Here is a 55,100-nt window from a genome sequence, read left to right as displayed (position 1 = left end):
GCGATCACGCTGGAAATGTAGGTGCGGTCCGACGACAACATCAGACGGATCAGGCCGAAGCGCCACAGCAGCACGACGGCGAAGACCGAAAGCCCGGTGAAGATCATCCAGAACAGGAGCGCGCTGCGCTCGGATGGGTCGGTCGCAGTCCCCGCGATCGGTCCAATCGTCATCGAACTCATGCTGCACTGCTCCTGGCCAAAGGTTGGCCTGCCGCGATTTCCCGCCCATTAGATCAAAGCCGCCGCGCCCGGTCCAAAGAGCCATGCCCAATCCGGCTTGGGAAATTTGCCCGAGCTGCCATCTTGCCGATCCCCGCAATTGGCAAGGCGCGGCGGCGTTGTTAGGCTGACCTTACCAAACTTTGGGGTGATCGCATGCGCCTTGTGCTTGAGCTTGTCGCCCGTCTGTTTCTTATCGTCGCGCTCTGCCTTGGAGCGGCGACCGTCTGGGCGACGTTCGACGCCTATCGCAGCGTCGACCGGGCGACCGCGGCCTCGGCGCAACGGGTCGCGCAGGCGCTTCAGGCGCTGTACTGGCACGAATTCTTGTTGCGTAGCAGCAGAACACGCGAGCAGCTTCTGCCGGTTCCGGAGTGGCGCACGCTGGAGACGATGAAGCTGATCTCGCCCGGCGTCTGCGTCGAGTTCCAGCCGGCCATCGCGTTCGAAAAGCCGCTCTGCGGCCAGAGCGAGGGGCTAGGCAAGACGCCGCCGCGCTGGTTCGCATCGATCGTGCCGACCTTCCTCGGCAGCCACGCCGAAGTGATACGGCCCGTCAGTCCTCGCGCGGCGACCGCTGGAACGGTGGTCGCGACGCCGGATGCCGCGGCCGCCATCTCGCTCGCCTGGGAGTACATCCTCAACGTGATCGACGTCGCGCTTTTGATGGCGGCGGCGATCGCGCTGCTGGCTTCGCTCGCGATCGCGCATGCGCTGGCGCCGGCGCGCACGATCGTGACCGCCTTGCAGCGCATGGCGCGCGGTCAGTATCGCACGAAACTGCCGCACTTCCGCTCAATGGAGCTGGCGATGATCGGCAGCGCCGTCGGCGAGCTCGGCGGCCGGCTGGAGGAAGCGACCGAACAGCGCGCGGCGCTGACGCGGCGCCTGATCGAGATCCGCGACGACGAACGCCGCGCGCTCGCCCGCGAACTGCACGACGAGTTCGGGCAAAATCTCTCGGCCATCCTCGCCTTCGCCAACACCATCGAGACGGCGGGCACGAAGGAAGACAAGGACAGGGGCATCGCGCAGGACGCGCGGATGATCTCGCAGGCCACGCATCATCTGATGGCCTCGCTGCGCGACGCGCTGAAGCGCCTGCGCAATCCCCTTCCCGCGGAGCTTGGACTGGAGGCGAGCCTGGTGAATTTGGTGGATAGCTGGCGTTCGCAGAGCGCGGCGCGGCCGACGATCCAGCTCGATCTCAAGGGCGACCTCACCGACATCAGCGGCCCGGCCGCCACCACCGCCTATCGCGTCGCGCAGGAGTGTCTGACCAACGCATTGCGCCACGGCGCGGCACGCGAGATTTCCCTGCGCGTCGAGCGGCGCACGGGCGATGACGATGCATTGCTGATCAGTGTCGAGGACGACGGCGGCGGCGATGCGGTACGCGTGGCGCAGTCGGCCGGCTTCGGCCTCACCGGCATCCGCGAGCGCATCGCTGCGGCTGGCGGATCATTGTCGATCCTGCCCGCCCATCGCGGCCTCAGCGTCGCTGCCACCATTCCGCTCGCCGCATGAGGCCGGCATGAACGAGATTGCGGCAACAGGAATCTCCGTGCTGCTGGTCGACGACCATCCGATCGTGCGGCAAGGCTACCGGCGCGTGCTGGAAAGCCAGGGCGATCTGCATGTCGTGGCGGAGGCCGATAACGCCGCGGATGCCTACAGCGCCTTCAAGGCGCGCGATCCTGACGTCGTCGTGCTCGATATCTCGATGCCCGGCGCGAGCGGGCTGGAGGCGATCCGCAACATCCGCGCGCGCAGCCCGCGGGCGCGCATCCTCGTTTTCACCATGCACAACGAGGCCGTGCTGGTGAAAGCCGCCTTCAGTGCCGGCGCCAGCGGCTTCGTCACCAAGAGCAGCGAGCCGTCCGCGGTCGTATCCGCGATCCGCAGCGTTGCCCGCGGCGAACGCGCCATGAGCGACGACATCGCGCACATCCTGGCCGAGGACAGCCTCTCGGCGGGCTCTGCGCTGGATCAACTGGGAGAACGCGAGATCGAGATCCTGCGCCAGTTCGCCGGCGGCGCCACCACCGAGCAGATCGCGACGCATCTCAATCTCAGCGTCAAGACGGTGCAGAACTATCACTATCTGATCAAGACCAAGACCGGCGCGCGCACGGATGCGCAGCTCGTGCGGCTCGCCGCGGCTTGCGGGCTGACGAAGATCTAAGTGTTCGCCCGTCCCTGGAGACAGGGCGCGCAGAGCCCTCCTCCGCACGCGGGGCCTCCAAGAATATTTCGATCGCCTTAGCGATGCGGATTGGAACGGAGGCGGTCGAACTCTGGTTAGTACCAGAGCGAAGGAGTTCCGCCATGAGTAAGGCTATCCGCGAAGCCACCTATCCCGCGATCATCACTGTCGGCGAGCTCATCGATGAACTCTGCCGCCTGCCAGACACAGCAACGATTCGATTCCACTGCCCCCTGCTCGGACAAGAGCTTGCATTCTACCGGCTTCGAAAGCGGGCGAAGGACCTTGTCGAAATTGAAGTCAATGCGTATCCGGAAAGCCCGCCGGTCGTGCCATTGGCCGGTGCCGCGCTTGGTGGGCGGAAAAAATCTCACCATCCGCGTTCGCTCCGCGATGGTGCCCTTGCCCATAAGGTGGGGGGATAACAAACGCCGGCCAGGTCGGCTACCGCTGGCTTTGGAGCGGGTGGGTTGTTCGGCCTAAGCCTTTAATCCGCGCAACAGCAGCGCCAGCGTCGCATCGACGCGCGCCGGCAGATCGGCGTCCTTCCACTCGTCGGCGTGGGCCGGATGGTGAAAGCGGACGGTGGCATCGAAGATGGCGCGCGCGGTTGCCTTGACGTCGCCAACCTCGAACACGCCCTGCTTCACGCCGTCGGTCAGGATCGCCCCGATCTGGTCGATCATGGTGTCCTTGTGACACCTGACGGCTGCGCAGGCCTCGCGCGCCAGGGTCAGATAGGTGTCGAACATCTCGGGGTCGTCGAGCACGCGCGAACGCTTGGCGTCGAACAGCGTGCGCAGCCAGCGGTCGAGCCTGACTGGCGCCGGACCCTGCTCCTCGGCGATCGCCAGCAACGGCGCGTCGATACGGTCCAGCCAACGTTTGGCAACGGCCTCGCGCAGCGAGGCCTTGCTCGGAAAATGGCGGTAGACGCTGCCGTGGCTCACATCGAGCGCACGGGCGACGTCGACCACGGTGGCCTTGGCAAGTCCGTAGCGCCGCAACACGTCCTCGGTGACTTCGAGGATCCGCTCCGGCGTCAAGATAACGGCTTCATTCATGCCAGCACCATGGTCCCGTTGAGGGCTCAGTTACCCGGCGATGGAGCTGCTTCCGAAGCGCCCGTGCCGGTCGTTTCGGAAAGCTCTCGCCTTAATGAGGCAGTTTTGCAGCCTGCGCCGCGATCTGGCGCGCCACCAGTAAATTGAGCCAATGCCCAATCGTCCCGGTCAGATTGATGATTTCGGTCGTCATTGTCTTAAGTCTCCAATCGTCCGCGGTTTCTCCTCGGGGAGAACCACGAGACGCCCAATCGGAGCGTCCGACAGGGGATATACACGTCTCGCTGACAGATTTCAATATCTGTCAGTCAATGATCCGTGATTGATAGTCGATTTTTGCGGGCCTCCTCTCCGGCCTCCCTTCGGCCGGCTGGTCCGGTGGATAGCTCGGCGATCTCCCTCTTCCCGGGCTCGGATCGTTTGTTTTGCCCTCTCCGCTCTGCTAAATCACGGCGTAAAAAGCATTTTGGCAGGCAGCGCTCTCTTGGGTCGCCCGCCCACCTTCCTGGAGCAGTCCAATGATCCCCCGCTATACCCGCCCGGAAATGGCCTCGATCTGGGAACCGCAGACCCGGTTCAATATCTGGTTCGAGATCGAGGCGCACGCGGCTGACGCCCTCGCCGAGCTCGGGACGATCCCCAAGGAAGCCGCCAAAACGGTCTGGGCCAAGGCCAAGGACGTCACCTTCGACGTCGCCCGCATCGACGCGATCGAGCGCGAGACCAAGCACGACGTCATCGCCTTCCTCACCCATCTTGCCGAGATCGTCGGCCCCGAAGCGCGCTTCGTGCATCAGGGTATGACCTCCTCCGACGTGCTCGACACTTGCCTCAACGTCCAGCTCACCCGCGCCGCCGACCTGCTGCTCGCCGACCTCGACAAGGTGCTGGCGGCGCTGAAGAAGCGCGCCTTCGAGCACAAGATGACGCCCACTATCGGTCGCAGCCACGGCATCCATGCCGAGCCCGTGACCTTCGGCCTCAAGCTCGCTTATGCCTATGCCGAATTCACGCGCGCCAAGGAGCGCCTGATCGCGGCGAGGAAAGAGGTCGCGACCTGCGCCATCTCCGGCGCCGTCGGCACCTTCGCGCAGATTGATCCGCGCGTGGAAGAACACGTCGCCAAGGCCATGGGCCTTGTCCCCGAGCCGATCTCGACGCAGGTGATCCCGCGCGATCGCCACGCGATGTATTTCTCGGTCCTCGGTGTGATCGCCTCCTCGGTCGAGCGCTTCGCGGTGGAGATCCGCCACATGCAGCGCACCGAGGTGCTGGAGGCCGAAGAGTTCTTCTCCGAAGGGCAGAAGGGTTCGTCCGCGATGCCGCACAAGCGCAATCCGGTGCTCTCGGAAAACCTCACGGGTCTCTCTCGCATGGTCCGCGCCTATGTGACACCGGCGCTGGAGAACGTCGTGCTCTGGCACGAGCGCGACATTTCGCACTCCTCCGCCGAGCGCATGATGGCCCCCGACGCGACCGTGACGCTCGACTTCGCGCTGGTGCGCCTCGCCGGCCTGATCGACAAGCTGCTGGTGTATCCCGCCAACATGCAGAAGAACCTCGACCGCCTCGGCGGCCTCGTGCACTCCCAGCGCGTGCTGCTGGCGCTGACGCAGAAGGGCGCCAGCCGCGAGGACGCCTACAAGCTCGTGCAGCGCAACGCCATGCCGGTCTGGCGCGGCGAAGGCGACTTCCTGCAACTGCTGAAGGGCGACGCCGAGGTGAAGAAATATCTCAGCGACGCCGAGATCGAGGAGCAGTTCGATCTCGGCTATCACCTCAAGCACGTCGACACGATCTTCAAGCGCGTGTTCGGGGAAAGCTGAGTGTCGCGTCCGTAGTGCGTAGCCTGGGTGAGCGCAGCGATAACCCGGGGAGCCACCAACAAAGATCCCGGATGTCGCTTCGCTCATCCGGCTACAACAATAACAACAACAGAGACGGAGCCCCCATGCCGATCGTCAACCGCGTTGCCGCCCTGTCCGACGAAATGGCCGCCTGGCGCCATGACTTCCATGAGAACCCGGAACTGCAATACGACGTCCATCGCACCGCCGGCATCGTCGCCGATCGTTTGCGCGAGTTCGGCTGCGACGAGGTGGTGACTGGCATCGGCCGCACCGGCGTCGTCGGCGTGATCCGCGGCCGCAAGTCGGCCTCCGGCAAGACCATTGGCCTGCGCGCCGACATGGACGCGCTGCCGATCATGGAGACGTCAGGCGTCGCCTACGCCTCCAAGGTACCCGGCAAGATGCACGCCTGCGGCCATGACGGCCACACCGCCATGCTGCTCGGCGCCGCCAAATATCTCGCCGAGACGCGCAACTTTGACGGCACCGCGATCGTGATCTTCCAGCCCGCCGAGGAAGGTGGCGGCGGCGGCAAGGCGATGGTCGAGGACGGGTTGATGACGCGCTGGAACATTCAGGAGGTCTACGGCATGCACAACATGCCGGGTCTGCCCGAGGGCCATTTCGCGACTACGCCGGGTGCGATGCTCGCCTCCTCCGATAACATCCAGATCACGGTCCACGGCAAGGGCGGCCACGCCGGCGCGGGTCCGCACAAATCGATCGACAGCGTGCTGATCGGCTCGCAGATCGTCAACGCGCTGCAATCGATCGTCGCGCGCAACGTCGATCCGCTGAAGTCCGCCGTCATCTCGATCACGCAATTCCACTCCGGCACGGCCTTCAATATCATTCCGGAGATCGCCGAGCTCGGGGGCACCGTGCGCACGCTCGATCCCGAGGTGCGCGATCTGGTCGAACGCCGCATCGGCGAGGTCGCCGACAGCGTCGCCCGTGCCTATGGCGGCTCGGCGGAGACGAAATACACGCGCATGTATCCGGTGACGATGAACCATGCGCGCGAGGCCGGCCTTGCCGCCGACGTCGCCCGCGACATCGTCGGCGCCGAGCGCGTCAACGACAAGTTCATTCCCATGATGGGCGCCGAAGACTTCTCCTTCATGCTGGAAGCGCGCCCCGGCGCGATGATCCTGGTCGGCATGGGCGACGGCAACGAGTGCCACCACCCGGCCTATGTCTTCAACGACAACATCCTCGGCCACGGCGCATCATATTGGGCACGCCTGGTGGAGACGCGGATGCCGGCGGGGTAACTCGGCGAAGAGTATCCCCCTATCGAAGCCCGTGGCGTCTGCACCAAACCACAATAGATAATCCTGCCGGTTTGGGGCGGCCTTGCCAGCCATGCCACCGCGAGGCTACCGCTTAAGATCAGTTGCAAATCTCTCTTTGCTGCCCAATACCGCCGCTCCCCTGCGATTGCCCCGTACCAATTACTTGCCGAGCTTGGGCGCGCTCTTGTAGGCGGAATTGCCGATCACGAGCGCAACGCGCTTCTCGGCCTGCGCGGCGGTACAGCCGAGCCAGCTTGCAAGAACAAGAGAAGCAAGAGCTCTGAGCCCGATGGTGGAAGTCCGGCAATTGTGCTTCGTCATCAATTGCATATTTCGGCGGGTAGCTTGACCGTAGGAGTGGCTGGATGATTGGCCGTCCCGAGCCGGCATCCCTTGGCGATCGGCCTGCATCCGGCGTTGTTGCAGATCATTTGCCCGGAGGCCTGCGGAGTCGACGGCGCAGCCTCCGTTTGCTTCCGGTCCGTATCCCGCCTCCTCGAATCCTCGCGCGTTGCGACCGGCTTCTTCTCCTGAATCTTCTCGCACTCGTTGTCGTCACCGAGGCGGTAGCCGGCGCGGCAGGCGATCTTCGCGCATTGATCGCCGTCGGCCTTGAAGCCGAAATTGCATACGAGCGGACAGACGCGTCCCGGCTTCGCCTTCAGCGCATCGAGCGCGTCGAAACTGGCAAGCTTTGCGTCGAATTGGGTGCCTGCGTACTTGTTGAACAGTGTCAGCGAGCGCTGCGAGGCGGCGCTCCAGTCGCCGTCGGCGGCGGCCGAAAGACAGCCGACGCGGCGCAGTTCGCTCTGAACGGATTTCGCGAGATCGCCGGGCGGCGGGGAGCTTGGCGGCGGCGACAGCGCGGCCACCTTCCTACTGTCGCCATCAGCCGCCTGCTTGTCCGCCGCCTGCTTCGCTGCCGCCTCGGTCGCTGCCTTCTCGAGCGCCCGCTTCTCCGCGAGCGACCTGGCCGCGGCAGCTTCCGCCGCCTTGCGATCTCGTTCGGCTGCCTCTGCCTTGGCCTGCTCGATCTGCTTGGCCTTCTCGGCCGCGATCCTCGCCCCTTCCGCGGCTTTCGCAGCGGCGGCCGCTTTCTCCTGCTCGGCCTTCTGGGCTCGTTCGGTCGCGAGCCTCGCCTTCTCCTGTTCGGCCAGGCGCGCCTTCTCGGTCGCTGCCGTGCGATCCTCCTCGGCGGCAATCTTCTTCAACTGCACGCGGGCGAGGTTGGCGTAAAAGCCCTCCGGATAGGTCTGGAGGAATGCTTCCCAGGCTTCACGCAGGCCGGCCTGAAGGGCAAGCTCGTAGTCTTTGCGCACACTGTCCTGTGGATTTGCCTGCGGACCGGCTGCGGCGGCCGGCCTTGCCGGCACCAGCGGCACATCGCTGCCGCCCAGGGAGCCATAGACATACGGCTCCTGCTTGTTGCCGGTCTTTTTCAAGACGTCGTCACGGACAAACCCGAACGCCTTGCGCAAGTCGAGCCCGGGCTTTGGCAGATGATCGGTCAGCGCCACCGCGAACGGGCTATTCCGGGAGTCGCCATCGGACGCCGTCGACCCAGCCTTGGCCGCAAATGCGATCATCGTGTTGGGACTGGTTGGCTCGACCTTGGCAAGCCCGCCACCAATCGCGCGCGAGGCCAGGGTGCGCTTCATCGCCTTGGCGAAAGGGTTGTCGCGACAGGCATCGAGGATGACGAGACGGAGTTGTTTGGCCGGTTCGACCGCATACAGCGCGCGGTCGAGTGCGATCGTCTCGTCGAGGACATCGCCATCGGTTTCCAGCATGGCATCGGTCGGAACGAGATAGTTGCTGCCGTCCAGCTCGATGCCATGGCCCGCATAGTAGATCACCGCCATGTCGGCATCGCGCGTCCTGGCCGCGAACTCGCGTAGCGATCGCCGCATTTCGCTGGCATTGAGGTCCAGCTTGATCTCGACCGTATCGAAACCCGCATTCCTGAACATGCCGCCGATCAGTCCGGCGTCGTTCACCGGGTTCGCGAGCCGCGGCGCGTTCTTGTAGGCGGAATTGCCAATCACGAGCGCGACGCGCTTGTCGGCCTGAGCCGGCGCGCAGGTGCAAAGAGCCGCAAATATGAATAGGAAGAGATATCGAGCGATGTTCACGCAATTCATCCGCGGTTCTGGATCGACTCCACGATCAGTTGCAGACCTCATAATTGCCGCTTCCTACGGAGGCGTTATATCTTCCGGGCGCAGCCCCGGCCACGAGTCTGCATCCTTTCTGCACCGGACGACAGCCAGCCGAACTGCAAAAAATCTGCCCACTGTCTTCGGGCTTCGAGGGCGCCGATTCCGAGGCCTTCCGGTCCGCGTCCCGCTTCCTCGAATCTTCCCGCGTCGCGACCGGCTTCTTCTCGGGCACCTTCTCGCACTCGTTGTCGTCACCGACGCGATAGCCGGCGCGGCAGGTGATCTTCACGCATTGATCGCCGTCGGCCTTGGAGCCGAAATTGCAAATGAGCGGGCAGACTCGTCCGGGTTTTGCTTTCAGCGCTTCGAGTGCGTCGATGCTTGCAAGCTTCGCGTCGAGCTGGGTGCCGGCATATTTGTTGAAGAGCGTGAGCGAGCGCTGTGATGCGGCGCTCCAGTCGCCGTCCGCAGTCGTGGACAGGCAGCCCACACGGCGCAATTCGCTCTGTAGGGATTTTGTCAGATCAGCCGCCGACAATGCCGATGCCGGCGTCGGCGAAAGGGCTGCAACTTTTTGCTCGACCTCAGGCATCTGCCGATCGGCCGTCGGCTTTGCCACCTGCTCCGCCTTCTCGGCTGCCTGCTTGGCGGCAAGCTCGGCCTTGGCCTTCTCCGCCGCCTGCTTCTCGGCCTGTGCTTTCGCCGCAGCAGCCTCAGCCAGCTTGCGCTGGTGCTCCGCCGCCTCGGTCCTCGCCTGCTCGATCTGCTTCTGCTTCTCCGCCGCGATCCGGGCCTCTTCGGCAGCTTTGGCCGCCGCGGCCGCCTTGTCCTGCTCGGTCTTCTGGGCGCGTTCGGCAATAAGCCTTGCCTTCTGCTGCTCGGCCGCATTCGCCTTTTGCTCGGCCGACGCCCGCGTCTCTTCAGCGGCGATCTTGTTCATCTGGCCCTTGGCCAGATTGGCATAAAAACCTTCGGGATATTGCGCCAGGAAGGCTTCCCAACCGTCGCGCGTGGCAAGCTGCAGCGCCAGCTCGTAATCCCTGCGAATAGAATCCTGCGGGTTGGCCTGCGCCCCAGACGCGGCCGGTTTGACCGCAACCAATGGCACGTCGTCGCCACCGAGCGAGCCGTACACATACGGCTCCTGCTTGTAGCCCGTGCTCTTGAGCACGTCGTCGCGCACGAAGCCGAAAGCCTTGCGCAGGTCGAGGCCCGGCTTCGGCAGGTGCTCGACCAAGGCGACGGCGAACGGGCTGTTCTTGGAGTCGCCGTCAGACGCGGTCGATCCCGCTTTCGCGGCGAAGGCGATCATGGTGTTAGGGCTGGTCGGCTCAACCTTGGCGAGCCCGCGTCCGATCGCGCGGGAGGCCAGCGTCCGCTTCATGGTCTTGGAAAACGGATTGTCGCGGCACGCGTCCAGGATGATCAGGCGCAGCTGCTTGGCCGGCTCGACCGCGAACAGCGCGCGCTCGACCGGGATGGTCTCGTCGAGCACGTCGCCATCCGTCTCCAGCGTCGCATCGGTCGGAATGAGATAGTTGGTGCCTTCCAGCTCGATGCCGTGGCCGGCGTAATAGATCACCGCCACATCCGCATCGCGGGTCCTGCCGGCGAACTCACGCAACATGCGCCGCATCTCGCTCGCACTGAGATCCAGCCTGACGTCGACGGAATCAAAGCCCGCCTTCTTGAACATGCCGCCGACCAGAGTGGCATCGTTCACGGGATTGCCGAGCTTGGGCGCGCTCTTGTAGGCGGAATTGCCGATCACGAGCGCAACCCGCCGGTCCGCATGGGCCGGTCCGCAGGCAAGGCCAATGGCCAAAATCAACAAAGCAAATAACCGAAACGGAATCACTTGCGTCCCCCAGGATGCAATTCCATGAGAATATCCGGGAGCGTGGCCGATTGCCAATTCTTCCTATGTGATAGTTGTCACACAAGACCCTCTATCGGGGTATGGATAATGCGGCGAAGCGTCGCTCTGCTTTCGCAGTTGACGCCAAAGCCGGCTGTTGGGTCCGTTACATTTGCACCACCTCGTGGCGCATCACGAACGGTGCAAGCAGTGCGTGCACCTCGCTCGCAACCGCCTCGCGCTGATCAGCCGGCAGGCCCGCCAGCGTAACCGTGGCGATCGAGCCGTGGCTGCCGTGAGCGCCGACCCTGACCTTGCAGTCGATGCCGCGCTCGGCGAGCGGTGTCAGCACCTTCGTGAACACGCGCTGGGCTGCGTCCCAGCGCAGTTGCGGCTTGAATACCTTGCCGACGCCGGTGACAGGCATCGGGTCGATCGGAATGACCTGCACCGGAACGGCGGCGCGCTCCGGCGTGCGCTCGCGCACCCATGTCTCCAACTCGCCCGGTTCGACGGTCGCACCCGGCTTCAGCTGCACGTAACCCACCGGCAATTCGCCGGCATAGGCGTCGGGCTGACCGACCACCGCGGCAAAGCCGACGGCGGGATGCCGGAACATGATCTCCTCGATCGGCGCCGGATCGATGTTGTGGCCGCCGCGGATCACGAGATCCTTGGCGCGGCCGGTGATCCAGAGATAGCCGTCGGCATCGAGCCGGCCGAGATCGCCGGAATTGACCCAGACCTCGTCGACGAAGGCGCCCTTGTTGTGCTCGTCGTTGAGATAGCCGCCGAACACGCCGGGCCCGGCCATGATGACGACACCGATCTCGTCCGGCGCGCAGTCGCGGATCAGCCGGCCGTCGGCATCGAGTTGCACGATGCGGACCCGCGCGTAAGGCATGGGAAGGCCGACCGAGCCGAGCCGGATCGGCCGCGACGGATAGGCCAGCGTGTGCACGCTCGAGGTCTCGGTCATGCCGTAGACCTCGACGACCGGCAGCTTGAGCTTGTCCTGGATTGCAGACCCCACCGCGACCGGGATCGCCGAGCCGCCACCGGCTGCATATTTCAGGCTGGAGATGTCGGCATTGCCGGGCGGCACCGCGAGCGTTGCGGCGAGCACCGTCGGCACGCTCGACAGCGCCTCCGGCTTGAAGCGCTCGACCAGTTGCCAGATGTTCTTCACCGCATTCGGATTGCGCCATCCGCTCGGCGACAGCACGACCAGCGATCCGCCGGCGGACAGCGTCAGCAGCACCTGGGTCAGCGAACCCCCGACATGAAACAGCGGCATGCCGAACAGCATGTTGGCGCCGGGCTTGGACTTCAGCAGCAGATTGAGCGCCCAGGCCTGATAGACCTGGTTGGCATGGGTGTGCCGCACCAGCTTTGGCGTTCCGGTGGTGCCTCCGGTATGGAAATAGGCCGCGATATCGCTGCCGAGAATCTTGCGCCCGCTGATAAGCCGGTCCGACGGCTGCTGCTTGATCAGATCGCTGAAGGCAAAGATTCCCTTCGCCGGATCGCCGCCGCCGAACACCTGCACGACCGCCTTGAGATGCTTGAGTCGTGGACGGATCTGTTCGACCTTCTGCCAGATGTCGGTGCCGGGCATCGGTCCGAGCGCCACCAGGACTTTTGTGTTCGCGGCTTCCAGAATCTCCGCGATCTGGTGCGGCTCCAAGAGCGGATTGACGGGGTTGGCGATGCCTGCGGCCTCCGCGCCGAACAGTGTCACGAAGGCGTCAGGTACCAGTGGCAGCATGAAGCTGATGACGTCGCCCTTCTCGACGCCAAGCGCCTGAAACATGTTGGCGGCCTGCGTGACGCGCGCGATGAAATCGCGGTATGTCACAACGAGAGGCGTGTCGGCGGGATCGGCATTTTGCAGGAACTGGATCGCCGGCCCGTCGGGGTTGCCCGCCGCACCCAGCCTGATCGCGTCGTAGGTGCTCTCGGCCGCGACGCGATCGGCGTAAGGGACCTGCTCGAAGGCTCGAACCTCGGCGTCCGTTGCCAGGTCCGGATAGTCGCTGCCGATGAGCCGATCGAGCGCGTGGATGCCCGCCATGGAATTCCGTCCTCCCTCAGATGCATTCCCCGCGCCCTGTCTTTTGACTTTTTGGGTCGAGGAGGCCTCGACCGATGACCGGTCGAGCACGGACAGAATGATGGATGATTTGGCGTTCGTCCATGACCTAACGTCGCCTACGATCGGGCTCAGACCTTTGAACCTGCGGGCCAGATCCGGGGACCAAGAATTGGCATCGGACCATCATGCCAGCGCCCTGCCGCAAGACTTGAGGTGATCATGACTACGCCCCTGCGGGATTGCGCCACTCGGCCCTTCATCGCGCTCGCCATGACACTTGCGATCATGGCATCGGCGATCGCCCTGCCCCGCGCGGCACTCGCCGAGGACGGCCAGTTCGACAAGATGCGCGCCAAGATCGCGGCCTTCGTCGCCGACAAGATGGAGAAGCTCGGCGGGTCGCGCATCATCTACAAGGTGGACACCGATGGCCTGCGCGAGAGCGTCGTCACGGATTTGCGCGACGACGTCTACAAGAACCTGCGCGAGGGCCGGATCGCCTTCTCCGGTCTTGCGATCCGCGACGGCGGCGTCGAGTTGAAGATCGCCGACGCCAAGGGCCGCGAGCAGCTCGCGCGCAAGCTCGCGTCAGCCGCAGAGGGATTGCCGTCGCATGCACTCGCCGTGACTGACGGCGGCGACGGAATGGTCAGGCTCGCGCCGACCGATGCCGCGTCCTCCGCGCGGCTGCACGAGTTCGTCGAAGATGCCATCGCCATGATCGAGCAGCGTCTGAAGGAGGCCGGCGTCCAGCTCGCCAGCGTCCAGCCCGACGGGACCGATCGCATCCGCATCTTCCTGCCCGGTGTGATGGAGCCCGAGCGCGTCACCGCGGTCTTCGCCCGAAGGGTCAAGGTCGGCTTCCGCCTGATCGACCTCTCGATGCCGCCGGAGCAGGCGCAATCCGGCGCGCCGCCGGCAGGCACGGAAGTCCTGCCCGGCTTCAAGGACAAGAGCCTTTATCTGGTCGCCAAGGACAGCGTGCTCGACGGCGACGACATGAGCTATGCAGGCCCGGGTTTTGCCAGCGGCACGAAGGACCCGATCGCCTCGTTCCGCTTCAACGGCCGCGGCACGCGGCGCTTTGCCCACGTCACCGAAGAGAACATCGGAAAGCCCTTCGCCATCGTGCTCGACGGCAAGGTGATCTCCGCCCCCGTGATCCGCGAGCCCATCACCGGCGGTTCGGGCCAGATCTCCGGCAATTTCACCCTGGAGGAAGCGAACAGCATCGCCATGATGCTGCGCGCCGGTTCGCTGCCGGGGCACCTAGGCCTGGTCGAGCAGCAGGTCGTGCAGCCCGCCGCCAAGCCCTAGGGCTGGGATCGCCCCACGCCCCTGCCCCGTCGGGCGCCGAGGTCCACCACGCCGAGGCTCGTACCCCGTGGGCCCGAATCACGGGGGCGCCACGGCCAAACAGGCAATTGCCGAAACCACCGATCCCGCTAAAATTTGCCTCTTGCGGCATGACGGCCGGAGGCTTCATTCAAGTGGTCGTCATTCGATTTCGGCTATACCTGTCGAGAATACCGACCAGGACTGAAGGCCTTACGCGGGGATAGTACCATGCCGTCCGGCAGCGCAGACATTTCGTCGATCCTCGACCGCATTCTCGATGCGGCGACGGATAACCTCAAGATCGCGAAGATCCTGGTCCAGATGGGCCTCGATCCGAACAACGTCACCTACGACGCGATTTTCAATCGGATGCTGGAGATCTTCGTCCACAACATCACGTTGGCCAATATGTTCGCCGCGGTCGGCGCAGGCTTCTTCGTCGCCACCCTCCTGATGCGGACGATGGTGCCGCTGCGCGTCGCCAACATGGTCGGTTGCGCGTTCTTCGCCGTTTTCGGCGCGCTCTCAGCCAACGTCTCTACGTTCCTGCTCTATCTGCTGCTGCTTCCGATCAACGCCGTGCGGCTGCGGCAGATGCTCAAGCTCGTCAAGAAGGCGCGCCATGCGGCCGAAGGCGACATGTCGATCGAATGGCTCAAGCCGTTCATGACCGAACGCAAATACCGCCGTGGCGACACGCTCTTCAAACTGGGCGATCCAGCCAAGGACATGCTCCTGACCGTCACCGGCAAGTTCCTGGTCAAGGAGATCAATATCGAGATCATGCCGGGCGCGCTGATGGGCGAGCTCGGCTTCCTCACGCCGGGCAACCGGCGCACCGGAACTATCGAATGCATCGAAGACGGGCAGGTGCTGACGATTACCTACGACCGATTGCTCGAGATCTACTTCCAGGATCCGCAGTTCGGCTACTACTTCCTGGTGCTGACCAGCCAGCGCCTGCTGCAAAACATCGATCGGTTGCAGAAGCAGCTGGCCACGGAGCGGGCCGCCACCACGAACAGGATCGCGTGATCGATTGCGCGTCGCCGTTCAGTTCAAGAGCAACGCCATGCCCGGATCGCCCTTCTCCATCGCACGCCGATAGCCCGCCCGCGCGCTGATGCGGCCGAGATATTTGACCACGTTCGGACAGCGCGACAGGTCATAGGGCTGGAAGTAGCGCATCGTGGTGAGCGAGAAAGCTGTCATGATATCGGCGGTCGTGAAAGCGCTGCCCGCAAGGTATTCGGTCTCGCGAAGCCTTGCGTCGAGAAGATCGTAGGCCCGATCGAGACGCCCCTTCATCGCGAGCAGGGTCGGATTGTCCTTGGCGAGATCGAGCCGGCTCAGGATCATCATCCGCCCCATGCCGGGTTGCAGGGTGCCATTGGCGAAATGAAGCCAATACAGAAACTGAGCGAAGGCGGGATCAGTGGGACCGAGCACGAGTCGGCCGTTGCCATATTTTGCAACGATGTAGTCGACGACCGCACCGGATTCCGCGAGCACCAGCTCGCCGTCGGTGATGACCGGCGCCGTGCCAGCCGGATGCAGCGCCTTGTACTCGGCAGGAGCCAGCATGGTGACGGGATCGCGCGTATAGCGCTTCAGCTCGTAGGGAATCCCCAGCTCTTCGCACAGCCAGACGATACGCTCGGACTGCGATTTGCCGAGATGATGGACGGTAAGCATGAGGCCTCCTGAAGAGATGAAGCAGAACGTGGGATGTGCCACGAACGCACATGTGTGGTTGCGATTACGCCTCGTCCGTTACCATCCGCGCCACGACGCGGTCGCGGCGGATGAAGTGGTGCCAGAGGGCCGCGATCATGTGAACCGCGATCAAGGCGAGCAGCACATAGGCGAAGAGGATGTGGCGGTCCTCATAGACGCCCGCCGCCGCGCGGTCGGGCGTGGTGAATTGCGGCACGTGAAACAGGCCGAAGAAGTCCGAATAGTCAGGCGCGTGCGCACCGGAATGGGCCCAGCCGAGCATGGTGACGACGACAACGGCGAGGTAGAGCGCGCCGTGGCTGACATGGGCCGCGATCTTCTGCCAGCGCGAGGTCTCGGCCGGCAAAGCCGGCGTCGGGTTGACGAGGCGCCACACCAGGCGCAGCACGGTGAGCAGCAGGATCACATAGCCGATATCGGCGTGGATCGAGCGGTAGAAGAAGCGATCGGGACGCGCCGGGATGTGGTTCATCCACCAGCCGAAGCCGATCATGCCGATAATGGTCAGCGCCAAAATCCAGTGCAGCCACCGGGAAACGCTGCCCCAGCCTTGACTGGTGTTTCTGATCATGTCGGCTCTCCGGAGTTTTGCGGGCCTGCCGCCCCTGTCGGCACCGCAGTACGGCAGCTGATAGCGGGAACACGCGGCAATCGCGAAATTGAATCGTTCCAAATTGGTCCCAAACGCCCCTGCCGCAAAACCGCCCCAAAAACCGAATGGTAACCATGGCGGGCTAAGGTAACGACGTGATCAATTCTCCGACGATCCTGGTGTTCGATTCCGGCCTTGGTGGGCTCACGGTGCTGCGTGAGGTCGTGGCCGCATGCCCGGACGCGCATTACGTCTATGTCGCCGACGACGCCTTCTTCCCCTACGGCCACCACAGCGAGGACCAGATCATCGCCCGCGTGGTGCCGCTGATGGGGGAATTGATCGGCACGCACGATCCTGACCTCGTCGTCATCGCCTGCAACACGGCGTCCACCCTGGTCCTATCTCACTTGCGCGCCGCTTATTCCCTGCCCTTCGTCGGCACCGTGCCGGCGATCAAGCCGGCCTGCGCCCAGTCGAAGACCCGGCGCGTCTCCGTGCTCGGTACCAAGGGCACGGTGAAGCGCGAATACACCAAGGCGCTGATCCGCGATTTCGCGCTGGGTTGTGAGGTGACGCTGGTCGGCTCACCCGAACTGGCCTCGCTGGCTGAAGCTGAACTCAGCGGCACCCCGATCAGTGACGGCGACATCCTCGCCGAGCTTACCCCCTGCTTCGTCGGCGATGCCGCGGATGCGGGCGCGCGCACCGACATAGTCGTGCTCGCCTGCACGCATTATCCGCTGCTGCTCGACCGGATGAAAAAGCTCGCGCCCTGGCCGGTCGACTGGATCGATCCGGCACCCGCGATCGCCCGCCGCGTCTCGGATCTACTCGGCCCGCCGATCGGCGGCATCGCGCAATCCGGTGCCGAGATGATCTTCACCTCGAATCGCGTACATGGCCTCAGCGCCACGCTGACGCCATTCTTCGGCGGCCGCGCATTGGCCTGACTTTCCGCGGACACGGCACGCTGCTAGGCTTCGCCGTCGTCATCTCTCCGCAGGTCATCTCATGTCGATCCCCGCAATGCCGCTCAATCGCCTCCGCCAATTGTGGCGCGAGGGTCGTCCCGCGTTCGGGGCGATCGCGACGATCCCGAGCGTGCAGACTGTGCAGATCATGGCCCGCTCGCTCGACTGGATCATCGTCGATCTCGAGCATGGTCCGATTGGACTGACCGAGGCGCATGCGATGATCGCGGCAACGACCGGCACGCCGTGCACACCATTGGTGCGGATCGCGGCCAACGAGCCGTGGCTGGCGAAAGCACCGATGGACATCGGCGCCTTCGGCATCAATTTCCCGATGATCACCAATCGCGCCGATGCCGAGAAAGCGGTGCGCAGCGTGCGCTATCCGCCGCGCGGCGATCGTCTCTGGGGTCCGTTCCACGCGCCGTTCCGCTGGGGCCAGTCGATGCCGGACTACATGGCCTCAGCCGATGACGAGATGATCTGCATGATCACCATCGAGCATGTCGAGGCCGTCAACCGCATCGACGAGATCATGGCGACGCCAGGCATCGATGTTGCTGTGATCGGCCCCGGCGATCTCGCCACGTCCATCAATAGGCGCGGGCAGATGGACGATCCCGAGCTGCTGGAGTTGGTCGCCCGCGCGGAAGCCGGCATCCTCAGAAGCGGGGTGCCGATCGGTGGCGTGGCGCGTACCGCAGACCAGGCCAACCAGCTGATCGACCGCGGCTACCGCGCGATCGCGCTCGGCTTCGACTGGTCGCTATTCCAGCGCGGCATCATGGCGGCGTTCGAGGGGATCAAGCGCTGAACAGGCCGATTGCCACCTTGCCGGGAACGGCGGCGCTGCTAGGGTCGGCCGTTCCAGGGAGGAAACAATGCTCAAAAAGACTTTGCTCGCTCTTGCCTTCGCCGGTCTTGCCTTCACCGGCGTTGCCGCTGCCGCCTTCGCCCAGCAGCCCGGCATCAAACGCACCCCACTCCAAAAGGTCGAATTTCCGGACGGCTACAACACCATCACCGCCATCGCGGAAGTCCCGGCGGGCGGCGCGGCCGGACGCCATACCCATCCGGGAATCGAGACCGGCTACGTGCTCGAAGGCGAGCTGAATCTTCTTATCGACGGTCAGCCGGAGAAAACCCTGAAAGCCGGTGATTCCTACCAGATCCCGGCAGGTGTCGTGCACGACGCCAAAGCCCACGGCGACAAGGCCATGAAAGTGCTTGGAGTTTACGTCGTCGACAAGACCAAGCCGCTGGCTTCGCCGGCACCCTGATGCGGCGAACCGACCGGCCCCAGGCGGGTTGGTTCGTGCTAGAGCAGGCGGCGAGCGGGAATCCGCTCGCTCCACATTGTCTAATCTGCGGGAACCGAAAGAGCGATGCGCGGGAAAGCAAAGACCATTTCGCTGCCGCGCCGCCTGATTATCGATCTCATGCGCGCCTCGATCGGCGTGCCATTCGTGTCGCTTTCCCGTTCGCTCAACATCCGCCCTCTGCTGGACGCCCGCGCGGGCGCGATGGCGCCGGCCGGCTGGGCCGCGATGTTCGTCAAGGCCTTCGCTCTGGTGGCCAGGGACGAGCCGCTCCTGCGCACGGTTTACGCCAAATGGCCCTGGCCGATGCTCTATGAGCTGCCGAAGAGCGTAGCCTCGGTCGCCATCGCCCGGGTCGAGGACGGCGAGGAATGCGTGCTGTTGCAGCGGATCGCAGGCCCAGAGGCCATAGCCTTGGCCGAAATCGACGCCGAGATCCGGCGCGCCAAGACAGCCCCGATCGACGAAATTCCCATGTTCCGCAAGATCATGCGGGCGACCCGTCTGCCGCTGCCGCTGCGGCGCCTGTCCTGGGCGATCGGGCTGAATTTCGGCCGGCAGCGCGGCAACTGGTTCGGCAGCTTCGCCGTGAGCTCGGTGGCCGCGTATGGCGGGGGCGAGCTTCACCCCATCACGCCCGGCCCTTTCATCGTCAGCTATGGGGTGGTCGGGGCTGACCAGAGCATCCATGTCGTGATCCGCTGGGATCACCGGGTGACCGACGCTGCCCCCATCGCCAGGGTCCTGACCCGGCTGGAACAGGTCCTGAACACTGAAATCGCTGCCGAATTGCGGGCAGCCGGCCCCAAGCCGATCCGGGCGGTCAGGACGTGATTCCAGGGCCATTCGCATTGACAGCGAACCCCGAACTCCCCTAAAAGCCGCTTGCTCGCGGGCCGATTTCGGCCCGCGAAGCGTTTCGCGACCCGTGGTCCTTTCCCCCACGCTTTGGGGATGGGACCTGTCAGTGCCGGGCTAGCCCGTCACACAGGAGGGCGCGTTTCCTCAAATCATGAACCTACAGAGGACGCGATGACTAAGCGCAGTGAAGCCAAGTACAAGCTCGACCGCCGTATGGGCCAGAACATCTGGGGTCGCCCGAAGAGCCCCGTCAATCGCCGCGAGTACGGTCCCGGCCAGCACGGCCAGCGCCGCAAGGGCAAGCTCTCCGACTTCGGCGTGCAGCTGCGCGCCAAGCAGAAGCTGAAGGGCTACTACGCCAACATCTCCGAGCGCCAGTTCCACAGCATCTATGTCGAGGCCAGCCGCCTCAAGGGTGACACCGGCGAGAACCTGATCGGCCTGCTTGAGCGTCGTCTCGATGCGGTCGTGTACCGCGCCAAGTTCGTCTCGACGATCTTCGCCGCGCGCCAGTTCATCAACCACGGCCACGTCAAGGTGAACGGCCGCAAGGTCAACATCTCAAGCTATCAGGTCAAGATCAGCGACGTGATCGAGGTCAAGGAAGCCTCCAAGCAGCTCGCCCACGTCCTCGAAGCCAGCCAGCTCTCTGAGCGTGACACCCCGGACTATCTCGAGGTGGACCACAACAAGATGACCGCGAAATACGTGCGCATCCCGCACCTCTCCGACGTGCCGTTCCCGGTGCAGATGGAGCCGCATCTGGTCGTCGAATTCTATTCGCGCTGATAGTTCGGCAGAATCAATTCCTCAAAGGCCCCGGTTTCCGGGGCCTTTTTGTTTGAGCCGGCCATTTCCATGTCCCAGGCCATATGTGCTAGGATTGCGCATTGCAGAGTTGAGCATGACGCGTCTTCTGGAAGAGGCCTTTAGCAAAGTGTCCGGCCTGCCTGATTCAGAGCAGGACGAATTGGCGCGGACCCTGCTTGAACTTGCTGGAGTCGATCAGCCTCCTCCGATCCAGCTGACGCCGGCGGAAGAGGCCGATCTCGCCGAGGCCGAAGCCGAAATCGCTCGCGGTGAGCTTGCCAGCGTCGACGAAATCCACGCGATGTGGGCTAAGCACGGGCTGTGAAGGTCCGCTACACGAAGCGGGCGCTCGTCCAAATCGACGAAGTTCTGACCTACATCGAAGCGCGCTCGCCCCAAGGAGCAGACCACGTGCGTGACCGCGTTATAGCGTTCATCGCACTGCTTCAGGATCACCCTTATGCAGGGCGACCGACCACCCGTGCATACGTCCGTCGCTTGCCGGTCAACCCTTAACCGTATCTGATCGATTATCGTGTGACCGCGACAGAAGTCGTGATCATGCGGTTTCGTCACGCCGCCCGGCGTCCACCCAGAACTCGCTGACCGCGAGTGAGTGCAATTCCCTCAGGGAGCAAGTTGATGCTCTATACCCCTCCCCCCATCGATCCCAAGGCACCGCCGGTGCGCATCAATCTCCTCTCGGACACGCAGACCAAGCCAACGGCTGCGATGCGCGAGGCGATGGCGCGCGCCGAAGTCGGCGACGAGCAGGTCGGCGACGATCCGACCGTGAATGCGCTGTGCGAGCGCGTCGCCGAGCTGCTCGGCAAGGAAGCCGCGGTCTACATGCCATCAGGCACGATGTGCAACGTCACCGCGACGCTGGTGCATTGTCGCCCCGGCGACGAGATCCTTGCGCACGAGAGCGCGCACATCATCGCGCGCGAAGGCGGCGCGCATGCCGCCATCGGCGGCTTCCAGGTCACGCAATTGAAGGGACCCGACGGCCAGTTCACGCCGGAGACTTTCCGCAAGGCGCTGCACCCGCGCACGCGCTACCAGCCACCGCAGACCGTGGTCAGCGTCGAGCAGACCGCCAATATCGGCGGCGGCACGATCTGGAAGAAGGCCGCGCTCGACGAAATCGTCGCGATCGCCAAACAACACGGCCTCGTCACCCACATGGATGGCGCGCGTCTGCTCAATGCCACCGTGGCGAGCGGCATCTCCCCGCGCGACATGACGGCGGGGTGGGATTCGGCCTGGATCGACTTCTCGAAGGGCCTGGGCGCGCCGATCGGCGGCGTGCTCGCAGGCTCCCGCGCCTTCATCGACGCGGTGTGGCAGTGGAAGCAGCGCCTCGGTGGCTCAATGCGGCAGGCCGGAATCTGCGCGGCCGCGTGCATCTACGCACTCGACCATCACGTCGATCGTCTCGCCGACGACCACGCCAACGCGCGCGCACTCGCCCGCGGACTGTCGCAGATCCCTGGCGTCGACGTGCAGGAGCCCGAGACCAATCTCGTGTTCTTCAAGCCCGATGGCGCCGGCATTGCCGGCGACAAGATGGTTGCGGCGCTCCGCCAGCGCGGCGTGACGCTTGCGATGATGGACGGCCGCATCCGTGCCTGCACCCATCTCGACGTCAATGCGACCCAGATCGAGGAGATGATCGGCTACGTGCGCGAGATCGTGCGCGGGGCGTAAGCCCCGCGAACCGCCGCGATCACCGCCCCATCGCCTGATAGATCAGCGTCTTCAGCGCCAGTTGAATCCGGCCGCGCTGCGACGGGGTCTGCACCAGGAAGATCCCGAACAGATCGTCTTCGGGATCGATGAAGAAGAAGGTGCCGCCGACGCCGTCCCAGCGATATTCGCCAAGTGGCCAGGATGTGCCGGGCGGCACCGACGTGCGCACCGCGAAGCCGAGGCCAAACCCAGAAGACCCGCCCGGATAATAGTTCTGGTCACGTGCGACCTTGGTCTCGGGCCCGATATGATCCGACGCCATCAGCGCGATGGTCTCGGGCTTGAGATAGCGCCGGCCGTCATAGGTGCCGCCATTCAGCAGCATCTGTGCGAAACGGGCATAGTCGCCGACGGTGCCGACCATGCCGCCGCCGCCCGATTCCCATTTCGCGGGCTGCCTGATGTCGCGGACCTGCGTCGTCGGATTGATGTTGCGATCCTCCGGCATCGGCTCGGCAATGCGCGGGAATTTGGCGGGATCGGCGACGAAGAAGGCCGTCTCGGTCATGCCGAGCGGATCGAGCAGCCGTTCCTTCTCGAACTGAAGCAGCGTCTTTCCCGCGATAACCTCGACGACGCGGCCGAGCACGTCGGTGGAATAGCCGTAGTCCCACACCGTGCCGGGCTGCTCGACCAGCGGCAGCGTGGCGATCTTGGCGACGAAGTCGGCATTGTTGAGATTGCTGTTGAAGAGATTGGCCTCGGCATAGAGTTCGCGCACCATGCCGCCGCCATGATAGCCGTAGGGCAGCCCGGAGGTGTGGCGCAGCAGGTCCTTGATTGTGACCGGACGAATGACCGGCTCCAGCACCAGCGCGACCTTGCCATCTTCGGCCTTCTTCTCGACGCCGACCTTCATGCCGGCAAAGGCCGGAATGTATTTCGAGACAGGATCGTCGAGCTTGAGCTTGCCCTCCTCGACCAGCATCATCGCCATGACTGACGTGACCGGCTTCGACATCGAATAGAGGCGGAAGATCGTGTCCGCGCTCATCGACATCTCGGTCGCGACGTCGCGGACGCCGAAATTCTCGTAATAGACCGGCTTGCCGTGCTGCTGGAGCAGCAGGATGGCGCCGGGGATCTTGCCGGTCGCGATCTCGTTCCGGATGTAGTCGGAGACTTTTGCCAGGCCTTCGGGCGAGAGATTGTGCGCGGCGCGCTCGGAGCCTGCCTTCAAACCAACGACGCCTAACACAAGGACGAGCGCCGCGATCAGCGCGCGGCGCCCGCGCATGTCAGTTCTCCATTGCTTCATAGACCAGCTGCTTCAATGTCCGCTGCACGCGCTGGCGCTCGGTCGGGGTCTGCTCCAGCAGCACGAAGAACATGTCCTGCTTGGGATCAATCACGAAATAGCAGCCGGAGGCGCCGTCCCATTTCAGTTCGCCGAGATCGCCGGGCGGCGGCGGTTTTGCGTTGCCGGGGTCGGTGCGCACCGCGAGTCCGAGGCCGAAGCCAAAACCGTCGCCGGGGAAGTAGAAATAATCGCGATCGACGCCCGATTTGGGGCCGATCTGATCGGTCACCATCAGCTTGAACGTCTCCGGTTTGAGGATGGTCTTGCCATCGAGGGTGCCGCCGTTGAGCAGCATCTGCGCGAAGCGCGCATAGTCCGCCATGGTGGAGACCATGCCGCCGCTGGCGGACTGCCATTTCTTGGCGACGGTCGGATCGTTGATCCGGCCGACCCGGAAATCACTGTCATTCGGCACCGGCTGCGCCAGCAGCTTCTGCTTCTCGGGATCGGTGACGAAGAAGCCGGTGTCGACCATGCCGAGCGGCACCAGCAGCTTCTCCCGCTCGATCTCGAGCAACGGCTTTCCACTCGCGACCTCCATGACGCGCGCCAGGATGTCGGTGGAATGGCCGTACTGCCAGAGCGCGCCGGGCTGGTTGTGCAGCGGCAGCTTTGCAATGCGCTCGGCGAACTCAGCGAGGTCAAAATCGCCGGCATAGATGTTGGCGTCGCGATAGGCCTTGCGGACCAGGGTGTCGCCGTAGAAGCCATAGGTGACGCCCGAGGTGTGCGTCATCAAATCGTGCACCGTCATCGGCCGGTTCGGTGGCACGAGTTCGAGCGACTTGGTGCCGTCCTCGGCCTTCTTCTCGACGCCGACCTTCACATTGGCAAAGGACGGAATGTATTTCGAGACCGGATCGTCGGGCTTGATCTTGCCGTCCTCGACCAATTGCATCGCGACAACCGAGGTGATCGCCTTGGTCATCGAGAACAGGCGGAAGATCGTCTTGTCGGTGATCGGCGCCTTGCTCGCCACGTCCTGCACGCCGAAGGCTTCGCGGAAAACCGGTTTGCCGCGCTGCTGGATCAGCACGGTTGCGCCGGCGATCTTGCCGGTCGCGACCTCGTTCTTGAAGAACTCACTAACCTTGGCAAGCTTGTCCCGGTTAAAATGCGCGCCGGCCGGAATCTCGTAGGTGCCCTCCGCTCGCGCGAACGACATCGCGCCCAGCGACACCAGCGCGCCGCAGAGCAACGCACGCAGTCCAAACTGTAAGATCATATCCCCTCCCCGGAACATCGCGGGCGGAGTGTACTGACCGCGGCATCAGGCACAAGGGCTGCTGTGTCGCGCAACCGCCTCGGCGTGGAGCTTGGCGCTCGGCTCGGCGAAGCAGCAGAACACCACGCGAGCGACGGATGGTGCGGCCGCGAGCCCTTCGATCGTGGTGCGCACGGCAATATCGGCCGCCCGGTCGGCAGGAAAGCGGAAAATGCCAGTCGAAATCGCGGGAAATGCCACCGAGGTCAGCTTGTGCTTCCCGCACAGCTCCATCGAGCGGCGATAGCAGGAGGCGAGCAGATCATCCTCGCCGAGCGTACCGCCGTTCCAGACCGGCCCGACGGTGTGGATCACATGGGCTGCCTTGAGCCGATAGCCCTTGGTGATCTTGGCATCGCCGGTCTTGCAGCCGTGAAGCATGCGGCATTCGGCGACCAGATCGGGCCCGGCCGCCCGATGGATGGCGCCGTCCACGCCGCCCCCACCCAGGAGCGACGTGTTGGCCGCGTTGACGATTGCGTCAACGCTCAGTGTGGTGATGTCAGCAACGATGACCTCGAGTTCGGCGCCGCCAATCCGGCGCGTCAGCTCGGTCACGTATCAGGCTGCGACAGCGACGCCCTTTTCGGAGAACAGCTGCTGCAATTCACCTGCCTGGAACATCTCGCGGATGATGTCGCAGCCGCCGACGAACTCGCCCTTTACATAGAGCTGCGGAATGGTCGGCCAGTTCGAGAAGTCCTTGATGCCGTTGCGCAGTTCGGCGGATTCGAGAACGTTGAGGCCCTTATAGCCGACGCCGACGTGGTCGAGGATCTGCACGACCTGGCCGGAGAACCCGCACTGCGGAAATTGCGGCGTACCCTTCATGAACAGAACCACGTCGTTCGACTTCACTTCGTTGGCGATGAATTCCTCGATGCTCATATCCGTGTCCTTATGGGGCTGAGCCCACTCCAATCGCTTCGGGCTGGCTCAGCCGATCTAACCCGATACCTGCCTATATATGTAGCCCAAACCGTTGTGCATCCAAAGTAAAATGGCGGCGACCGCCCCCCTGCGCCGACGGTCTGGGCAGCGCCGGCCCATTGCATGATGGTACGAATATCATCGCCGGGGAGGACTTTCATACCGTCACGGAGCCCCTATCTAGGACGAACCCCGCGTTTTGGAACCGGGCAGCGCCAACAACGTTCTCTTGTCCTGTCTGGAGAAAAACGTGACGAAACAAGCCTCCGCTACGGCCCCCGCCCCGCTTTCGTCACCGTCGGCCGATTTGGGCGGCCTTGCGCGGAATCTCGAAGACGCGTTTCTCACCGTCCGCGACGAGACCGAGCGCCGGGCCTCGCCGCTGTCGCCGGAGGACCAGCAGATCCAGTCCATGCCGGATGCGAGCCCGACGAAATGGCACCGGGCGCACACCACCTGGTTCTGGGAGCAATTTCTGCTCGGCGAGCACTGTGCGAGTTACCGGCCCTTTCACCCTGACTTCGCCTTCCTGTTCAATTCCTATTACGTCAGCGCCGGTCCCCGCCATTCCCGCAATCATCGCGGCGACATCACCCGTCCCAGCGCCGATCAGGTCGGCGCCTACCGAAAATATGTCGACGCTGCGGTCGTAAAATTCTTCCGCGAGGCCGGCGAGGACAAGCTGCGCGAGATCGCACCGCTGGTCGAGGTCGGCCTCAACCACGAGCAGCAGCATCAGGAATTGATGTTCACCGACATCCTGCACGCCTTCGCGCAGAACCCGATCCCGCCGGCCTACGATCCGGACTGGCGCGTCCCGACCGCGACGCCGGCCGGTGAGGATTGGCTGATGCTGAACGAAGGCATCCACACCGTCGGTCATGTCGACGATAGTTTCCATTTCGATAACGAAAAGCCGGCGCATCGCGCCCTCGTCGGCCCGGTCAAGGTCGCACGCAATCTCGTCACCAATGGCGAATGGCTCGCCTTCATGCGCGCCGGCGGCTATCGGACTGCAACGCTGTGGCTGATGGACGGTTTTGCGGCCGTCAACAACGAGGGCTGGGACGCTCCCGGCCATTGGCGCGAGATCGACGGCCAATGGCATGTGATGACGCTGGCCGGCCTCAAGCCGGTCGATCCCACCGCGCCGGTCTGCCACGTCAGCTATTACGAGGCCGATGCGTTTGCGCGCTGGGCCGGAAAACATCTGCCGACCGAGATGGAATGGGAAGTCGTGGCCCGCGCCGGCCAGCTCAACGATGCCTTCGGCATCGTCTGGCAGTGGACGCGATCGTCCTACTCACCCTACCCCGGCTATCGCGCTATCGAAGGCGCGCTCGGCGAGTACAACGGCAAGTTCATGGTCAACCAGCTGGTGCTGCGCGGCTCCTCGCTTGCAACCCCGGAGGGGCACAGCCGTATCACCTATCGCAACTTCTTCTATCCGCACCACCGCTGGCAGTTCACGGGATTGCGGCTCGCCGACTACGAATAACAATTATCCGACGACAACCGCGCGCCGGACAGCGCGTTCAGGAGAGTATCATGAATGTGCACGCCAGCGCTTTGGCTGAAGCCCATCTTCCCGACGCTCAGACCACTGCCTTCGCCCGCGAGGCCATCGGGGACCTCTCGCAGCAGCCGAAAAAGCTGTCGCCGAAATATTTCTATGATGCGGCCGGATCTGAACTGTTCGAGGCAATCACACGCCTGCCGGAATATTACCCGACGCGCACGGAGCTTGCGATCCTGAAAGAGCGCGGCAGCGAAATCGCGAAAATCATTCCGGAGCACGCGGCGCTGGTCGAGTTCGGCGCGGGCGCGACCACAAAAGTCCGCCTGCTGCTCAACCATTGCAAATTCGCGGCCTATGTGCCCGTCGACATCTCCGGCGACTTCCTGAAGGCGCAGGCGAACGGCCTGAAGCGGGATTTTCCGTCACTCGGCATCCACCCGGTGGCGGCCGACTTCACCACGCCGTTCGAGCTTCCCAAGGCGGTGGCATCCATGCCCAAGGTCGGCTTCTTCCCGGGCTCGACCATCGGCAATTTCGAGCCGCATGAAGCGCAGGCCTTCTTGAAGAGCGCGCGAGCTATTCTGGGCCGGGGCGCGCAGATGATCATCGGCGCCGATCTCGAAAAGGAAGAGCGCGTGCTTCACGACGCGTATAACGACGCGGCCGGCGTCACCGCGCGCTTCAACCTCAATGTGCTGGTGCGCATCAACCGCGAACTCGGCGGCAATTTCGATCTCTCCGCCTTCACCCATCGCGCGATTTACAATCGCGAGCGGCACCGCATCGAGATGCACCTGATCAGCAAGAAGAGCCAGACCGTGCGCCTGCTCGGTACCAGCTTCTCGTTCCGTGCGGGCGAGAGCATCCACACCGAGAACAGCTACAAATACAGCCTCGACCGCTTCGCTGCGCTGGCGCAAGGCGCAGGCTGGCAAGTGCGCGAGAGCTGGACGGATACGGCGAAGATGTTCTCGGTGCACGCGCTGGAGGCGGCGGAGTAAGCGCTCCGGCGACAACGGCGCCGGCTCAATGCTCTTGGGCCTCTTCCGGGGTGGATCGCAGCGACACCGATTCCCATACTGCCACGACGATCATGATCACCGTGGTCGCGACCGACAGCCAAAGCGGCGACAGTTCGGCAGCGAACCAGCTCAGCACCAGAAGCAGGATGATGCCGATGCCGTGCGAGAGCTGGAGGAAGCCGCGGATGGCGTGCTTGAACAGGATGGTGCCGACCAGAAACACCAGCGGCCCGCCGATCGTGCTGACCATGGTCCGGATGTCAGAATGGCCGGTGGGATGTTTCAGCACCAGTTCGTCCGCCACCGCAGTCAGGATGATGCCGGCGACGATCGGCATGTGCAGATAGGTATAGCCAAGCCGCGCCAGCCGGCCGGATTCGGCGGTCTTCGATATCCGCTCGGAGCCGGCCTCCGCGCCCTTGTGGAAATAGATCCACCACATCGCGATGCTGCCGACCAGCGCCGAGACGAAGGCGAGGAGGTTGTCGGCGGTCCAGTCCAGCTCGGCGAAGGTCGCGCCGTTGACGACGACGGCTTCACCGAGCGCGATGATGATGAAGCCGGCGAAGCGCTCGGCCATGTGACCGCCTTCGACGGCCCAGGCCTCGACCGACGAGAATCCCAGCCTGGGGACCCAGAATCGGACCGCGGGTGAGACATATTCGATCGTGAGTGCCACGATCCAGAACCACAGCCTCTCCTCCTCGTGCACCAGACCGCCGAGGATCCAGAAGATCGCGGAAGCGGAGAGCCAGACCAGGATGCGGATCGCGTTGTGCCGAACGGCGGTGCGATGGCGCGGGGTCGCGAACAGCCAGAAGGCCGTGCGTCCGACCTGCATCGCTGCGTAGGCGATCGCGAACCACAGGCCGCGTCCCTCAAAAGCGGTCGGGATCGTCGTCGACAGCACGAGGCCGCCGAGCATCATCGAGAAAAGCATGACGCGGACCGGGGTCAGCTCGGGGTTGAGCCAGTTGGTGACCCAGGCGGTGTAGACCCACACCCACCACACCGCGAGAAACAGCATCGTCACGTGCAGCCCGCCCAGCAGCGTGAAATGGTGCAGCAGCGTGTGCGAGACCTGCGTGATCGCGAAAACGAAGACGAGGTCGAAGAACAGCTCGGCATTGGTGACGCGGCTGTGCTGGTTCGGCAGGATGACGCGAAACATCGCGCCGCGAGGATTGTCCGCAGCCATCGTCATCCCCCGTCACACGATCAAATCAGGCCCCCGGCGCCCCAGGCACCCCGGTCTGCAGCGCCAGCGCATGCAGCACGCCGCCCATCTGGCCGCGCAGGGACTGATAGACGATCTGGTGCTGCTGGACGCGGGACTTGCCGCGGAAGGATTCCGAGATCACGGTCGCGGCATAGTGGTCGCCGTCGCCGGCGAGGTCACGGATGGTCACCTCGGCATCGGGGATCGCCGCCTTGATCATCGCCTCGATATCGTGAGCGTCCATGGGCATTCGGGTCGTACTCCTTGTCGCGGCTGCAATCAGCCTTGTCGTCGAATCGCTGCCGGGGTCCGGATCTGCAAAGCCAAACTTGCCGGCAGGGACAAACTTAGCGTGAACGGCCTTCTACGTCACGCCTTCCGGCACTATATCCCATCCTGATAAAGGCACGACAAAGTGCCACGCACGGCAGATTGATCGAAAAGGCGTGAAGTCATGAAGCTTCCAGGGCCCGACCACCCCATCACCATCACCCAGAACCCCCGGCGCGTCCGCGTTACGGCGGGCGATATCGTGATCGCCGAGACCAGCAAGGCGCTGATCTTGAAGGAGGCCAAATATCCGGCGGTGCAATATGTGCCGAGACAGGACGCCAATATGGCGCTGCTGGAGCGCACCGACCGCGTCACCCATTGCCCCTACAAGGGGGACGCGAGCTATTACAGCGTCAAGGCCAACGGCCAGACGCTCGACAACGCGATCTGGACCTACGAGACGCCCTTCCCCGCGATGACCGAGATTTCCGGTCATCTCGCCTTCTATCCGGACAAGGTGAAGATCGAGGAAGTGGGGTAGCACCGACACGGGCCTGCCGTCAGGGCCGGGCTTGTCCCGGCCCTCCACGTTCTTGGCTGCCGCGGATACAAAAGGACGTGGATGCCCGGGACAGGCCCGGGCACGACGACTGGAATGCTGGAGCAGCCCCGCTACGCCCTGAAGATCGTGAGCCCCAGGATCAGCAGCACCAGGAAAATCACGACGAACACGTAGAACAGGAAGCGGGCGATGTCGGCGGAGGCAGCCGAGATGCCGGTGAAGCCGAGCACGCCGGCCACGATCGAGACAAGTAAGAAGATCAGCGCCCATTTCAGAATCGTCATCGCCAGCTCCGAAATTGTACCGCTTGTCGCGGTCCTCGCCCTCTTGGCGAACGCTAACTTCGTCGCAGGGAACTGGTTCCTAGCGGTGTCGGGACCTGCGGACGTCTCAAACGACCCTTGCTGAATCTGGTTCCCGGCGGCAAAGTCCGGCCGACAGAAGCGCGACCGGGGCGGCCACGATGACGATGTCACATTCAGCGACGATCGGCGCAGACGTGCACGCCGCGCCGAGGAGTAAGGCGCGCAATCTGTCGCTCGATCGCGCCCGCACCTTCCTCACGCTGGTAGTGCTGCTGCACCACGCCGTCATCCCCTACACCTATTTCGGGCACACCGATCCGACCTCCTGGATCGGTTTCGACATCGTCGTGCTGGCCACCGACAGCTTCTTCATGGCGATGTTCTTCTTCCTGTCGGGACTGTTCACGTGGCCCGGCATCGCACGTAAGGCGCCGTCGGTCTTTCTCCGCGATCGCCTGTTGCGGCTGGGGTTGCCGTTCGCGATCGCGGCCTTCACCGTCATCCCGCTCGCCTATTACGCTATCGCGCTGCGGCACGAGCCCGAGCTGAGCTTCACGGCGTTCTGGTGGAAGACGGTGACGGTTGGTCCGTGGCCGAGCGGGCCGATCTGGTTCGTGTGGGTGCTGCTGGCATTCGACCTGAGCGCGAGCCTGCTCTACCGGGTCTCGGCCCATTTGGTCGATCCGGGCAACCGTATCTCGCTGCGCGGATTTGAGCAGCCGGCCGCATTCTGGCTGATGCTCGTGGTCGTCACCGCCCTCGTCTACGTGCCGTCGCTGCTCTATTTCGGCGGCAGCAAATGGTTCGAACTCGGGCCGTTCTCGGTCCAGGCGAGCCGCATCCTGCTCTACTTCGCCTATTTCTTCATCGGCGTCAGCGTTGGTGCGGCGAACTTCGATCGCGGCATCCTCAGCGCCGACGGCCAGTTGCCGAAACAGCGCTGGCTATGGGTGTTCGCGACGCTGATCCCGTACTGCCTGATGTGGGGCATGATCTACATCAAGCGTGAAGTTTTGGGGAATCCCGACCCGCAGCCGCACTGGTACCAGGCGATCTACAGCACGTTCTTCGTGCTGTTCTCAGGCTCGATCCTGCTCGCGATCCTCGCCTTCTTCCTGCACCAGAAGGCGCCCGGGCCGAACCTGCTCGACCGCATGCAGGCGGATGCCTACGGCATGTTCCTGGTGCACTATCCGATTGCGCTGTGGATTCAGTACGCGCTGTATGACTACTCGCTGCCGGCGATCGTGAAGGCCGCGATCGGCTTCGTGCTCACGGTGATCCTGAGCTGGGCACTGACGGCGGGCTTACGTAAGATTCCAGGGGCGTCGCACGTATTGTGAGACCAAGGCCTCTCCGCTCGTCATTGCGAGGGGCCCTTGCGACGAAGCAATCCAGACTGCCTCCTCGGTGAGACTCTGGATTGCTTCGCTACGCCGCTACGCTCGCAATGACGGAATGTGCGGCAGCCCCTCAGGCCGCCTTCCCGTCCATATACTCCGGCAGCCAGCGTTCGAACGAGGTCCGCAGCGCCTCGATCGTAACCGGCGCTTCGCCTGCGATCGCGACGGCGTCACCACCGGTGGTGCCGATCCGCACGCAGGGCACCTCGCAACCGCGCATCTTGGCGAGCACCCGGCCGGCTTCCGTTTCCGGCACGGTGACGAGATAGCGCGCCTGGTCCTCGCCGAACCAATAGGCCTGCGGCACCAGCGCGGTCGGCGCCGCGAGCAGTTCTGCGCCGATGCCGCTCGCCATCGCCATCTCGGCGAGCGCGATCAGAAGACCGCCGTCGGAGAGATCGTGCACGGCGGTCGCGGTGCCCGCATGGATCATGCCACGCACGCAGTCGCCGTTGCGCTTCTCGGCGGCGAGGTCGACCGGCGGTGGTGCGCCCTCCTCGCGACCGCAGATGTCGCGGAGATACACCGACTGGCCGAGCCAGCCATGGTTCTCGCCGATCAAGAGGATCGCCTCGCCTTCGGCCTTGAAGGCGAGCGAGGCTGACTTGGTGAAATCATCCAGCAGGCCGACGCCGCCGATCGAGGGCGTCGGCAGGATCGCGCGGCCGTTGGTCTCGTTGTAGAGCGAGACATTACCGGAGACGACCGGGAAGTCGAGCGTGCGGCAGGCTTCCGAGATGCCCTTCAGGCAGCCGACGAACTGGCCCATGATCTCGGGCCTTTCAGGATTGCCGAAATTGAGATTGTCGGTGATCGCGAGCGGCTTGCCGCCGACGGCGGTGATGTTGCGCCAGGCTTCTGCCACCGCCTGCATGCCGCCTTGATAGGGATCGGCCTCGCAATAGCGCGGCGTCACGTCGACGGTCAGCGCCAAGCCCTTCGGGCCGTCCTGCACGCGCACCACGGCGGCATCGCCGCCAGGACGCTGCATGGTGTTGCCGAGAATGACGTGGTCGTACTGCTCCCAGACCCAGCGTTTGCTGCACAGCTCGGGCGTGCCGATCAGCTTTTCCAGCGCAGCGCCGAGACCCATCGGCGACGGCACCTCGCGCGCGTGCACGACCGGCAGCGCGGTCGAGGGGACATGCGGACGGTCATAGAGCGGCGCCTCGTCGCCGAGCTCCTTGATCGGCAAATCGGCCATGACGTCGCCGCCGTGCTTGACCACAAAGCGCTTGCTCGGCGTGGTGTAGCCGACCACGGCGAAATCGAGGCCCCACTTTTTGAAGATCGCCTCAGCTTCCTTCTCTTTCTCGGGCTTGAGCACCATGAGCATGCGCTCCTGGCTCTCCGAGAGCATCATCTCGTAGGCGCTCATGCCGGTCTCGCGCGTCGGCACAGCGTCGAGATCAAGGTCGACGCCGAGGTCGCCCTTGGCACCCATCTCGACCGCCGAGCAGGTCAGGCCAGCCGCACCCATGTCCTGGATCGCGATGACGCAGCCACTCTCCATGATCTCGAGGCAGGCCTCTAACAGCAGCTTCTCGGCGAAGGGATCGCCGACCTGCACCGTCGGGCGCTTCTCCTCGGACTTGTCGTCGAACTCGGCCGAGGCCATCGAGGCGCCGTGGATGCCGTCGCGGCCGGTCTTGGAGCCGAGATAGACGATCGGCATGTTCACGCCGGAGGCGGCCGCATAGAAGATCTTGTCGGTATCGGCGAGGCCGACCGCCATCGCGTTAACGAGGATGTTGCCGTCATAGCGGGTGTGGAAACGGACCTGGCCGCCGACCGTCGGCACGCCGAAGGAATTGCCATAGCCGCCGACCCCGGCGACGACGCCGGAGACGAGATGCCGGGTTCTGGCATGTTCGGGCGCGCCAAAACTCAGTGCGTTGAGGCAGGCGATCGGACGCGCGCCCATCGTGAAGACGTCGCGCAAGATGCCGCCGACGCCGGTGGTGGCGCCCTGGTAAGGCTCGATGTAGCTCGGGTGGTTGTGGCTCTCCATCTTGAAGACCACGGCCTGGCCGTCGCCGATGTCGATCACGCCGGCGTTCTCGCCGGGACCCTGGATCACCCAGGGCGCCTTGGTCGGCAGACCCTTCAGATGGAGGCGCGAGGATTTGTACGAGCAGTGCTCGTTCCACATCGCCGAAAAGATGCCGAGCTCGGTGAAGGTCGGCTCCCGCCCAATCAGCTTCAGGATGCGCTCGTACTCGTCGGGCTTGAGCCCGTGGGCGGCAATCAGCTCGGGGGTGATCTTGGGTTCGTTCTTCATGGAATTTGGGCTTTCGGCAGCAGTTGGCCGTTCTTAGGAACATCGGGCGGCTTGGAAAAGCCCTTTATGGCGCATTTTCCCGCTGTCCCACGTTTTGCGGCCGTGGGCTGCGGGAACAGGAATTGCACAGCGCGGACAGATCGGATTTAAGGGCAAAAGACCCGCAATTGAAGGCCCATTTCCTTGCATGAATTGACCAAAGCGCCCCCGCCCCGCCGCTCCGACCTCCACATCGCCACTGATGGGGAATTCCAGGGCTGGCGAACCTGGATTCGCGACAGTTTTGAGAGCCACATCGGCCCGTTCTGGCACAAGATCGAGGACGATGGCAGCGTCCGCTCGGCGTTCCGAGTCGAGAAAAAGCACCTCAACGGCTCCGGAAACGTCCATGGCGGCTGCTTCATGGCGTTTTCCGACTATTGCCTGTTCGCGATCGCCACCCACGAACTGGATGGGCCGGCCGTGACCACCAATTTCGCCTGCGACTTCCTCGACGCGGCACGCGAGGGCGAACTGATCGAATGCGTCGGCGAAGTCTCACGCGCCGGCGGCTCGCTGATCTTCCTGCGCGGCAAGCTGACATCAGGCGGGCGGCCCCTCTTCACCTTCTCCGGCACGATCAAGCGGGTGAAGCGGAAGCCGGCACCGCAGCCAAACGCATAGCTCGCCGCCTTCCCTTTTGGTGCCCCCTCGCCCAGACTTGTGTCCAGCGCTGTCGCGCGGGGAGCAACATCAAGGTGCCGCAGAGCACATCGCCGACAGGTCGCGCCACGGCCTCGCAATTGCCGTCCATGCCCGCCGCCGGCGCGCGCAACTGGCGTGACTATGCGCTGCTGGTCGCGCTGGCCTGCTGCTGGAGCTCCACCTATCCGCTGGCCAAGCTCGCGCTGGACACGATCCCGCCTGTTACCTTCATCTCGGCACGCTCGCTGATCGCGGCCGCCTTCCTGTTCGCGATCCTGTGGATGCGCGGCGTCAGGATCCCGACTGACGCCAAGGCCTGGAAGCTGTTCGCGACCCAGCAATTGATCAACTCGACCTTCCCGTTCCTGATCATCACCTGGTCGCAGCAATATGTGCCGGCGTCGAACACGGTGGTGCTGGCCTCGACGACGCCGATCTTCGCCTTCCTGATCACTTCGCTGATCACGCGGCACGAGCCGGCAACGCTGTTGAAGCTCGCAGGCGCGATCCTCGGCCTTGCCGGCACAATCGTCATCGTGGGCCTGGATGCGCTGCGCGGCTTCGGTAGTGAGATCGTGGCGGAGATCGCGATCCTGCTCGCCACCATCTCCTTTGCCTGCGCCACGATCTTCGGCCTGCGGCTGTCCGAATACGACCCGATGGTGGTGGCCGCCGGCTCGCTGCTGTTCGGCGGCCTCATCCTGCTGCCGCCTTCGCTGATCATCGACCAGCCCTGGACGCTGCACCCGACGCCGACGGCGATCGCAGCCACCATCGTCATGGGCATCGTCTCCAGCGCCTTGGGGCTGATGCTGTTCTACATGTGCCTCGGACGGCTCGGCACAATGACGACGAACGCGCAAGGCTATCTGCGCATCCCGATCGGTGTTGGCCTGTCCGTGCTGCTGCTCGGCGAGAGCGTGCCGTCGAACCTGGCGCTGGGGCTGGTGCTGGTCATGGCCGGCGTCGCTGCGATGACGATCCCGGTGGAGCGGCTGAAGAAGCGCTAGCTATTGCTTGGCGGCGTCCGCCAGCATCTTCCGATACTTCTCGACGTCGCGCGTCACCAGTTGCTGAAGCAGCTCCGGCGCATGCTCGCTGTCATCCGGCGCAACCGTCGACAACTCGGCAAAACGCTTTTTCACCGCGTCAGTCTCAACCGCCGTGCGCGCGGCGGCGTTCAGCCTGGCGATCACGGCGAGTGGGGTGCCCTTGGGCGCGAACAGGCCGTTCCAGCCCTGCGCCTCGAATTCAGGCAGGCCGGCTTCGGCTGATGTCGGCAGATCGGGCAGCGTGGCAAGCCGCACATTCGAGCCGACCACGAGGCCCCGCACCAGCTTCTCGTTAACCGATTGCGAGACGGAGGCCGCCGCATCGCAGACGCCGTCGATCTGGCCGCCGATCGCGTCCGTGAGCGCAGGCGCGGCGCCGCGATAGCCGACCAGCGTCGCGTCGATCCCGGCGGCGGTGACGAAGCTTTTGCAGATCAGGTAATTCGACGAGCCGACGCCGGCATGGCCGAGATTGATCTTGCCCGGATTGGCCTTGGCGTAGGCGATGAATTCTTTGAGGTCCTTCGCCGGAAAATCCTTGCGCACGGCGATGATGCCGAACGTCTTCGCCACCATGGCGATCGGCACGAAGGAGTCCGGCGTGAACGGCAGCTTTGGATAGATCGTATAGGTCGCGGCGTTGGTGCCGGCATTGCCGATCGCAATGGTGTAGCCGTCAGGCTCGGCGCGGGAGGCGCGCGCCAGAGCGGTCGAGCCGCCGGCGCCGGCGACGTTCTCGATCACGATGGTCTGGCCGAGCGCGATGCCCATCTGCTCGGCAACGGTGCGCGCGATCACGTCCGAGGTGCCGCCGGCCGCGAACGGCACGATCATGGTGACGGGACGCTTGGGGAAATCCTGCGCGAACGCGGCAGTCGCGAACGCAACGACGGCGACAGCGGCCGACAGCCGCTTCAGCACGAACGCAATCACGCGGCCTTTTCCAGATGCGCCGTGAGGCCGGCGAACAGGCCGCGGCCGTCGGTGCAGCCCATGATGTCTTCGACGTGATTTTCCGGATGCGGCATCATGCCGAGCACGTTGCCCTTGTCGTTGACGATGCCGGCGATGGATTGCGCGGCGCCATTGATGTTGCTGATATCGTCGATTGCGCCGTCCGCCGAGCAATAGCGGTAAAGCACGCGACCCTCGCCTTCGAGCCGCTTGATGGTCTCTGCGTCCGCCGCATAATTGCCCTCGCCATGCGCGATGGGCACGCGGATCACCTGCCCTGCATTGTAGCCGCGCGTGAACGGCGTGTCGGAGCGCTCGACGCGCAGATGCACGTCGTGGCAGATGAATTTCAGCCGTGCATTGCGCATCAACACGCCAGGCAAGAGGCCGGACTCGCAGAGGATCTGAAAACCGTTGCAGACGCCGAGCACGAGGCCGCCCTTGGCCGCATAGTCGCGCACCGCGTCCATCACCGGCGCCCGCGCCGCAATCGCGCCACAGCGTAAGTAATCGCCATAGGAGAAGCCGCCGGGTACCACCACGAGATCGGTGCCGTGAGGCAGCGACGTCTCGGCGTGCCACACCATCGCCGGCTCATGGCCCGAGATCAGCTTCAGCGCGCGCGCCATGTCGCGCTCGCGGTTGATTCCGGGAAACACGAGGATGGCGGCTTTCATGGCGGAGGTTCCGAACGAGATTGGAATGGGCTGGCACGGCGGCCAAATCGCCAGCAGACATAACCATTTGACGGGGATTTTACCAGTGCTAGCCTTGCCAGCGAGCGTTGTGCACAGGCCATAGCCCGCCGTTCGGCCGATCGACTTGCCCGGGATTGAAGCCATGAATGTCCCGTCGCTGCCCGCATCCCTCTCCGAGCCGGTGTCCGCCGAGGGTGTCGTCGCCGCCGGCGCATATGTCGACGGTCGGCGCGTCGCCAATATCGCTATCAGCGAAGCTTCGAGCTGGCGGGCAAAACCCGGCCACGTGGTCTGGATCGGGCTGCACGAGCCCGACATGGCGCTGCTCAGCGCGGTGCAGAAGCAGTTCGATTTGCACGAGCTCGCGATCGAGGACGCCAACAACGCGCACCAACGGCCGAAGATCGAGCAATATGGCGAGGCCCTGTTCATCGTGGCGCGGACGGCGCAGCTGATCGAGGGCCGGATCGCTTTCGGCGAGACGCACATCTTCGTCGGCGAAGGCTATCTGGTCTCGGTGCGCCACGGCGCATCGACGTCCTACACGCCGGTGCGCGAACGCTGCGAGAGCTGTCCGCGGGCGCTCGCGCGCGGCGAGGACTACATCCTCTACGCCATCCTCGATTTCATCGTCGACAACTACTCGCCCGTGCTCGAGAGCATTCACGAAGAGGTCGAGAGCATAGAGGACGACGTACTCTCCCAGCCGATCAGCAAGGCCCAGATCGAGCGGCTCTACATGCTGCGCCGCGACCTGCTGCGGCTCAGGACTGCGATCGGCCCCCTGGTCGAGGTCTGTCGCAGGCTGGAGCATGACGAACTGGCGATGGTGCGCGCGACGATGCAGCCGCTGTTCCGCGACGTCACCGACCACGTCAGGAACATTCAGGAGCGGATCGATTCGATGCGCGAGGTGCTGGCCTTCGCCTTCGAAGCAAGCTTGCTGGTCGGCCAGGCCCAGGAGACGGCGGTCTCCAAGAAGCTCGCCTCCTGGCTCGCCATCATCGCGATCCCGACCGCGCTTGCCGGCATCTACGGCATGAACTTCAAGCACATGCCGGAGCTGGACTGGGAGTACGGCTATTACACGCTGCTCGGCGTGATGCTGACGGCGTGCGGCGCGCTGTACTGGCGTTTTCGCAGGGTCGGATGGCTGTGAGCCATCCCGTTCACCCGATCAGCTCCACCCGGTAATTCTCGATCACGGTGTTCGCGAGCAGCTTGTCGGCGGCGTCCTTCAACGCCGCCTCGGCCTTGGCCTTGTCGGCGCCGGCGAGCTCGATGTCGAACACCTTGCCCTGCCGGACGCTGGCGACGCCGTCGACGCCGAGCGACTTCAGCGCGCCTTCGATGGCCTTGCCTTGCGGATCGAGGATGCCCGTCTTCAAGGTAACGGTGACACGTGCCTTCACGTCGAAAACCCCTTAGCTCTTCACCAGCACCGGGCCGGAGCCCTGCGGACGCTCGTTCTCCATGAGGATGCCGAGACGCTTGGCGACTTCGGTATAGGCCTCAAGCAGCCCGCCGAGATCCCTGCGGAAACGATCCTTGTCGAGCTTCTCGTTCGACTTGATGTCCCACAGACGGCAGGAGTCCGGGGAGATCTCGTCGGCGACGATGATCCGCATCATCTCGTTCTCGAACAGCCGGCCGCACTCCATCTTGAAGTCGACGAGGCGGATGCCGATGCCGAGGAAGAGACCGGTGAGGAAGTCGTTGACACGAATGGCGAGCGCCATGATGTCGTCGATCTCCTGCGGGGTCGCCCAGCCGAAGGCGGTGATGTGCTCTTCCGACACCATGGGGTCGTTGAGCTGGTCGTTCTTGTAGTAGAATTCGATGATCGAGCGGGGCAGCTGCGTGCCTTCCTCGATGCCAAGGCGCTGCGACAGCGAGCCGGCGGCGACGTTCCGCACCACCACTTCCAGCGGCACGATCTCGACTTCGCGAATCAACTGCTCGCGCATGTTGAGGCGGCGGATGAAGTGGGTCGGCACCCCGATGTCGTTGAGGTGCTGAAACAGGTACTCCGAGATCCGGTTGTTGAGGACACCCTTGCCCTCGATCACCTGATGCTTTTTCGCGTTGAACGCTGTGGCGTCGTCCTTGAAGTGCTGGATCAGGGTACCGGGCTCCGGGCCTTCATACAGAACCTTTGCCTTGCCTTCATAAATGCGACGCCGACGGCTCATGGGGATGTACCGTGTTTTGTTGAAATCCATGTATTTGGTGTGCTCCGGTTGCTAGGGATTACGACCCACAGCGGAGCGGCTGTGAATGGCCTGGAACCGATCTGCAACCCTTGGAAACAGAACGGGAACCGGACCTTCAGGCAACCTATCCGATTGGCTGTCCCAGCACAATCGATCCGGCTCATCCGATGCCAACTTATACCGCCTTGCCTGCGGCTTAACGGCTCGTTGTTTTGCCGATTCGTGCCCCCTATCTAGGCATGCGAAGGGGCCGTCGCAACGAGGGCGCCGGGTCCAGTCAGCAGGGAATTGGAAAAGGCATGAGCACGTTCGACAAGCGCCAGGAAGGTTTCGAGAAGAAATTCGCCCTCGACGAGGAGCAGAAATTCAAGGCGGAGGCCCGCCGCAACCGGCTGCTCGGCCTGTGGGCAGCCGAGCAGCTCGGCATCACCGGCGACGCGGCGAGGGCCTATGCCAAGGAGGTGGTCGCGGCCGATTTCGAGGAAGCCGGCGACGCAGACGTCCTGCGCAAGGTCGCGGCCGATTTCGCTGCCAAGAACGTGTCCGTCACCGAGCAGGCGATTCGCGCCAAGATGAACGAGCTGATCGCGGTGGCGGCGGCCGAGGTGAAGGCGGGGAAATAGCGCCCGCTCCTACGCGTCCGGCCGGCGTGCAGAATTTTTGCGCGCCGGCCGTTTTATTCCCCGACTTCGCGAAGCGCCATAGCCGCCTCGAATGGCGTCCAGCAGACGTTGCGCGGCCAGGCTCAGAAAGCCGTCGCGCCGGGTGACGATCGCCACGTTGTGGCTGGCAGAGAGATCACCGACCGCAATCGTCGACATCGCGCCCGAGCCGAGTTCTTCTGCGACATGACTTTGCGCGAGCAGCGCCAGGCCGAACCCTGACTCCACCAGCCGCTTCTGGGCGGTCAGGCTGTCGACCGCGGTCCACACCACGTCACCCAGGCCCTGCGTCAGAAACAACGCGAAGATATGCGCGGCCGCGACCTCGGGTCGGCCCTGTATCTCGGGAAAGGCGATCCAGCGCTCGCTCGCGAGCTGAGCCAACCGCTTCACCCGGCGTCCGGCGAGCGGATGGTCGGGGGCGCAGACGACCTGGAGCTTCTCGGACAGGATCGGGTCGCAGTCGAGATCGCGCGAACGGTCGAGGTTGTAGCGCAGGCCAATCGTCGCCTCGCCACGGCGGACGAGCGCGCTAACCTCGGCGCTGGTCGCCGTGCGCAAGGTGAGCGCGACACCCCGATGAGCCCTCGCAAATCCCTTCATGATCCCTGACAGGCGGCTGTCGGCAAGCGTCCCGGTCACAGCCAGCGAAACCGGTCCCGATGTCTGCTTGGTCAGCGCGCGGACGGCTTGCTCGGCATCCTGTGCGGCCGCAACGGCCCGCTCCGCATAGAGGATCAGAACACGCCCCGCATCGCTGAGAAGCGTGCGCCCCGCCACACGTTCGAACAGCGGCACACCGAGCTCCTGCTCCAGCAGCGCAATGCGGCGGGAGATCGCCGGCTGCGAGCGGTGCAGGAATTTTGCGGCATTCGAGATTCCGCCGCGGCGGTGAACGGCAAGGAAAGTGTTGAGCGCATCGCTGTCCATGAGGTCACCCCTATGCAAAAAACTGATGAACCAGAGAGAAATAACAAATTTGGCGGATGGCGTGAAGTCGCCTATGGCTGCACCGAACCGACCATCTCGCGCGGAGCAAAGAGACATGGCTACTCAAAAAGACATGGCGACCCAATTGGAGAAGGCGAAAGCGTTTCAGAACCTGCATACCCGGCCGGGCGCCTTCATCATTCCCAACCCGTGGGATGCCGGCACCGCGAAGCTACTGGCCGCGATGGGTTTCGAGGCGCTCGCAACCACCAGCCTTGGACTGGCCAACACGCTCGGGAGTTCGACCGTCAGCCTGGATGCCATCCTCGACAATTGCCGCGCGATCGCCGAAGCCACGCCACTACCGGTCAGCGTGGACCTCGAAAACTGCGGCGCGCATGAGCCGCGGCGCGCGGCGGACGCGATCCGGCGCGCCGCCGAAGCTGGCGCGGTCGGCGGCTCGATCGAGGACTCGACGGGAGACCGGAGCCGGCCGATCTACGATTTCGCACGCGCCGTCGAGCGTGTGCAGGCCGCGGTGGAGGCGGCCCGCTCCCTGCCCATTCCGTTCACACTGACGGCCAGAGCCGAAAATCTTCTGCACGGCCGCAACGATCTCGACGACACGATCAAGCGCCTTCAGGCGTTCGAGGCCGCCGGCGCCGACGTGCTCTACGCGCCCGGCGTGCACGATCTCGCGACCATCAAGACGGTGGTTTCGTCGATTGGAAAACCATTCAATCTCGTGATGGGCTTTGCCGATCCGACCCTGACGCTCGCGCAGCTGTCGGAAGCCGGCGTCAAGCGCATCAGCGTCGGCGGCGCGATGTCGCGATTTGCGCTCACGGCATTCCTGACGAGCGCACGCGAGATGAAGGAGCACGGCTCCTTCACTTATGTTCGCGAGATGGCGCCTATCAAGGAATTGCGCGACGCGTTCGCCGCGGTCAGCCTTCCTTGAAGCCGTATTCCGGCACGTTGCCGCTGGCGCCGTAATATTTGTACGGCAGGAATTTGCCGCTCATGGTGAACTTGACGCGGTCGCCCTTCGGGTTGGCGACGCGCTCGATCGCCATGTCGAAGTCGATCGCCGACATGATGCCGTCGCCGAATTCCTCCTCGATCAGCGCCTTCCACGCGGGGCCGTTGACCATCACCATCTCGTAGAAGCGGTAGATCAGGGGATCGGTCGGCGGCATCGGCGTGCCGGTGCCGCGCATCGGCACCTCGTTGAGCATCGCAGTCTCGGCCTTCGACAGGCCGAACAGCTCGCCGGCGTTCGCGGCCTGCGGTTTTGTCAATTTCATCTGACCGAGGATCGCGCCGACGATCAGCACCTCGGCATAGCCGCCGATCTGCTCGCAGATATATTTCCAGCTCCAGCCCTTCTCGCGCTTGATGTCGAGCAGCTTCTCGGTGAGGTCTTCGCGTTTCATGTCAGGATCTCCCTTCGCTAAGCACTGTGTCACGTCGTTTCGTGCCGCTTTGGGAGGCACGAAACGTGCCAATAAATGAGGCTTAGGGCTTCACCGCCTCGATTTCCCTTCGCGTGGCAAAGCCTCTGCAAATCGCTTGATCGCATCGAGCACGGGCTGCTGATCGCCGGCAAAGAACCAATGATCATGGCCGTCGAGCTCGACGAATTCCGCACCATTGATCCGGCTCGCCACATCGCGGCCGGCCGCGATCCGTACGGCCTTGTCGTCCCGACGATGCAGCACCAGCGTCGGCACCGCAATCTGCGCCAGAAGATGTCGCACGTCCGCGTCGCGAAACGCCTCGAGCACCGCCGAGATGCCGCCGGGACTGGACGCCGCGCGCAGCAGCCCCGCCCACCAGGCGCGCGCCTTGGGATCGCCGGCAAGGCTCGGCGCGAAGGTTTCAATCCCCACCGGACCTCCCCATTGCGCGATGAGGTGCTTGCTCCAGGCATCGTACTGGCTGGCGCGCAACGCGTGCGGATAGTCCTGTGACCAGCAACCCTTGGCCAATGCGCCGAACAGAATGAGCCCGGCCACGAGACGCGGCTCATCGACCGCAAATTTGATGCAGGCCGGCCCGCATTCGGACGCGCCGAACAGCACGACATGGCGCGCATCCACCGCCCGCAGCACGGTACCGATATCCTCCGCGGTGAGGTCGATGCCAGGCGCCGATCCGACCCGGTCGGACAGCCCGATGCCGCGGCGATCGAATACGATCAGCCGCCCCAGCTTCATCAATGAGTCCAGAAACGTCCGGCTCGCGGGATGCTCCCAGGCGCGTTCCACATGCGACACGAAGCCGGGCATGACCAGGATATCGAGCGGGCCGCTTCCGTAGGTCTGATACGCCAGATGCACGCCGGCACCCTTGACGTAGCGCGTCGTCGGAACGGCGGCGAGCGACGACGCCGCGCCGGGGTCCATGAGCGCCTCGGTCTCGGCTTCAGGCGCGACGCCAAGCTCGTCGCGCAGCCGCTGCGTCAGTGCCGCGTGATGCCGTTCTGCCGCGCTTCGGTCGCCGGCCAGCAAAAGGCTGCGCACCAGATGCCGGCCGTACACCTCGCTCAAGGGATCGAGCTCGACCAGACGTCCCGCGTGCACTGTGGCGGCAAAATGGTCGCCGGCGGCATTCCTGTCCTGCACGAGGCGCTCCAGCGCGTGCACGAGCCGTCCCCGCAGCGCCTCGCGGCGAAAAAACGCCCAATCGTCGAATTCAGGGCAATCGTCCAGAGCGAAGCCCGCGAGGAAGTCACCCCGATACATCTGGCAGGCCTCCTCGAAGCAGCCGCGATCGCACGCACTCTCGAACTGGTGCGTGTCGACCTTCAGCGCGACCGCCGGGGACCACCGCACGCTGGTGCGGTCGGTCTCGAAAACCGGCTGGCCGAGCGTGAGCTCGATGCGATGAAGCAGGCGCCGCAATCGCGTGAGGCCCGTCTCGCGGGCAGTTTCGGGCCACAGCAGCGTCGCGATCACGTCTCGCGCGACGGCGCCCTTGGCCTCCGCGAGATAGATCAGCAGCGCAAGTCCCTTGCGCAGGTTCAGCTTGATCGGGCGGTCATCAGCGTGGACCTCCGGGAACCCGAACGCTCCAAGCAAAAAAGCCGTCATGGAGATCCTCTCCCCTCGCGGCGTCCCCCGGGGGACGCGCAGGGGACGGTCCGCCGATATGAGTCGGGCCAGATCGAGCCTGACCGCCAGCGAGCGGTTCGCGCTCCTGCATGCGGCACCGCATCCATCGGCACAATAGGAAAAAACATGTTCGCGCGCCTCGCAATCCTGCTCTACGCCATCGTCAGCTATGCGATATTCACGGCTTCATTTCTCTACGCCCTCGGTTTCGTCGGCAATTATGTCGTGCCCAAGTCGATCGACAAGTCGATTGACGTCGGTAGCCACACGAATCCAGGCGAGGCCATCGTCGTCGATCTGCTGCTGCTGGGCCTGTTTGCGATCCAGCACAGCGTCATGGCGCGCCCCGCCTTCAAGCAATGGTCGGTCAAATTCCTTCCCGCGGCCAGCCAGCGCAGCACCTACGTGCTGCTCTCCAGCCTGATCCTGCTGCTGCTGTTCTGGCAATGGCGTCCGATCCCGACACCGGTCTGGCAGATCGGTGGAATTGCGGCTTGGTTGCTGATCGGCATCCATTGGCTCGGCTGGTTGATCGCGTTTGCCTCGACCCACATGATCGACCATTTCGATCTGTTCGGCCTGCGCCAGGCTTTCGTCGCGCTACGCGGGGCCGAAATATCAGGCCAATCCTTCAGGACGCCGCTGCTCTACAAGATCGTGCGGCATCCGCTCATGCTGGGCTTTCTGCTCGCGTTCTGGGCCACGCCTGAGATGACCGCCGGTCATTTGCTGTTCGCGCTAGGGAATACAGTCTACATCCTGGTCGGGTTGCAGTTCGAGGAGCGGGATCTGATCGCCGAGTTCGGCGCGACTTATCAAGAGTATCGCCGCCGCGTTCCCATGTTGGTGCCGCGTCCTTTCGCTCGTCGCCGGACGGAAGATCGTCGGCCTGCTGGAGCTCCGCGATGAACGCGCTGTTTCCTTTCCCCCGAATGTCCGTGGATGCCGCCACATTCGCCGACACGCTCGATGGGCTCGACGTCGGCCTATATCTCGTCGACGCGCACGCGCGGCTCGTTCACGCCAATACGGCCGGCCAAGCCATCCTCGATGCTCGCGACATCCTGCTTGAGATCCGCGGGCACCTCGTGGCCAGCGATCCAGCGATCAACCAGACTTTGCAACATTTTTTCACGGTGGCCGGGCAAGGAAACGCCATCCTGGGCACCAGCGGAGTGCCGATGCTCGGGAGGGATGGGCAACGTCATGTCGCCCACGCTTTGCCGTTGACTTCCGGTACGCGCCGAAGTGCGGGCGTAGCGTACAGCGCCGTGGCGGCCTTGTTCGTTCGCAAGACGGCGCTGACGATACCGCCGCGTTCCGAGTTGATCGCCAAGGCATTCAAATTGACGCCGACCGAGTTGCGCGTTCTGCTCGCGATCGTCGAGCTCGGCAGCGTTCCCGAAGTCGCTGCAGCGCTCGGCGTTGCCGGCACGACGGTCAAGACGCATGTCCGCCATTTGTTTGAAAAAACCGGTGCAGCGCGACAGGCCGATTTCGTCAAGCTCGTGGCGGGATATGCGACGCTGTTGAGAGAACCTGCCGAATATAGGCAATCCGCTGGAGCGACAAGATGAGAGCAGTTCTATGCGGCTCGTTCACCGGACCAGGCGATTTGCGCCTCGGCGAGATCGACGAGCCGAAGCCGGCCGCCGACGAAATTCTCATCGACGTCCACGCGGCCTCGGTCAGTTTCATGGACCAGTTGCTGGTCTCGGGCCTCTACCAGATGCGTCCGCCGACGCCCTTCGTGCCCGGCACGGAAGCATCCGGCGTCGTCGTCGCGGTCGGCGACAAGGTTACGACATTCGTGCCCGGCGATCGTGTGGCATGCAGCGCCTGGACCGGCGGCTACGCCGAACGGATGACAGCGAAGGACTCGAAGAGCGTTCTTCTGCCTGATGATGTCGCGTTCGAAGTCGCGGCGACCGTCCTGCACAATTACGGCACGGCCTATTATGCGCTGGTCGAGCGGGCACGGGCGCAACGCGGCGAAACCGTTTTCATTACCGGCGCGGCCGGTGGAGTTGGGCTTGCCGCCGTCGACCTCGGCCGCCATCTGGGCCTGCGCGTCATCGCCGGTGTCGGCTCCGATGACAAGGCTGCCCTGGTGCGAAGCTACGGCGCCGGCGAAATCGTCAACTATCGCAGCGAAGATCTGCGCGACCGGATCAAATCGATCACATCGGGAGAAGGCATCGACATCGGCTTCGACAATATTGGTGGCGCGATTTTCGAGCAAATGGCCCGGCTGATGAAATGGGGCGGACGGCTGATGCCGATCGGCTTCACCAGCGGCGAGATTCCACAGCTCCCGATGAACCTGCCGCTGCTGAAGAACTATTCCATCCTCGGTGTCTTCGTCGGCGCTTGGGCGGAGAAATTTTCCGCCGAGGCCGCGCGCATGAACGCCACGCTGATGCAATTGCTGGCCGAAGAAAAAATCCGCCCGCACATCGATCGCGTCCTCCCTTTGGAGGAGGCCGGAGAAGCCATGCGTGCCGTGGCCAACCGAACGGTTCAGGGGCGAATTGTCCTCAAGATCAGGTAAAGTGCACCGGGAAGAGAGAGACCGATGACACCGATCATCATCGACAAGCGCTATTGCGGCCCGCCAAACTCCGGGAATGGCGGCTATGTCTGCGGCCGTCTGGCCCGGTACATTCCCGGGGCTGCGGAGGTGACGCTGCGCGCACCGTCTCCCCTGGACACGCCACTTGATGCGATCGCGACGGACGACGGCACATGGGAGCTTCGCGATGGCGGCAACATCGTCGCGACCGGGCGACCGGCAAATGTCGAGCTTGCACGTCTGGAAAAAGCCAGCTTCGAGGAAGCCTGCGCCGCCGAATTGCTGACCCCGGTCAAGCCGCACGAGCATCCCCTGCCGACCTGCTTCGTCTGCGGTCCCGCAAGGGCGAAAGGAGATGGCCTGCGCATCTTCGCCGGATTGCTCGCGCGTCACTCGCAGAGCGCCGTTCTCGCCGCGAGCTGGACACCGGATCCAAATCTGGCCGCCGATGACGGCCTGGTCGCGCCCGAATTTCTCTGGTCGGCACTCGATTGCCCCACCGGCTTTGCCTGCAACTGCGATCAGCAGAGCGGCGTCTTCGACAAGACACCGCTCCTGCTGGGGCGGATGTCAGCGCGGATCGAAGCCCGCCCGCGCCCGGGAGAGCGCTGCATCATCACAGCCTGGCCGACAGGCCGCGAGGGCCGCAAACGCACAGCCGAGGCGGCCGCGCATGATGAAGCCGGGAAGCTGCTGGCGGTGGCCCGGACGACTTGGATTGCGGTCGAGCGCGAGGTGCAGCTCGGGCGGGGGTGATATAAGCTCGATCTCGTAGGGTAGGCAAAGGCGCGTAGCGCCGTGCCCACCATTTCTGTCTCAGTTTTGTTGCGACATGGTGGGCACGCTTCGCTTTGCCCAACCTACGAGACCTATGAGCTTTGCTCGATCATCCCCTGAAGCCGCGCCAGCTCCGCGTCCAGATCGCGCTCGACATCCGCTGCCCGCATCTCGATCACACGATAATTCCGCGCTTCCAGCCACGTCCGCCGGCCTGCGCGGTCGGCGGCGATGGCCTCGCCCTCGCCCGGGTTCACCAGCTCGATCGCGATCCGGTGCGGGAACGAGACGAAATCAGGGATGTGCCGGCCGACCGGGGTCTGGCGCTTAAACGCTCCTGCGAAGCGGCGATCGCGGGTCAGGGCCTGCCAGAGCAAGCGCTCCGCATCGGTCGGGTTGCGACGAAGCAGGCGGGCGAGCCCGCGGACCGTGGAGCCGCTGTCGGAAACACCGCCGCCCTGCCCGTGCTCAGCCAGAAGGGCGCGCAGCCGCGTGGCCTGCTCGCCGTCGAGCACGCCGCCCTTGGCCGGGCCCTTGCGGCCCTCGGCGATCGCCATCACCACCCCGTGCAGGGTGTGCATGTCCTGCTTGGTCGGCTCCATCCGGCTGAAGATGTTGCGCAGGTTCACCAGCATGGTGTCGCGCTTCTCGGCCGGGCGCAAAAATTCGACCCGGTCGAGCTCGCGGATGAGGTTGTCGAAGAAGGCATGCATCTGGTGCTGCGAGGCGCGCTCGGAGCGTTCCGGCATGGCGTGTGGCAGCTCGCCCGAGGTCGCCCGCTTGAACCATTCGTAGCCGACCAGCAGCACCGCCTGGGCGAGGTTGAGCGAGGCGAAGCCCGGATTGACCGGGAAGGTGATGATGCGATTGGAGAGCCCGACCTCCTCATTGGTCAGGCCCCAGCGCTCCCGGCCGAACATGATGCCGGCCTTGCCGCCCGTGGCGACGTGCCCAGAGATCTCCGCCGCAGCCGCCTCCGGCCCGACCACCGGCTTGGCCTGGTCGTGCGGCCGGGCGGTGGTGGCGAACAAGAGGTCGAGATCAGCGACAGCCTCGCCGACCGTGTCGAACAATTCGACCTTTTCCAGGATGTGATCGGCGCCGGCGGCGGCGCGCTGGGCGGCAATATTGGGCCAGCCGTCGCGGGGGTTGACGATGCGCAAGGCGCCGAGCGCAAAATTGCCCATGGCGCGCGCGGCCATGCCGATGTTTTCGCCCAACTGCGGCTCGACCAGGATCACGATGGGACCGTCGAGGGAAAGGCCGGCCTTGCTCTTGTCAGTCCCCGACATCTCGTCTCGCTTTCACGCTGGTTCTCAAGGCCTTGTGGGAGCCGCCTCAGGAATTGATTCAGGCCGACCCGGCCGGCTGCCCCTCCGCCTGTCGTTTGCCTGTCCTGACAGAATTCTCAAGGGAAATAACGGGTTGGATTCGACTTTTAAATCTCGCCTGAAACTTCACCCCGGCCCCCCGCGGCAGGGCCGCTTCCCGCCCCCCATCTGCGGAGGCTGGATGAGCTAAAAGTGCATAATCCCTTGGCTTTCGCCGGCCGCGTCCCGGTGCTAAGAGGCGGCGGATATTCCCGTGGCGCACCAAAAGCGCCGTTCCCAAGAGGCTTCCCCGAACATGGCAAAAATCAAGGTGTCCAACCCCGTCGTCGAACTCGATGGCGACGAGATGACCCGGATCATCTGGCAGTACATCAAGGACAAGCTGATCAACCCGTTCCTGGATGTCGAGCTGCAGTATTTCGACTTGGGGATGGAGTACCGCGACCAGACCAACGATCAGGTGACCATCGACGCCGCCGAGGCGATCAAGAAGGTCGGCGTCGGTGTCAAGTGCGCCACCATCACCCCGGACGAGGCCCGGGTGAAGGAGTTCAACCTCAAGCAGATGTGGAAGTCGCCGAACGGCACCATCCGCAACATTCTCGGCGGCTGCATCTTCCGCGAGCCGATCATCTGCAAGAACGTGCCGCGCCTCGTTCCCGGCTGGAGCAAGCCGATCATCATCGGTCGCCACGCCTATGGCGACCAGTACCGCGCCACCGACATCAAGTTCCCGGGCAAGGGCACGCTGTCGATGAAGTTCGTCGGCGAGGACGGCACCGTCATCGAGAGGGAAGTGTTCAAGACGCCCGGCGCCGGCGTCGCCATGCAGATGTACAATCTCGACGATTCCATCATCGACTTCGCCCGCGCCTCGCTGAACTACGGCCTGCTGCGCAACTACCCGGTCTATCTCTCGACCAAGAACACCATCCTCAAGGTCTATGACGGCCGCTTCAAGGACATCTTCCAGGACATCTACGACCGCGAATTCAAGAAGGAATTCGAGGCCAAGGGCCTGACCTACGAGCACCGCCTGATCGACGACATGGTGGCCTCGGCCCTGAAGTGGTCCGGCGGCTATGTCTGGGCCTGCAAGAACTACGACGGCGACGTGCAGTCCGACACGGTCGCGCAGGGCTACGGCTCGCTCGGCCTGATGACCTCGGTGCTGCTGACCCCCGACGGCAAGACCGTGGAAGCCGAAGCCGCCCACGGCACGGTGACCCGCCACTACCGCGAGCACCAGAAGGGCAAGGAGACCTCGACCAACTCGATCGCGTCGATCTTCGCGTGGACCCGTGGCCTCGCCCACCGCGCCAAGCTCGACAACAATGCCGAGCTCGCCAAGTTCGCGAACACCCTGGAAAAGGTCTGCGTCGACACCGTCGAGGACGGCTACATGACCAAGGATCTCGCGCTCCTGGTCGGCGCCGACCAGCGCTGGCTCTCGACCACCGGCTTCCTCGACAAGGTCGCCGAGAACCTCGAAAAGGCGATGGCGTAAGTCGTCCGCGATTTCGCCCGACTGGGCCGGACATCTCACGGGTCGCGCCAAAGCGCGGCCCGTTGTTTTTTGCGACCCTTGGAGACGCGACCATGTCGATCAAGCTTGCCGTGCCCTGCCTTCTGTTGCTTGCCGGGCCGGCTGCGGCCGCGGACCCGCTCCCCGCCGCCATCGCCGCCCCCGGCGAAACTGTGGTGCTCAGCGTCCACGCCGAAGGCGCGCAGGTCTATGAGTGCAAGGCCGGCACCGACGGCAAGCTCGCCTGGACATTTCGCGAGCCGATCGCCACCCTGCTATACGAGGGCAAGACGGTCGGCCTGCACTATGCCGGGCCGAACTGGGAGCATGCCGACGGCAGCGCCGTGGCCGCCAAGGCCGCCGGCAACGCACCGGGCGCGACGCCGGCCGATATTCCCTGGCTGAAGCTGGAAGTGAACGCCCATCGCGGCAGCGGCGTCCTCACGCCCGCCACGACGGTTCAGCGCATCAACACCCATGGCGGCAAGCTCGACGGCGCCTGCGACAAGGCCGGCGAGTTCAAGAGCGCGCCCTATTCGGCCGAATACATTTTCCTGAAGAAGGGCTGAGGAACGAGGAGAGACGGCCCTTACGCGCCGGCTATGGCTTTTTGGATCTCCGACAGGGCGTCCAGAGCCTTTGCCCCATCAGGCCCGCCGCCTTGCGCCATTTCGGCTCGGCCGCCGCCGCCCTTTCCGCCCACGACAGGCACGCCAACCTTGACCAGGCTTGCGGCGTCGAAACGGGTTGATAGATCCTTGGTCACGCCGACAACGAGGCTGGCTTTTCCGTCAGCCGTCGTATTTGCAACCGCGACAACGCCCGACTTGATCTCTGCCTTGGCTTGATCAACGAGGGATTTGAGTTCGTCGCTCGGCAATCCCGTCACGTGAAGTTTGTAAAACTTGACGTCACCGATTTCCACGACGTTGGAATTTCCGCCGTCGCCGGCACCGCCGCCCATCGCCAGCTTCTTGCGGGCGTCGGAGAGCTCGCGCTCGAGCTTCTTACGCTCGTCCATCAATGCACTGATGCGCGCCGGGACGTCGTCGATCGAGGTGCGCAGCTCGTTGGCCGCAGTTTTCGCCAGCGCCATGGTGTCGTTGGCATGCTTGCGCGCGTAGTTGCCGGTCAGCGCTTCGATGCGGCGCACGCCAGAGGCGACCGCGCTCTCGCCCGTCAGCGTGATCAGGCCGATGTCGCCGGTGCGCCTGACATGGGTGCCGCCGCAGAGCTCGACCGACCAGCCGAGCGCGTTGGTGCCGCGCTCACGCGCGGTCCGGCCCATCGAGACGACGCGAACCTCGTCGCCGTATTTCTCGCCGAACAGCGCACGCGCGCCGGCCTCGCGGGCCTCGTCCACGCCCATGACGCGGGTCGAGACCTCGTCGTTCTCCAGCACCACGTCGTTGGCGATGTCCTCGACGCGCGCGAGTTCTTCCGCGGTGATCGGCTTCGGATGCACGAAATCGAAGCGCAGGCGGTCAGGCGCAACCATCGAGCCGCGCTGGGCGATGTGATCGCCGAGCACCTGACGCAGCGCCTCGTGAATGAGATGCGTGGCCGAATGATGCGCGCGGATCGACGAGCGCCTGCTGTGATCGACCTCGAGCTGGAGCGCGGTGCCGGGCTTCAGCTCGCCGCTCTCCAAGGTGCCGACATGAACGAAGAGATCGCCGAGCTTCTTCTGCGTCTCGGTGACGCGGAATTTGATGCCGCCCTCGCCGACCAGCACGCCGGTGTCGCCGACCTGGCCGCCGGACTCCGCATAGAACGGCGTCTGGTTCAGCAGCAGCGCACCGCTGTCGCCGGCCTTGAGGCTGTCGGTTTCCTTGCCATCCTTGATCAGGGCCGAGACGACGCCCTCAGCGATCTCGGTCTCGTAGCCCAAAAATTCAGTCGCGCCGAGCTTCTCGCGCAGCGGGAACCAGATCGCCTCTGAGGCCGCCTCACCCGAACCCGACCAGGACGCGCGCGCCTTCACGCGCTGACGCTCCATCGCATCGGCGAAGGAAGCCTGGTCGACGCTGATGCCGCGCGACTTCAGCGCGTCCTGCGTCAGATCGAGCGGAAAACCGTAGGTGTCGTACAGCGTGAAGGCGACGTCGCCATCGAACATGTCGCCCTTCTTCAAGGACGCACTCTTCTCGTCGAGGATGGCGAGGCCGCGCGTCAGCGTCTTGCGGAAACGGGTCTCTTCCAACCGCAGCGTTTCCTCGATCAGGTTTTCCGCGCGCATCAAATCGGGATAGGCCTGGCCCATCTCGCGCACCAGCGCCCATACCAGGCGATGCATCAGCGGATCTTTCGCGCCGAGCAGTTGCGCATGGCGCATCGCGCGGCGCATGATCCGGCGCAGCACATAGCCGCGGCCCTCGTTCGAGGGCAGCACGCCATCGGCGACGAGGAAGGCCGACGAACGCAGATGGTCGGCGATGACGCGGAACGAGGCGACGGTCTTCTCGTCCGGTCCGCTTCCAAGAGCGGACGCGGTCGCGTCGATCAGATGACGGAACAGATCGGTCTCGAAGATGCTGTCGACGCCCTGCATGATGCTGGCCATGCGCTCCAGGCCCATGCCGGTGTCGATCGAGGGACGCGGAAGCGCTACGCGCTCCTCCTTCGTCACCTGCTCGTACTGCATGAACACCAGGTTCCAGAACTCGAGGAAGCGGTCGCCGTCCTCTTCCGGTGAGCCCGGAGGTCCGCCCCAGATGTGCTCGCCGCGATCGATGAAGATCTCCGAGCACGGACCGCACGGGCCGGTGTCGCCCATCGCCCAGAAATTGTCCGAGGTCGGGATGCGAATGATGCGGTCATCCGAGAAACCCGCGATCTTCTTCCAGAGGCCCGCCGCCTCGTCGTCGGTGTGGTAGACCGTGACGAGCAGCTTGTCCTTCTTCAGCCCGAATTCCTTCGTGATCAGCGTCCAGGCAAGCTCGATCGCGCGCTCCTTGAAATAGTCGCCGAACGAGAAATTGCCGAGCATCTCGAAGAAGGTGAGATGGCGCGCGGTGTAGCCGACATTGTCGAGGTCGTTGTGCTTGCCGCCGGCGCGCACGCATTTCTGCGAGGTGGTGGCGCGGTGATAGGGCCGCTTCTCGACGCCGGTGAAGACGTTCTTGAACTGCACCATGCCGGCATTGGTGAACATCAACGTCGGGTCGTTGCGCGGCACCAATGGCGAGGACGACACGATCTCGTGGCCGTTCTCGGCAAAGAAGTTCAGAAAGGTCGACCTGATCTCGTTGACGCCGCTCATGTTCATCCAATCGAGTGTGCTTGGACCCGCCATACGCCATCCAAACCGCGAGTTTGGGCTGATATCTGCGGGCCAAAGCGCTTTTAGACAAGGCCAGCTTCGCTGTCCAGAAACTGTGCAACCGGATCAGTGGGTTGCCGCAGGCGCGCAATCCCGTTGGAAAGCCGCTGATGCCGCGTTGACAGGCTTGGCCAGCTTGTGGTCTCTACCCATCTGTATCGTACGGCCACGTCGGGAGAGACCGGCTTTGGGTAGCCGGCGCCGAAGGAGCAACCGCCCCGGAAACTCTCAGGCAAAAGGACCGCGTGGCTTTGACAGCATCTGGAAAGAGGCGCCGATGGGCCTAGACCTTTTAAAAGAAAGGGTTGGTCCGGACAGCGTCCGCCGACGGGATAATACTCTCAGGCACAGCGACAGATGGGGCTTCGACTGGTTGCTTCCGGGGAATCATCCCCGGGGAACCACCGAGGGCCCCTGTGATGCTTGCGCGCGACGACCAAGATTCCCTTAAGAGCACGCCCCTTCACGGGCTTCATGTGTCCCTCGGCGGCAAGATGGTGCCGTTCGCGGGCTATGACATGCCGGTGCAATATCCGGCCGGAGTCCTGAAGGAACATCTCCATACCCGCTCGTCCGCCGGCCTGTTCGACGTCTCCCACATGGGCCAGATCGCGCTCCGGCCGAAGTCGGGCAAGGTCGAGGACGCCGCGCGCGCGCTGGAACGGCTGGTGCCGCAGGACATCGTGGCTATTGCGCCGGGGCGGCAGCGCTACGCCCAGTTCACCAATGCCGAGGGCGGGATTCTGGACGATCTGATGGTCGCCAATTTCGGCGACCATCTGTTCCTGGTCGTCAACGCCGCCTGCAAGTCCGAGGACGAGGCGCATCTGCGCGCGAAGCTGTCGGACGACTGCATCATCGATTCGCTGGCCGACCGCGCGCTGATCGCGTTGCAGGGCCCGAAGGCGGAATCGGCGCTGGCGAAATTATGTGCAGAGGCTCCGTCCATGAAGTTCATGGATTCCGGCCCGCGCAAGGTCGCCGGGATCGACTGCTTCGTCTCGCGCTCCGGCTACACCGGCGAGGACGGCTTTGAAATTTCGGTTCCTGCTGGC

Annotated in this window: 56 protein-coding genes and 1 riboswitch (2 of these 57 running past the window's edge); of the genes, 31 read left to right on the top strand and 25 right to left on the bottom strand. The window is 64.1% G+C overall.

Annotated elements, in window-relative coordinates:
* Positions 1-182, bottom strand: partial view of a MotA/TolQ/ExbB proton channel family protein gene (locus IVB27_RS16565; protein WP_247444488.1) — the 5' end (the start) only. 589 nt of this gene lie to the left of the window's left edge; 182 of the gene's 771 nt are visible here — the first part of the coding sequence; its start codon is at positions 180-182; its stop codon lies beyond the left edge, outside the window.
* A 195-nt stretch (positions 183-377) separates the two neighbouring features.
* Between IVB27_RS16565 and IVB27_RS16560 the strand changes: the two genes are divergently transcribed.
* The 3 genes from IVB27_RS16560 to IVB27_RS16550 all read left to right on the top strand — a co-directional run bounded on the left by IVB27_RS16560 (position 378) and on the right by IVB27_RS16550 (position 2,852).
* Positions 378-1,748: a sensor histidine kinase gene (locus IVB27_RS16560; protein ID WP_247444487.1), complete on the top strand. Its 1,371-nt coding sequence runs from the start codon at positions 378-380 to the stop codon at positions 1,746-1,748.
* A gap of 7 nt (positions 1,749-1,755) precedes the next feature.
* Positions 1,756-2,406 (top strand): response regulator, encoded by a 651-nt coding sequence (locus IVB27_RS16555; RefSeq protein WP_247444486.1) that lies wholly within the window; start codon positions 1,756-1,758, stop codon positions 2,404-2,406.
* Positions 2,407-2,549: 143 nt separating this feature from the next.
* Positions 2,550-2,852, top strand: coding sequence for a hypothetical protein (locus IVB27_RS16550; protein ID WP_247339087.1), 303 nt, complete (start codon positions 2,550-2,552; stop codon positions 2,850-2,852).
* Positions 2,853-2,906: 54 nt separating this feature from the next.
* On the opposite strand, the gene IVB27_RS16545 is transcribed toward IVB27_RS16550, so the two are convergent.
* Positions 2,907-3,491, bottom strand: a complete 585-nt coding sequence (locus tag IVB27_RS16545; protein ID WP_247444485.1) for a TetR/AcrR family transcriptional regulator — start codon at positions 3,489-3,491, stop codon at positions 2,907-2,909.
* A 518-nt stretch (positions 3,492-4,009) separates the two neighbouring features.
* Here IVB27_RS16545 and purB point away from each other — a divergent pair.
* Entirely contained in the window at positions 4,010-5,317 is a 1,308-nt protein-coding gene (purB, locus tag IVB27_RS16540; RefSeq protein ID WP_247444484.1) for an adenylosuccinate lyase, read from the top strand.
* 125 nt (positions 5,318-5,442) lie between these two features.
* Positions 5,443-6,615: a M20 aminoacylase family protein gene (locus IVB27_RS16535; protein ID WP_247444483.1), complete on the top strand. Its 1,173-nt coding sequence runs from the start codon at positions 5,443-5,445 to the stop codon at positions 6,613-6,615.
* Positions 6,616-6,795: 180 nt separating this feature from the next.
* Here IVB27_RS16535 and IVB27_RS16530 read toward each other — a convergent pair whose 3' ends face one another.
* The 4 genes from IVB27_RS16530 to IVB27_RS16515 form a co-directional block, all read right to left on the bottom strand.
* Entirely contained in the window at positions 6,796-6,957 is a 162-nt protein-coding gene (locus IVB27_RS16530; protein WP_247444482.1) for a hypothetical protein, read from the bottom strand.
* A complete protein-coding gene (locus tag IVB27_RS16525; RefSeq protein WP_247444481.1) occupies positions 6,957-8,777 on the bottom strand; it encodes a caspase family protein in 1,821 nt (606 codons plus the stop codon). The genes IVB27_RS16530 and IVB27_RS16525 overlap by 1 nt, the downstream gene beginning before the upstream one ends.
* Before the next feature lie 25 nt (positions 8,778-8,802).
* Entirely contained in the window at positions 8,803-10,653 is a 1,851-nt protein-coding gene (locus tag IVB27_RS16520; protein WP_247444480.1) for a caspase family protein, read from the bottom strand.
* A 166-nt stretch (positions 10,654-10,819) separates the two neighbouring features.
* On the bottom strand, positions 10,820-12,727 hold the full coding sequence (locus tag IVB27_RS16515) for an acyl-CoA synthetase (protein ID WP_247444479.1): 1,908 nt from the start codon (positions 12,725-12,727) through the stop codon (positions 10,820-10,822).
* Between the two features lie 240 nt (positions 12,728-12,967).
* On the opposite strand from IVB27_RS16515, the gene IVB27_RS16510 reads away from it, so the two are divergent.
* Positions 12,968-14,065 carry a SecDF P1 head subdomain-containing protein gene (locus IVB27_RS16510; protein WP_247444478.1) on the top strand — a complete coding sequence of 366 codons (1,098 nt, stop codon included), beginning with the start codon at positions 12,968-12,970 and terminating at the stop codon, positions 14,063-14,065.
* A gap of 249 nt (positions 14,066-14,314) precedes the next feature.
* Entirely contained in the window at positions 14,315-15,121 is an 807-nt protein-coding gene (locus tag IVB27_RS16505) for a Crp/Fnr family transcriptional regulator (RefSeq protein WP_247339096.1), read from the top strand.
* A gap of 18 nt (positions 15,122-15,139) precedes the next feature.
* Here IVB27_RS16505 and IVB27_RS16500 read toward each other — a convergent pair whose 3' ends face one another.
* Both IVB27_RS16500 and IVB27_RS16495 read right to left on the bottom strand, forming a co-directional pair.
* A complete protein-coding gene (locus IVB27_RS16500; protein WP_247444477.1) occupies positions 15,140-15,781 on the bottom strand; it encodes a glutathione S-transferase family protein in 642 nt (213 codons plus the stop codon).
* Positions 15,782-15,845: 64 nt separating this feature from the next.
* A complete protein-coding gene (locus tag IVB27_RS16495) occupies positions 15,846-16,394 on the bottom strand; it encodes a cytochrome b (protein WP_247444476.1) in 549 nt (182 codons plus the stop codon).
* A gap of 176 nt (positions 16,395-16,570) precedes the next feature.
* Here IVB27_RS16495 and murI point away from each other — a divergent pair, with 176 nt between their 5' ends.
* From murI to IVB27_RS16455, 8 genes are all read left to right on the top strand, one after another.
* Positions 16,571-17,368, top strand: a complete 798-nt coding sequence (gene murI, locus IVB27_RS16490; protein ID WP_247339100.1) for a glutamate racemase — start codon at positions 16,571-16,573, stop codon at positions 17,366-17,368.
* Between the two features lie 61 nt (positions 17,369-17,429).
* Positions 17,430-18,203 (top strand): HpcH/HpaI aldolase family protein, encoded by a 774-nt coding sequence (locus IVB27_RS16485; RefSeq protein WP_247444475.1) that lies wholly within the window; start codon positions 17,430-17,432, stop codon positions 18,201-18,203.
* Between the two features lie 67 nt (positions 18,204-18,270).
* Positions 18,271-18,669, top strand: a complete 399-nt coding sequence (locus tag IVB27_RS16480; RefSeq protein WP_247444474.1) for a cupin domain-containing protein — start codon at positions 18,271-18,273, stop codon at positions 18,667-18,669.
* 105 nt (positions 18,670-18,774) lie between these two features.
* Entirely contained in the window at positions 18,775-19,542 is a 768-nt protein-coding gene (locus IVB27_RS16475; RefSeq protein WP_247444473.1) for an acyltransferase, read from the top strand.
* Positions 19,543-19,740: 198 nt separating this feature from the next.
* Positions 19,741-20,358, top strand: coding sequence for a 30S ribosomal protein S4 (rpsD, locus tag IVB27_RS16470; RefSeq protein ID WP_247339107.1), 618 nt, complete (start codon positions 19,741-19,743; stop codon positions 20,356-20,358).
* 94 nt (positions 20,359-20,452) lie between these two features.
* The gene (locus IVB27_RS16465) at positions 20,453-20,704 is read left to right on the top strand and encodes a hypothetical protein (RefSeq protein ID WP_524536487.1); all 252 of its coding nucleotides are present in this window, start codon (positions 20,453-20,455) and stop codon (positions 20,702-20,704) included.
* Complete coding sequence (locus IVB27_RS16460; protein ID WP_247444472.1) at positions 20,701-20,895, top strand: type II toxin-antitoxin system RelE/ParE family toxin; 195 nt, start codon at positions 20,701-20,703, stop codon at positions 20,893-20,895. The genes IVB27_RS16465 and IVB27_RS16460 overlap by 4 nt, the downstream gene beginning before the upstream one ends.
* Before the next feature lie 126 nt (positions 20,896-21,021).
* A complete protein-coding gene (locus IVB27_RS16455; protein ID WP_247444471.1) occupies positions 21,022-22,089 on the top strand; it encodes a threonine aldolase family protein in 1,068 nt (355 codons plus the stop codon).
* 19 nt (positions 22,090-22,108) lie between these two features.
* Here IVB27_RS16455 and IVB27_RS16450 read toward each other — a convergent pair whose 3' ends face one another.
* Genes IVB27_RS16450 through grxD form a run of 4 tightly spaced genes read right to left on the bottom strand, consistent with a single transcriptional unit; the run spans position 22,109 to position 25,583 of the window.
* A complete protein-coding gene (locus IVB27_RS16450; protein ID WP_247444470.1) occupies positions 22,109-23,368 on the bottom strand; it encodes a serine hydrolase domain-containing protein in 1,260 nt (419 codons plus the stop codon).
* Position 23,369: 1 nt separating this feature from the next.
* Positions 23,370-24,656, bottom strand: coding sequence for a serine hydrolase domain-containing protein (locus IVB27_RS16445; protein ID WP_247444469.1), 1,287 nt, complete (start codon positions 24,654-24,656; stop codon positions 23,370-23,372).
* A 45-nt stretch (positions 24,657-24,701) separates the two neighbouring features.
* Positions 24,702-25,253 carry an O-acetyl-ADP-ribose deacetylase gene (locus tag IVB27_RS16440; RefSeq protein WP_247444468.1) on the bottom strand — a complete coding sequence of 184 codons (552 nt, stop codon included), beginning with the start codon at positions 25,251-25,253 and terminating at the stop codon, positions 24,702-24,704.
* A gap of 3 nt (positions 25,254-25,256) precedes the next feature.
* A complete protein-coding gene (grxD, locus tag IVB27_RS16435; protein WP_247444467.1) occupies positions 25,257-25,583 on the bottom strand; it encodes a Grx4 family monothiol glutaredoxin in 327 nt (108 codons plus the stop codon).
* 241 nt (positions 25,584-25,824) lie between these two features.
* On the opposite strand from grxD, the gene egtB reads away from it, so the two are divergent.
* Both egtB and egtD read left to right on the top strand, forming a co-directional pair.
* Complete coding sequence (egtB, locus tag IVB27_RS16430) at positions 25,825-27,123, top strand: ergothioneine biosynthesis protein EgtB (RefSeq protein ID WP_247444466.1); 1,299 nt, start codon at positions 25,825-25,827, stop codon at positions 27,121-27,123.
* Positions 27,124-27,173: 50 nt separating this feature from the next.
* Positions 27,174-28,145 carry an L-histidine N(alpha)-methyltransferase gene (gene egtD / locus IVB27_RS16425; protein ID WP_247444465.1) on the top strand — a complete coding sequence of 324 codons (972 nt, stop codon included), beginning with the start codon at positions 27,174-27,176 and terminating at the stop codon, positions 28,143-28,145.
* Between the two features lie 25 nt (positions 28,146-28,170).
* Here egtD and IVB27_RS16420 read toward each other — a convergent pair whose 3' ends face one another.
* The gene (locus IVB27_RS16420; RefSeq protein ID WP_247444464.1) at positions 28,171-29,364 is read right to left on the bottom strand and encodes a low temperature requirement protein A; all 1,194 of its coding nucleotides are present in this window, start codon (positions 29,362-29,364) and stop codon (positions 28,171-28,173) included.
* Positions 29,365-29,389: 25 nt separating this feature from the next.
* On the bottom strand, positions 29,390-29,635 hold the full coding sequence (locus IVB27_RS16415) for a BolA family protein (protein ID WP_212487351.1): 246 nt from the start codon (positions 29,633-29,635) through the stop codon (positions 29,390-29,392).
* Positions 29,636-29,839: 204 nt separating this feature from the next.
* Here IVB27_RS16415 and IVB27_RS16410 point away from each other — a divergent pair, with 204 nt between their 5' ends.
* Positions 29,840-30,199, top strand: a complete 360-nt coding sequence (locus IVB27_RS16410) for a DUF427 domain-containing protein (protein ID WP_247339137.1) — start codon at positions 29,840-29,842, stop codon at positions 30,197-30,199.
* Between the two features lie 131 nt (positions 30,200-30,330).
* On the opposite strand, the gene IVB27_RS16405 is transcribed toward IVB27_RS16410, so the two are convergent.
* A complete protein-coding gene (locus IVB27_RS16405) occupies positions 30,331-30,504 on the bottom strand; it encodes a DUF1328 domain-containing protein (protein ID WP_007612121.1) in 174 nt (57 codons plus the stop codon).
* Positions 30,505-30,689: 185 nt separating this feature from the next.
* Between IVB27_RS16405 and IVB27_RS16400 the strand changes: the two genes are divergently transcribed.
* Positions 30,690-31,868 (top strand): acyltransferase family protein, encoded by a 1,179-nt coding sequence (locus IVB27_RS16400; protein WP_247444531.1) that lies wholly within the window; start codon positions 30,690-30,692, stop codon positions 31,866-31,868.
* Positions 31,869-31,998: 130 nt separating this feature from the next.
* On the opposite strand, the gene purL is transcribed toward IVB27_RS16400, so the two are convergent.
* Positions 31,999-34,209, bottom strand: a complete 2,211-nt coding sequence (gene purL, locus IVB27_RS16395; RefSeq protein WP_247444463.1) for a phosphoribosylformylglycinamidine synthase subunit PurL — start codon at positions 34,207-34,209, stop codon at positions 31,999-32,001.
* A 183-nt stretch (positions 34,210-34,392) separates the two neighbouring features.
* Here purL and IVB27_RS16390 point away from each other — a divergent pair, with 183 nt between their 5' ends.
* Positions 34,393-34,872, top strand: coding sequence for a PaaI family thioesterase (locus IVB27_RS16390; RefSeq protein WP_247444462.1), 480 nt, complete (start codon positions 34,393-34,395; stop codon positions 34,870-34,872).
* Positions 34,873-34,946: 74 nt separating this feature from the next.
* Complete coding sequence (locus IVB27_RS16385) at positions 34,947-35,903, top strand: DMT family transporter (protein ID WP_247444461.1); 957 nt, start codon at positions 34,947-34,949, stop codon at positions 35,901-35,903.
* Here IVB27_RS16385 and IVB27_RS16380 read toward each other — a convergent pair whose 3' ends face one another.
* Both IVB27_RS16380 and purQ read right to left on the bottom strand, forming a co-directional pair.
* Positions 35,904-36,878 (bottom strand): tripartite tricarboxylate transporter substrate binding protein BugD, encoded by a 975-nt coding sequence (locus tag IVB27_RS16380; RefSeq protein ID WP_247444460.1) that lies wholly within the window; start codon positions 36,876-36,878, stop codon positions 35,904-35,906.
* The gene (gene purQ / locus IVB27_RS16375; RefSeq protein WP_247444459.1) at positions 36,875-37,576 is read right to left on the bottom strand and encodes a phosphoribosylformylglycinamidine synthase subunit PurQ; all 702 of its coding nucleotides are present in this window, start codon (positions 37,574-37,576) and stop codon (positions 36,875-36,877) included. The genes IVB27_RS16380 and purQ overlap by 4 nt, the downstream gene beginning before the upstream one ends.
* 163 nt (positions 37,577-37,739) lie before the next feature.
* On the opposite strand from purQ, the gene IVB27_RS16370 reads away from it, so the two are divergent.
* Positions 37,740-38,756 (top strand): magnesium and cobalt transport protein CorA, encoded by a 1,017-nt coding sequence (locus IVB27_RS16370; RefSeq protein ID WP_247339146.1) that lies wholly within the window; start codon positions 37,740-37,742, stop codon positions 38,754-38,756.
* A 10-nt stretch (positions 38,757-38,766) separates the two neighbouring features.
* Here the strand turns inward: IVB27_RS16370 and purS are convergent, their stop codons facing one another.
* Both purS and purC read right to left on the bottom strand, forming a co-directional pair.
* Positions 38,767-39,009, bottom strand: coding sequence for a phosphoribosylformylglycinamidine synthase subunit PurS (gene purS / locus IVB27_RS16365; protein WP_007602264.1), 243 nt, complete (start codon positions 39,007-39,009; stop codon positions 38,767-38,769).
* A 12-nt stretch (positions 39,010-39,021) separates the two neighbouring features.
* A complete protein-coding gene (purC, locus tag IVB27_RS16360) occupies positions 39,022-39,789 on the bottom strand; it encodes a phosphoribosylaminoimidazolesuccinocarboxamide synthase (protein ID WP_173015815.1) in 768 nt (255 codons plus the stop codon).
* 320 nt (positions 39,790-40,109) lie between these two features.
* On the opposite strand from purC, the gene IVB27_RS16355 reads away from it, so the two are divergent.
* On the top strand, positions 40,110-40,433 hold the full coding sequence (locus IVB27_RS16355) for a DUF1476 domain-containing protein (RefSeq protein ID WP_247444458.1): 324 nt from the start codon (positions 40,110-40,112) through the stop codon (positions 40,431-40,433).
* Between the two features lie 9 nt (positions 40,434-40,442).
* Here the strand turns inward: IVB27_RS16355 and IVB27_RS16350 are convergent, their stop codons facing one another.
* The gene (locus tag IVB27_RS16350; protein WP_247444457.1) at positions 40,443-41,402 is read right to left on the bottom strand and encodes a LysR family transcriptional regulator; all 960 of its coding nucleotides are present in this window, start codon (positions 41,400-41,402) and stop codon (positions 40,443-40,445) included.
* Positions 41,403-41,535: 133 nt separating this feature from the next.
* On the opposite strand from IVB27_RS16350, the gene IVB27_RS16345 reads away from it, so the two are divergent.
* Positions 41,536-42,363: an isocitrate lyase/PEP mutase family protein gene (locus IVB27_RS16345; RefSeq protein WP_247444530.1), complete on the top strand. Its 828-nt coding sequence runs from the start codon at positions 41,536-41,538 to the stop codon at positions 42,361-42,363.
* On the opposite strand, the gene cynS is transcribed toward IVB27_RS16345, so the two are convergent.
* Together cynS and IVB27_RS16335 are read right to left on the bottom strand one after the other, a co-directional pair.
* Positions 42,350-42,838 carry a cyanase gene (gene cynS, locus IVB27_RS16340; RefSeq protein WP_211397665.1) on the bottom strand — a complete coding sequence of 163 codons (489 nt, stop codon included), beginning with the start codon at positions 42,836-42,838 and terminating at the stop codon, positions 42,350-42,352. The two genes, IVB27_RS16345 and cynS, sit on opposite strands and share 14 nt — an antisense overlap.
* Positions 42,839-42,928: 90 nt before the next feature.
* The gene (locus IVB27_RS16335) at positions 42,929-44,497 is read right to left on the bottom strand and encodes a bifunctional AfsR/SARP family transcriptional regulator/alpha/beta hydrolase (RefSeq protein ID WP_247444456.1); all 1,569 of its coding nucleotides are present in this window, start codon (positions 44,495-44,497) and stop codon (positions 42,929-42,931) included.
* 147 nt (positions 44,498-44,644) lie between these two features.
* On the opposite strand from IVB27_RS16335, the gene mddA reads away from it, so the two are divergent.
* Genes mddA through IVB27_RS16315 form a run of 4 tightly spaced genes read left to right on the top strand, consistent with a single transcriptional unit; the run spans position 44,645 to position 47,846 of the window.
* A complete protein-coding gene (mddA, locus tag IVB27_RS16330; protein ID WP_247444455.1) occupies positions 44,645-45,427 on the top strand; it encodes a methanethiol S-methyltransferase in 783 nt (260 codons plus the stop codon).
* Positions 45,424-46,095, top strand: a complete 672-nt coding sequence (locus IVB27_RS16325) for a helix-turn-helix transcriptional regulator (RefSeq protein ID WP_247444454.1) — start codon at positions 45,424-45,426, stop codon at positions 46,093-46,095. Before mddA ends, IVB27_RS16325 begins: the two co-directional genes overlap by 4 nt.
* Positions 46,092-47,069: an NADPH:quinone oxidoreductase family protein gene (locus IVB27_RS16320; RefSeq protein WP_247444453.1), complete on the top strand. Its 978-nt coding sequence runs from the start codon at positions 46,092-46,094 to the stop codon at positions 47,067-47,069. The genes IVB27_RS16325 and IVB27_RS16320 overlap by 4 nt, the downstream gene beginning before the upstream one ends.
* A 24-nt stretch (positions 47,070-47,093) precedes the next feature.
* The gene (locus IVB27_RS16315; protein WP_247444452.1) at positions 47,094-47,846 is read left to right on the top strand and encodes a PaaI family thioesterase; all 753 of its coding nucleotides are present in this window, start codon (positions 47,094-47,096) and stop codon (positions 47,844-47,846) included.
* Positions 47,847-47,959: 113 nt separating this feature from the next.
* Here the strand turns inward: IVB27_RS16315 and IVB27_RS16310 are convergent, their stop codons facing one another.
* Complete coding sequence (locus IVB27_RS16310) at positions 47,960-49,159, bottom strand: TrmJ/YjtD family RNA methyltransferase (RefSeq protein ID WP_247444451.1); 1,200 nt, start codon at positions 49,157-49,159, stop codon at positions 47,960-47,962.
* Between the two features lie 334 nt (positions 49,160-49,493).
* Here IVB27_RS16310 and IVB27_RS16305 point away from each other — a divergent pair, with 334 nt between their 5' ends.
* Together IVB27_RS16305 and IVB27_RS16300 are read left to right on the top strand one after the other, a co-directional pair.
* Complete coding sequence (locus IVB27_RS16305) at positions 49,494-50,705, top strand: NADP-dependent isocitrate dehydrogenase (protein WP_247444450.1); 1,212 nt, start codon at positions 49,494-49,496, stop codon at positions 50,703-50,705.
* Between the two features lie 92 nt (positions 50,706-50,797).
* Positions 50,798-51,292, top strand: coding sequence for a DUF3455 domain-containing protein (locus IVB27_RS16300; RefSeq protein WP_247444449.1), 495 nt, complete (start codon positions 50,798-50,800; stop codon positions 51,290-51,292).
* Positions 51,293-51,312: 20 nt separating this feature from the next.
* Here the strand turns inward: IVB27_RS16300 and alaS are convergent, their stop codons facing one another.
* Positions 51,313-53,985 carry an alanine--tRNA ligase gene (gene alaS / locus IVB27_RS16295; protein WP_247444529.1) on the bottom strand — a complete coding sequence of 891 codons (2,673 nt, stop codon included), beginning with the start codon at positions 53,983-53,985 and terminating at the stop codon, positions 51,313-51,315.
* Between the two features lie 222 nt (positions 53,986-54,207).
* A riboswitch (glycine riboswitch) is annotated at positions 54,208-54,298 on the top strand.
* Between the two features lie 166 nt (positions 54,299-54,464).
* Here alaS and gcvT point away from each other — a divergent pair.
* On the top strand, positions 54,465-55,100 hold the 5' portion of the coding sequence (gene gcvT / locus IVB27_RS16290; protein ID WP_247444448.1) for a glycine cleavage system aminomethyltransferase GcvT. Its footprint extends 513 nt past the window's final position; the window shows 636 of its 1,149 coding nt (coding positions 1-636); the start codon lies at positions 54,465-54,467; its stop codon lies beyond the right edge, outside the window.

Origin of the sequence: Bradyrhizobium sp. 197, from assembly GCF_023073375.1 — a bacterium.
Taxonomy (GTDB): domain Bacteria; phylum Pseudomonadota; class Alphaproteobacteria; order Rhizobiales; family Xanthobacteraceae; genus Bradyrhizobium.
The sequence above is the reverse complement of the archived record's forward strand: the minus strand, read 5'-3'. Positions and strand labels throughout refer to the sequence as shown.

What these genes read in the sequence shown, in the direction of transcription:
- IVB27_RS16485 (WP_247444475.1), top strand. Translation starts at nt 17,430, where the DNA reads ATGTCGATCCCCGCAATGCCGCTCAATCGCCTCCGCCAATTGTGGCGC.
- IVB27_RS16560 (WP_247444487.1), top strand. Translation starts at nt 378, where the DNA reads ATGCGCCTTGTGCTTGAGCTTGTCGCCCGTCTGTTTCTTATCGTCGCG.
- IVB27_RS16300 (WP_247444449.1), top strand. Translation starts at nt 50,798, where the DNA reads ATGTCGATCAAGCTTGCCGTGCCCTGCCTTCTGTTGCTTGCCGGGCCG.
- IVB27_RS16525 (WP_247444481.1), bottom strand. Translation starts at nt 8,777, where the DNA reads ATGAATTGCGTGAACATCGCTCGATATCTCTTCCTATTCATATTTGCG.
- IVB27_RS16370 (WP_247339146.1), top strand. Translation starts at nt 37,740, where the DNA reads ATGAATGTCCCGTCGCTGCCCGCATCCCTCTCCGAGCCGGTGTCCGCC.
- IVB27_RS16555 (WP_247444486.1), top strand. Translation starts at nt 1,756, where the DNA reads ATGAACGAGATTGCGGCAACAGGAATCTCCGTGCTGCTGGTCGACGAC.
- IVB27_RS16450 (WP_247444470.1), bottom strand. Translation starts at nt 23,368, where the DNA reads ATGCGCGGGCGCCGCGCGCTGATCGCGGCGCTCGTCCTTGTGTTAGGC.
- IVB27_RS16310 (WP_247444451.1), bottom strand. Translation starts at nt 49,159, where the DNA reads ATGTCGGGGACTGACAAGAGCAAGGCCGGCCTTTCCCTCGACGGTCCC.
- grxD (WP_247444467.1), bottom strand. Translation starts at nt 25,583, where the DNA reads ATGAGCATCGAGGAATTCATCGCCAACGAAGTGAAGTCGAACGACGTG.
- IVB27_RS16530 (WP_247444482.1), bottom strand. Translation starts at nt 6,957, where the DNA reads ATGACGAAGCACAATTGCCGGACTTCCACCATCGGGCTCAGAGCTCTT.
- IVB27_RS16475 (WP_247444473.1), top strand. Translation starts at nt 18,775, where the DNA reads ATGCGCGGGAAAGCAAAGACCATTTCGCTGCCGCGCCGCCTGATTATC.
- IVB27_RS16550 (WP_247339087.1), top strand. Translation starts at nt 2,550, where the DNA reads ATGAGTAAGGCTATCCGCGAAGCCACCTATCCCGCGATCATCACTGTC.
- IVB27_RS16355 (WP_247444458.1), top strand. Translation starts at nt 40,110, where the DNA reads ATGAGCACGTTCGACAAGCGCCAGGAAGGTTTCGAGAAGAAATTCGCC.
- IVB27_RS16335 (WP_247444456.1), bottom strand. Translation starts at nt 44,497, where the DNA reads ATGACGGCTTTTTTGCTTGGAGCGTTCGGGTTCCCGGAGGTCCACGCT.
- IVB27_RS16345 (WP_247444530.1), top strand. Translation starts at nt 41,536, where the DNA reads ATGGCGACCCAATTGGAGAAGGCGAAAGCGTTTCAGAACCTGCATACC.
- IVB27_RS16415 (WP_212487351.1), bottom strand. Translation starts at nt 29,635, where the DNA reads ATGCCCATGGACGCTCACGATATCGAGGCGATGATCAAGGCGGCGATC.
- IVB27_RS16350 (WP_247444457.1), bottom strand. Translation starts at nt 41,402, where the DNA reads ATGGACAGCGATGCGCTCAACACTTTCCTTGCCGTTCACCGCCGCGGC.
- IVB27_RS16515 (WP_247444479.1), bottom strand. Translation starts at nt 12,727, where the DNA reads ATGGCGGGCATCCACGCGCTCGATCGGCTCATCGGCAGCGACTATCCG.
- IVB27_RS16445 (WP_247444469.1), bottom strand. Translation starts at nt 24,656, where the DNA reads ATGATCTTACAGTTTGGACTGCGTGCGTTGCTCTGCGGCGCGCTGGTG.
- IVB27_RS16545 (WP_247444485.1), bottom strand. Translation starts at nt 3,491, where the DNA reads ATGAATGAAGCCGTTATCTTGACGCCGGAGCGGATCCTCGAAGTCACC.
- IVB27_RS16510 (WP_247444478.1), top strand. Translation starts at nt 12,968, where the DNA reads ATGACTACGCCCCTGCGGGATTGCGCCACTCGGCCCTTCATCGCGCTC.
- cynS (WP_211397665.1), bottom strand. Translation starts at nt 42,838, where the DNA reads ATGAAACGCGAAGACCTCACCGAGAAGCTGCTCGACATCAAGCGCGAG.
- IVB27_RS16420 (WP_247444464.1), bottom strand. Translation starts at nt 29,364, where the DNA reads ATGGCTGCGGACAATCCTCGCGGCGCGATGTTTCGCGTCATCCTGCCG.
- IVB27_RS16325 (WP_247444454.1), top strand. Translation starts at nt 45,424, where the DNA reads ATGAACGCGCTGTTTCCTTTCCCCCGAATGTCCGTGGATGCCGCCACA.
- mddA (WP_247444455.1), top strand. Translation starts at nt 44,645, where the DNA reads ATGTTCGCGCGCCTCGCAATCCTGCTCTACGCCATCGTCAGCTATGCG.
- egtD (WP_247444465.1), top strand. Translation starts at nt 27,174, where the DNA reads ATGAATGTGCACGCCAGCGCTTTGGCTGAAGCCCATCTTCCCGACGCT.
- purL (WP_247444463.1), bottom strand. Translation starts at nt 34,209, where the DNA reads ATGAAGAACGAACCCAAGATCACCCCCGAGCTGATTGCCGCCCACGGG.
- IVB27_RS16480 (WP_247444474.1), top strand. Translation starts at nt 18,271, where the DNA reads ATGCTCAAAAAGACTTTGCTCGCTCTTGCCTTCGCCGGTCTTGCCTTC.
- IVB27_RS16535 (WP_247444483.1), top strand. Translation starts at nt 5,443, where the DNA reads ATGCCGATCGTCAACCGCGTTGCCGCCCTGTCCGACGAAATGGCCGCC.
- IVB27_RS16495 (WP_247444476.1), bottom strand. Translation starts at nt 16,394, where the DNA reads ATGATCAGAAACACCAGTCAAGGCTGGGGCAGCGTTTCCCGGTGGCTG.
- IVB27_RS16455 (WP_247444471.1), top strand. Translation starts at nt 21,022, where the DNA reads ATGCTCTATACCCCTCCCCCCATCGATCCCAAGGCACCGCCGGTGCGC.
- IVB27_RS16500 (WP_247444477.1), bottom strand. Translation starts at nt 15,781, where the DNA reads ATGCTTACCGTCCATCATCTCGGCAAATCGCAGTCCGAGCGTATCGTC.
- IVB27_RS16400 (WP_247444531.1), top strand. Translation starts at nt 30,690, where the DNA reads ATGTCACATTCAGCGACGATCGGCGCAGACGTGCACGCCGCGCCGAGG.
- purB (WP_247444484.1), top strand. Translation starts at nt 4,010, where the DNA reads ATGATCCCCCGCTATACCCGCCCGGAAATGGCCTCGATCTGGGAACCG.
- alaS (WP_247444529.1), bottom strand. Translation starts at nt 53,985, where the DNA reads ATGAGCGGCGTCAACGAGATCAGGTCGACCTTTCTGAACTTCTTTGCC.
- purC (WP_173015815.1), bottom strand. Translation starts at nt 39,789, where the DNA reads ATGAGCCGTCGGCGTCGCATTTATGAAGGCAAGGCAAAGGTTCTGTAT.
- IVB27_RS16505 (WP_247339096.1), top strand. Translation starts at nt 14,315, where the DNA reads ATGCCGTCCGGCAGCGCAGACATTTCGTCGATCCTCGACCGCATTCTC.
- IVB27_RS16305 (WP_247444450.1), top strand. Translation starts at nt 49,494, where the DNA reads ATGGCAAAAATCAAGGTGTCCAACCCCGTCGTCGAACTCGATGGCGAC.
- purQ (WP_247444459.1), bottom strand. Translation starts at nt 37,576, where the DNA reads ATGAAAGCCGCCATCCTCGTGTTTCCCGGAATCAACCGCGAGCGCGAC.
- IVB27_RS16405 (WP_007612121.1), bottom strand. Translation starts at nt 30,504, where the DNA reads ATGACGATTCTGAAATGGGCGCTGATCTTCTTACTTGTCTCGATCGTG.
- IVB27_RS16410 (WP_247339137.1), top strand. Translation starts at nt 29,840, where the DNA reads ATGAAGCTTCCAGGGCCCGACCACCCCATCACCATCACCCAGAACCCC.
- IVB27_RS16315 (WP_247444452.1), top strand. Translation starts at nt 47,094, where the DNA reads ATGACACCGATCATCATCGACAAGCGCTATTGCGGCCCGCCAAACTCC.
- IVB27_RS16320 (WP_247444453.1), top strand. Translation starts at nt 46,092, where the DNA reads ATGAGAGCAGTTCTATGCGGCTCGTTCACCGGACCAGGCGATTTGCGC.
- rpsD (WP_247339107.1), top strand. Translation starts at nt 19,741, where the DNA reads ATGACTAAGCGCAGTGAAGCCAAGTACAAGCTCGACCGCCGTATGGGC.